We start from the raw sequence: 57,671 nt of genomic DNA on the forward strand, positions 1-57,671 counted from the left end.
TATTGTCGAGCAGTCGTTGTCTCAGCTGATTCAGCATGCGTCATTGGATCTCGCGCTACTTACGCAACCTCTACAGAGCGGACAAAGCATCACGGACAGTGACGTGACTTTTGTGGTTGATGGCCGCCCTTTGATGCTAGAAGTGACTGTCAGCCCGATCACATGGCAGAAGCAGTTAATGCTGCTGGTTGAAATGCGTAAGATTGACCAGCAACGCCGCCTCACTCAAGAGCTTAATCAACATGCCCAACAGCAGGCGGCGAAGCTTTTGGTGCGTGGTTTGGCGCATGAAATCAAAAACCCACTCGGCGGTTTACGCGGCGCAGCACAGCTACTGGAGAAAATGCTGCCCGATCCTTCTTTGACGGAATACACCCACATCATCATTGAACAAGCCGACCGCTTGAGAGCATTAGTCGATCGCTTGCTAGGACCTCAAAAACCGGGCAAAAAGACCCAAGAGAACCTACACCAAGTGCTTGAAAAAGTGCGTCAATTGGTTGAGTTAGAGTCTCAGCATTCGGTTGTGATTGAGCGCGATTACGACCCGAGCTTGCCAGAGATTTTGATGGATGCTGACCAAATCGAGCAGGCGATGCTAAACATTGTTAGCAATGCGGCGCAAATCCTTTCTCACCAAGAGCATGGCAAAATAACCATACGCACCAGAACGGTGCATCAAGCCAATATTCATGGTCAGCGTTGCAAACTCGCGGCGCGTGTTGAGATAACCGACAACGGTCCGGGTATCCCGCCAGAACTACAAGACACGCTTTTCTACCCGATGGTCAGTGGCCGTGAGGGCGGAACAGGACTTGGCTTGTCTATTTCACAAAATTTGATCGACCAGCACAACGGCAAGATTGATGTCGAGAGCTGGCCAGGTCACACCACTTTTACAATTTATTTGCCAATCTGACTTGATTAAATGGCTTTTCGATTCGTCAGTTTTTAGGCTTTTGCTGCAAGGATTTATTACATGAGTAAAGGATATGTTTGGGTCGTCGATGACGACAGTTCGATTCGCTGGGTAATGGAGAAAACTCTCTCCTCTGCCAACATAAAATGCGAAACCTATGCGGACGGAGAAAGCGTGTTAATGGCGCTAGAGCGTGAAGTACCAGACGTTTTGGTCTCGGACATTCGCATGCCCGGTATCGATGGCTTGGAGCTGCTAAAGCAGGTTCAGCGTGATTACCCCGACCTACCCGTGATCATCATGACGGCACACTCCGATTTGGATGCGGCGGTAAACGCTTACCAAAAAGGCGCTTTCGAATACCTACCAAAACCATTTGATATTGACGAGACGTTAACGCTAGTAGAACGTGCGATAGCCCATAGCCAAGAGAACAAACGCGAGCAACTTCTACCTGACGATATCCCAACCGACACACCTGAAATTATTGGTGAAGCTCCTGCGATGCAGGAAGTGTTTCGCGCCATCGGTCGTTTATCGCGTTCTTCGATTTCCGTTCTGATCAACGGTGAGTCCGGTACCGGTAAAGAACTGGTTGCTCACGCCCTGCACCGCCACAGCCCGCGCGCCAACAAACCTTTTATTGCCCTCAATATGGCCGCGATCCCAAAAGACTTGATTGAATCGGAGTTGTTTGGTCACGAGAAAGGCGCGTTTACTGGTGCCAATAGCGTCCGCCAAGGTCGTTTTGAGCAAGCTAATGGCGGTACCCTGTTTTTGGATGAAATTGGTGATATGCCGCTGGATATCCAAACACGTTTATTACGTGTTTTGGCCGACGGTCAGTTCTATCGAGTCGGCGGCCACTCGCCAATTCGTGTTGATGTTCGCATCGTGGCGGCAACCCACCAAAACCTAGAAAAGCTGGTTCACGAAGGCGATTTCCGTGAGGATTTATTCCACCGTTTAAACGTCATTCGTGTACAGATCCCAGCGCTTAGAGAACGTAAGCAAGACATCGAAAAGCTGACGCAGCACTTCTTGGTTCGCGCAGCTGATGAGCTCGGCGTCGAAACCAAAACACTGCATCCATCTTCTGTCGAAATTCTTAACCGTCTCGATTGGCCGGGTAACGTACGTCAGTTAGAAAACATCTGTCGTTGGCTGACTGTGATGGCAAGCGGTAGCGAAGTCTTGCCAAGTGACTTGCCTGCAGAGTTGCTGGAAGAGAAGAAAATCGTCACCGAAGCCACCAGCGGCAGTTGGCAAGAACAATTAGCGGATTGGGCACGCCATGCGCTAGAAGCTGGGGATAAAGAACTGCTTTCCTACGCTTTGCCAGAATTTGAACGCATTTTATTGGAAGCGGCGTTAGAACACACTAAAGGTCACAAGCAAGATGCCGCTAAAGTACTTGGATGGGGACGCAATACCCTAACCCGGAAATTAAAAGAATTGTACTGATCTCGAACGGTTACGAGTTTGACAAATGGTTATCAAGCGCACACTTTTTCACTCGCTTGATAACCTAAGTGTCAGTACAATTATGGTACGACACCCCTTATGTGACTAGGCAATGTCAAACGCGACGACTCAAATTACACTACGCACTGCTGTTCTCATCCCATTTGTGATGATTTTTTTGCTGGCTATCGGTGTGATTGTCTACGTCCAAAAACAGAGCTACGAAGAAGTTGTTACCGACATCAGTGACAAACAACTTTCTGTCCTCACGGAGAGTGTTCACGACCACCTCAATGACTACCTGCGCAAGCCTTTCACTGCCGTTAATGCTCTAGGGCATAATGTCAGTTATCACAACCTTTACCACCCAAACGACACCAAAGACGTCCAAGCTTATCTACTTAGTGCCTTCAAAGACTTGTACCACTCGATGCCACAACTGGATGTGATTGCCTTTGGCTCAGAAACGGGTGACTTTACCGGCTTTCGACGTGAGTCTGCTGACGCCTATACCCTAATGGTGCAAGACCACCGAACCGATGGCAATTTAGTGATTTACGGCAGTGAAGAAATCAGTGACGACATTCGCACGGTTATTGCGTCGTATGACCCACGCACTCGCCCTTGGTATCAACCCGTAGCTCAAGATAAAAAGCCACATTGGTCACCGATTTACGCCAATGCTGACGAGCGCCAAGACATTACGCTATCTGCCATGACTCCGGTTTTTGAACAGGGTAAATTTGCAGGTGTGTTAGTAACTGATGTGCGCATTAATACCTTCAATCAGTTCCTACAAGAGCTTAAACAAGAAACCAACGCCTCTGTTTACATCATGGACCAAGCACATCGCTTAGTCGCTCATTCAGGGCAAGGCAGCGTGATTTCATGGGGAACAAAGTTTTCAGACAAAGGGCAGCGCCTGCTAGCAGAAGAAAGCATCGATCCGATTATTCAAATGAGTGCGGCTCGTGTAAGTGGACAATCACTCACTTACAGAGACCAACCCTACACATTCGAATTCGATTTTAATGGCCAACGTACCTTTAGCCGCATCACACCGTACTACGATGCCAATGGCTTAACTTGGTTTATTGGCACTTCAATCTCAGAAACAGAGCTACTCGGTACGCTTCCGAAAAGCCAACAAAAGAGTTGGATAGTCGGCTTTTTAGTTAGTTTATTTGGCATCGTTATTAGCATGCTGATATTCAATCGGGTTACTCGCCCGATCAATGCCACCGCAACAGCCGCACAGCATTTAGCCAAAGGGGATTGGGATAGCACCATGCCTAAGCCGGGCTACGTGTACGAAACCACCGTCCTGGTACAAGCCTTCAATGAAATGAAGGGAAATCTAAAAGCCTCATTTAAAGCGCTGCGTGAACAGCTTGAATTTGATTCTCTTACCCGCTTATACAGTCGCCAAGGTTTGATAGAAGTGAGCGAAACGTTGACTCATTCGAGCCAAGGTAGCTTGTATCTTATTGGGATCAACAAATTTAGGGATATCAACGACAGTATCGGCCATCACAACGGCGATCAGTTGCTGATTCATATTGCAGAGCGACTCAAACAGCAACTTCATGACGAAGCGACACTCGCTCGAATTGGTGGTGATGAATTTGCGGTATTCATGCCAACAACACACTCAGATGAAGACATCCGCTTGACCGAGCGACGCCTACAACAGCTGCTGGCAGCCCCATTTATGCTTGATGGTGAAACTGTGGTCATCAAGATTTCTGTTGGTGTTGTTCGCACACAACCAGAGCAAACCATGTCACTATGGCTGCGTAACGCCAGTATTGCGCTCAGCTATGCCAAACAAGATTCCCGCACCAGCGTTTGCCATTACAGCCCAGAGATGGCGAGTGCTTCTAAGTTCAGAACTCAAATGCTGGCGAAGATCCAGACGGGTATTGATAACCGAGAGTTTGTACCTTTCTATCAGCCGATCATTGACCTCGCGACGGGCAACATTTGTGGCGCGGAGGCATTGGCTCGCTGGCACAGTGAATCAGGCATGATTTCACCACTCGACTTCATCCCTATCGCAGAAGAAAGCGGCATGATCAAAACCATTGGTCAGCAAATCCTTTTCCAAGCTTGTAGTGACACTCGTAAAGCCATCGACAACAAACAATGGCCGCAAGACTTCCAACTGCACGTGAATGTGTCGGTTCATCAATTGTCGAGCCCTAACTTCGTCGAATCCGTTGCGAAAGTTCTGCACACAACTGACCTTTCAGCAAACAACGTGACGTTAGAGATCACCGAGTCGCGCATCATCGACAGCGCACCAACAACATTGGATAACCTTCTCAAACTAAGAGAGATGGGACTCGGTATTGCGATTGATGACTTCGGTACAGGATATTCGTCATTAGCTTACTTACATGCGTTGCCGTTTACCTGCTTGAAGATAGATCGCACCTTCATTAATCGCCTCACTAAAGAGAATCTAGACAGCTCTGTGGTTGCAGCGATCATCAACATTACCAAGGGCATGAAGACTAACGTTGTGGCAGAAGGGGTAGAAACCGCTGTGCAAGCACAATTGCTCAGCTCGCTTGGATGTAATCAAGTGCAAGGCTTCTATTACAGTCGCCCTATGCCGATGGAAGAATGGCCAACACATTTGGTTAACATGAAGTAGAAAACAACGGAAATCGTTGAATTCCTAGTCATCCTCTACTGACAATCTACCTAACTGTTATTTATACTTAACTGCAAATCTTCCCCATGTATTGTCATTGATAATGTTTGGGCTGAGTTCCTGTTCACAACAAACAACCCGGATCGACATAATGATAACTAAGAATCTTCCCCTAACTGATTTGCACCGTCACCTTGACGGTAACATTCGTACTAAGACTATTCTTGAGCTTGGTCAGCAATTTGGTATTGCTCTGCCTGCTTATGATATCGAATCGCTAACACCACACGTTCAAATTGTTGAAGCTGAGCCATCTCTTGTAGCCTTCCTTTCTAAGCTTGATTGGGGTGTGGCGGTACTGGGCGATCTAGACGCATGTCGCCGCGTTGCTTACGAAAACGTAGAAGACGCACTGAACGCGCAAATCGACTACGCCGAACTTCGCTTCTCACCTTACTACATGGCAATGAAACATAAACTGCCAGTGGCAGGCGTTGTGGAAGCCGTGGTTGATGGCGTGCAAGCGGGTATGCGCGATTTTGGCATCAAGGCAAACCTAATCGGTATCATGAGCCGTACTTTCGGTACTGATGCTTGTCAGCAAGAGCTGGATGCAATCCTTAGCCAGAAAGACCACATGGTCGCTGTTGACCTAGCTGGTGATGAGCTTGGCCAACCGGGTGATCGTTTTGTTTCTCACTTCAAACAAGTGCGTGACGCAGGTCTGAATGTGACTGTCCACGCTGGTGAAGCTGCGGGTGCAGAAAGCATGTGGCAAGCGATCCAAGAACTTGGTGCAACACGTATCGGTCACGGCGTGAAAGCAATTCACGACCCTAAACTGATGGACTACCTTGCAGAAAATCGCATTGGTATTGAATCGTGCCTAACGTCTAACTTCCAAACCAGTACGGTTGAGTCATTGGCAAACCACCCACTGAAGCAGTTCCTAGATTACGGCGTACTTGCGTGTTTAAACACGGACGATCCAGCAGTGGAAGGTATTGAACTGCCTTACGAATACGAAGTAGCGGCACCTGCAGCAGGCCTGACTCAAGAACAGATTCGCCAAGCGCAAATCAACGGTCTAGATATCGCTTTCCTATCAGATGCAGAGAAAACTGAGCTGAAAGAAAAAGTGAAAGATCGCGTTTAATTGCTGCGAAAGACATAAAAAATGCCAGCATCTGCTGGCATTTTTTGTATTCGAAATCTAATGAAAGACTAGATAACGCGAGAAAACTGCTGCTGACGCGCTTTCGCACGTAGGTACTTATCGAAGCACATACAGATATTGCGAATCAGAAGACGACCACGCAGGGTAACGCGAATTTCGCTGTCATCCACTTCTACCAACTGATCATTGATAAAGGTTTGCAGTAGACCTAAGTCTTCTTTGAAGTATTGATCGAACTGCACGCTAAACTCAGACTCAATCGCTGTCTTATCCAGCTTGAAGTTGCAGATAAGCTGTTTGATCACTTCACGACGCAACAAATCATCCGCATCCAGTGATACGCCTTTCCACAATGCATGGCGAGATTCATTCACTTGTGCGTAGTATTTCTTCAACTCTTTTTGGTTTTGCGCGTACGCATCACCAATCATTGAAATCGCAGAGACACCAAAACCAACCAAGTCACATTCACCTTGCGTCGTGTAACCTTGGAAGTTGCGATGCAAAATACCTTCACGCTGAGCCACAGCAAGCTCATCATCTGGCATCGCAAAGTGGTCCATACCGATGAACTGGTAACCAGCGCCTGTTAGCGTTGCGATGGTGTCTTGCAGAATCGCCATCTTCTCTTCCGCTTTTGGCAAATCATCGTCTTTAATCTTACGCTGTGCAGCGAACAATTGCGGCATGTGTGCGTAGTTAAACACAGACAAACGACCCGGTTGCATTTCTAGCACTTGCTCTAATGTTTTCGCAAAAGACGCCTTAGTTTGCTTCGGTAAGCCGTAAATCAAATCAAGGTTAGTCGAGCGGAAGCCAAGCTCCTTCGCACGAGCTACCATGGCAAAGATAAATTCTTCATCTTGCTCACGGTTCACAAGCTGCTGAACTTCTTTGTTGAAGTCCTGCACACCAATGCTCAGACGGTTGAAGCCTTCACCACGAAGGTGATCCAGCATGGTTAGCTCAATTTCACGAGGGTCAACTTCAATACTGATTTCCGCATCCGCACTAAAAGTGAACTCTTGGCGTAGCAAGTCCATCACACGTGTAATCTGCTTCTCAGATAGGAAAGTTGGTGTACCACCACCAAAATGCAATTGAGTCACGGTGCGCTCACCCAACAACGAAGCGCGTTGGCGAATCTCGTGCTCAAGCACATCTAGGTATTCGTCTGCTTTGTGCGAATGGCGAGTAATGACTTTATTACAGCCACAGTAGTAGCAAAGCTTATGACAGAACGGAATGTGAACGTACAGAGATAGCGGGCGTTCTGGGTAATGAGTGCATGCCATATCGTAGTCCGAGATGGTAAACGCTTCATGAAATTCCAGCGCAGTCGGGTACGACGTGTAGCGCGGACCAGAGTAGTTGTACTTATCCAACACCGCTTGATCCCAGACGATTTGCTGTTTCGATTCAGTATGTTGATTCGACATGGTGGTACTTTCCGTTAAATGCTAGGGAGACGTATATCGCCACCCGATATTCAGAAACCGCTATTTTGCCATACGACGATGGCAACTACGGTAGCCGTTGGCGGCTTTTTAAGTATAAAACCAAAGAAGTGCTAGCGTGATCACGATACCCCCAATGGTGATAGGGAAACCATCAGGGGTACGAATTAGATCATCTGAATATTGATTTGGTTATTCAGTGGCTGGACGTTTTTTTGCAACACTTTGAGCTCTTCGATGATCGCGTCCGTTAAGCGCTGCTCCGCTTTATGGCGATCTAAGTTTTGTTGCATACGCTCTTTCTTAGCAAGGTTCTGACGGTCTTCACCGCGCGCCATATCTTTCACAACATGATACAGCTCAGAAATCGCAGGGTATGTTTTATCAAAATCAACACGGTCTTCACCCTGAACATAGTCCATGATGTTGTAAACACGGATGCTGATTTCAGACAAATCACACTGACCTTGGATGCCTGCCTGACATAAGGTATGCACGTTCTCAAAAATGTTGGCGTTACGTTTATCGATCGCCAATTTTTTGTGCTTCAGCTGCAATTCCTTTTGCTTTTTCAATTGAAGCAGAAGGTAACCTGCATAAGAAGCCAGCGCGATAATGATCACTGCACCTGCAATCGCTAATAAGGTTACGTTCATGAGTTACTTATCCTTTGTAATCGTCGAAGTTGATGTCATCGAAGTCTGCTAGTAGGTCATCGTCGTTACGAGTACCTTTAGCAGCAGGAGCGGTAAAGTCTTCCTCTTCTTCCGGCTCAAGCAGACCCAGTTGGTCCATCAGTCTTTCGATACGATCTAGCTTCTCATCTACGTATTTTTGTAGACCTGTGCCTAGGTTCTCACCCGCTTCAATGCGATCCAACAATACGTTCAATTGCGCATCGTTTTCTAGCATCTCTAGCTCTTGTGCAGCTGATAGACGACGCTCTTGCTTCGTTTGCTTCTTCACAGGCTCAACGATCAGAGGAATCTTCTTCTTGCTACCTAAACGCGGATCGCGATTTTGTGCAGCAGATTGCTTCTTCTGTTCGTTTGCTTCTGAGTTACGGTTACCGGTCTTCAAGCCTTTACGCTTTTTAGCGCGCTTGCGCAGACGGCCTTGAACGTCAGATTCTGTACGGTTACGAGTTACAACAAACTCAGGTGCGCCAGCGGCACCTGGCTTTCTAGATTTTTTACTACGGCTCATTACTGGGCTTTCCTCAGTAAAATTACATCATTACCAATAAATTCGAGTTCGAGCTTATCCCGCTCAGCTAGGAACTGGAACGTTTCACGGCTAAAGAACACCACATGAGTTGGATCGTTCTTGTAGTGCCATGATTGAAAGGCTTCAACATCGATGACCATTTTCGTCATCAGGCCTATCCAGCCACCTGGCTTAACTAAATTCAACCATTGCTTCCACACCATATCAGGGTGGTAGAGGTGTTCGATCACCTCTGTTGCTGTCATGAAGTCATACTGCCTTTCTAGCACCGATGTATCAGGGTGATAGTAAAGATCATACAACGCCATGTTGTGCCCCGCCTCTTCTAACATTAATGAAAGCGTTGGGCCTGGACCACAACCAAAGTCGATTCCGTTCGATTGTGGTGAAATTCGCTCTGCGATTGGGTCAGCAATTCGCGACAAAAAATGTCGATATCCCATATCTTCGGGATTGTTCTCATGCAGATCATAGTGAGCTTTTTCAGTTTCCGCATCCAAACGTTGGTCTGGATTGGCGAACACCAAACTGCACTGCTCACACTGAAGATACTCGCGTCGCTTGTCTTCAAAAAAGTGGTGAGTGCGCTGATTCTGGCATAAAGGACAGGTGTGCATGCTGACTTCCTCAAACAGGGATGCGAAACATACCAGAAAGTGGACACAGATTGGAGTGTTGTTGGATACTTTTTCAGCAGTTTTTGTTAAAAAACTTTGATTGGCAAAAATGAATATAAAAAAAGCGACAGTGAGACTGTCGCTTTCTGAATGCCACCAATAAGTGGCGAAACTGTGTTGCACACATCTGGTGCACCAAGAATCCTTTTGTTTTTCGAGCTTTCCCTGCCAAAAAGTGTTGTTCTTCATCGTCCTGATGAGTTTTGGCTATCCTTTCACTTCCTGTTGACTGAGCTACTTCCTGAAGCCTGATCCGTTTCGCTGTCTTAACCGTTAGACTAGATGACCATCCATATCTGATAGGCTCCTTGCCTATCTAAGTCCCTTTTCCGACTACCAAACGTCCTTCGTTTGCGTCCTTGGAGACCTTATATCCATGGTCTAAATTCCTGTGATTCACTCCTTGTGAACAGCTTCTACTTTACGGATTGGATAAAAACCAACAAGTCATTGAAAGAAATTATTGATAGGTTTTTTCCCAAAAAAATAATTAACTACTTTTATCAATAACTTAAAAACAAAAGAGAGAAATAGTATCGACCAAGTATGGCAAATGTCTCACAAAGCACCGAGCTAACTATCTCTTCATACCCAAAAACCATGTGTGATTGATATCACTAATAAATAGCTATTAAGAAAATAAGGCCGTGATTAAGTAAGGTCACTAACAAAAATGCCCCAGCGAAAACGCTAGGGCATAGTTGTGTAACTGTGCTCGAACTTTGTAGGGGTTTAGTGCAGACCGCCAACGTATTTCGACAGAACTTCGATGTCTTCGTCTGTCATTTTCTTCGCGATGTCACGCATCATGGCATTCATGTCGTTACCACGGTTACCATCACGGAACTTCTCTAGCTGAGCTTTGATGTAGTCAGAGTGCTGACCAGAAATTTTAGGGAAACCTGAAAGCTCAGTGCCGTTACCACGAGGGCCGTGACATGCGATACATGCGGTTAGACCGCGCTCTGCATCACCAGCGGTGTACAGTACTTTACCTTTCTCAACAACGTCTTCTGGTGTTGAGCTCTCTGAGATTGGTAGAGAGGCGTAGTATGCAGACAGATCAGCGATATCTTCATCGCTCAGTGGCATTGCCATACCACTCATTACAGGGTCGTAACGACCTTGTTTACCACCACTAGTCATACCTAGTTTTAGATCTTTTAACTGCTTCTCAAGATACTTAGCGTGTTGGCCTGCAAGTTTCGGGTACATTGCGATTGCACTGTTACCGTCCGCTCCGTGACAGGCGACACAAGTTTGTGATTTTGCTTTACCAGCTTCAATATTACCTTGGGCCCATACTGAGCAACTGGCTAAAAGACTCAAAATTAGCGCTAATTTCTTCATGACATTCCATTATAATTATCAAGCTTCCAGTACCACGGAATGTGAACATACCGCGTACACTCATGGTACAATAGGCGACCTTATGCCGAGCACGGTTATTTTACACAATTTCACAAAAAAGTAATCAATCGACTACACAAAGTCGAGATGGAGTTAACAGTGAGCGTAAAAATTCATTACCAAAACACGCATTTCATCACCAGCGCACCCGATATTCGTCACTTACCTGAGGACGAAGGTGTCGAAATTGCGTTTGCAGGACGCTCAAACGCTGGTAAATCGAGTGCACTTAACCGTCTTACTAACCAAAAAAGCTTAGCGAAGACATCAAAGACCCCAGGTCGCACTCAATTGATCAACCTTTTCAAAGTGGAAGAAGGTTGTCACATTGTCGATTTGCCAGGATACGGCTTCGCTCAAGTACCGATTGAGATGAAGAACAAGTGGCAAAAATCATTAGGTGAATACCTACAGAAACGCGAGTGCCTAAAAGGCTTGGTGGTTCTGATGGATATCCGTCACCCAATGAAAGATCTCGACCAGCAAATGATTTTCTGGGCGATCGACAGCCGCATCCCTGTTCAAGTTCTTCTGACTAAAGCAGACAAACTGAAAAGCGGTGCTCGCAAACAAACGCTACTGAAAATCCGCAAACAAGTAGAAACTTTTGGTGGTGACGTATCGGTTGATGTGTTCTCTTCACTAAAAGGTCTAGGCGTAGATCAGCTACGTGCCAAACTCGACACATGGTTTGCACCAGCATTTGCGCACTTGCTTGAAGAAGACGAGCAAGACGCTCACGAGAGCGGCGAAGAATAATTAACAAAATTTGTTAAATTTTTTCGACACAGCCCTGCCTTTTGGTGGGGCTTTTGTTTATTCGTCATCCAAAACCGTGAATTTCAGGCAATAAAAATCCCCACCTTCCTGGCAGGGATAACGGGAGAGAAAAATTGGTAATTATTGTTATGTGGCGAAGCATTACTGAACTGAGATTCGATTTCAATAGGTTAAAAAGCAATCTTATTTCCTGCCCACCGACAAATAGTTACTCCCACATCTCTCAATAGCTTTAATATTCAGATAGTTAAGTTAAATAAAGCATCAAAAAGACGTAACTTAGTTTCTTTCAAGAAAAAATAATAGTGTGACTGGCGTAAATTTACAGGATGAATAACGCAATAAATTTGAAGGAAAAATCGAGATTTTGCAGTGACTTAGAGAGGTCAAAAGAGAAGATTTTTGAGGGTTTAGTTTAACTTACTGATCTAAAATAAAAATTTTCTTTCGCCCAATAAAAAACGCCCCAGTCAAAAACTGACTGGGGCGGCTGAATCAGCCTAATCCAATAACGTGAAACAAAAGGTCTGAAAGATAGAACATCTTACCTCTGTACCCTACGAGAGATAATGTACAACAATTGGTCAGATTTGCAAAGAACTTTTGTAGTTTTTTTTCATGAAAGTTTTATTAAGCAACATTAAATCTCAGATGTGATTTGCTTTTTTAATGACACAAAAAAGCCAGCGTTTGTGCGCTGGCTCATACTAAATAGGCTAAATTGGCTTAAAAATGACTAGTGTGCTTGATCCCAGTTGTCACCGTGACCCGCTTCCGCCACTAGAGGCACTTTCAGTTCTGCTGCAGATTCCATCAAATTCTGTACTTTACTTTCAATTTCGGACAAAGACGACTCTTCAACTTCAAATACCAGTTCATCGTGTACTTGCATCAGAAGTTTCACTCGACCGTTGCCTTCTTCTTGAATCCATTGATCAACCAGTAACATTGCTTTCTTGATGATGTCCGCAGCGGTGCCTTGCATCGGTGCGTTGATCGCTGCGCGTTCTGCCGCTTTACGACGCATACCGTTACGAGATTGAATTTCAGGAAGGTGCAAGCGACGACCAAAGATGGTCTCGACGAAGCCTTGCTCTGAAGCCGCACTGCGCGTGTCTTCCATGTACTGCATCACGCCAGGATAGCGCTCGAAGTACTTGTCCATGTAGGCTTGTGCTTCACCACGAGGAATACCCAGCTGCTTCGCCAAACCAAACGCACTCATGCCATAGATTAGACCGAAGTTAACCGCTTTCGCACGGCGACGTTGCTCACTTGAAACGTCTTCAATAGAAACGCCCATGATTTCTGCTGCGGTTGCCGCGTGGATATCTTTGCCGTCACGGAACGCATCAAGCAGTGCTTGGTCACCTGATAGGTGCGCCATAATACGTAATTCAATCTGAGAGTAGTCGACTGCCAGAATCTTATAACCCGTAGGTGCAACGAATGCCTGACGAATACGACGACCTTCTTCATTACGAATTGGGATGTTCTGCAAGTTAGGATCGGTTGAAGATAGACGACCCGTTGCGGTCACTGCTTGGTGGTAAGAAGTATGCACACGACCCGTTGATGGGTTGATCATCTTCGGTAGTTTGTCGGTGTACGTTGATTTTAGCTTCGCCAGACCACGGTATTCCAAAATCAGTTTTGGTAGTGGGTAATCCAGAGCCAGCTCTTGCAGCACTTCTTCATTAGTAGAAGGTGTGCCTGATGGCGTCTTCTTGATAACTGGTAGACCCATTTTTTCAAACAGAAGTGCTTGCAGTTGCTTCGGAGAATTCATGTTGAACTCTTGTTCTGCAATTTCATAAGCTTTCTGCTCAAGCTCATCTAGACGTGCGGCGATCTCTACCGACTGCGCGCTAAGCTTCATGTCATCAATCAATACACCAGTACGTTCAATGCGAGACAGCACTGGCACAAGTGGCATTTCGATCTCTTCGTATACGGTTTTTAGCTTTTCATCTTGCTCGATGTTAGCAAACAAACGGTTATGTAGACGAAGCGTCACGTCCGCATCTTCTGCAGCATATGGTGAGGCTTCATCCAGATCGATTTGGTTGAAGGTCAGCTGGTTCTTACCTTTACCTGCGATTTGCTCGAATGAAATACAGCTGTGCTGTAGGAAGCGTAGTGCCAAGCTGTCCATATCATGTTTGCCGCCTACACTGTTGTAGACGTAAGACGCCAACATGGTGTCGTGCTTGATGCCTTTCATCTCAATGCCGTAGCGAGCCAGCACAGACGCATCGTATTTTAGGTTTTGACCGACTTTAGCCTGAGCATCATCTTCAAGAATCGGCTTCAGCTGTTCCAGTACCCAATCACGATCCAGCTGCTGAGGCGCATCTAGGTAGTCGTGAGCCACTGGTACATAAGCAGCAATGCCTTCGTCAGTTGCAAATGATAGACCGACTAAGTTTGCCACCATGTAATCTAGGCTGTCGGTTTCGGTATCAAACGCAAATAATTCAGACGCTTTTAGTTTGTCTAACCAAGCATTAAATGAAGTTTCATCTAGGATGGTTTCGTACTGGCTACGGTCGATTTTTACTGCTGAGGTGTCCATATCTGCTTTAGATGAAGCAGAACCTCCACGCGCTGCGCCGGTTGATTCATCCGCTTCAACTACACCTGTACCGCCTTCTAATAGCTCATTCAACCAAGACTTAAACGTCAACTGACCGTACAGTTTGATCAGTTCATCTGTGCTTGGTTCTGCTTTTAGCAATGATTCTGGCGTCTCTTCCAGCTCCACATCCAGCTTGATGGTCGCTAGCTCGTAAGACAGCATTGCGTTGTCTTTGTTGTCTACTAGCTTCTTCGCCATGGTTTTTGAACCACGGAAGCCAAGCGCAGCGATATCGTCGAGGTTTTCATACAACTTTGTCAGGCCGCCAATGCCTTGTAGCAAAGCAGTTGCTGTTTTATCACCCACACCCGGAACGCCAGGAATGTTATCGACTTTATCGCCCATCAACGCGAGGTAGTCGATGATCAATTCTGGTGGGATACCAAACTTCTCAACCACGCCTTCGCGATCCATCACGACGTTCGTCATGGTGTTGATCAACGTAACGTTGTCATCCACCAACTGCGCCATATCTTTATCGCCAGTACTGATCAAAACAGGCATGCCTTGTTGCGATGCTTGATAAGCCAGAGTGCCAATCACGTCATCGGCTTCTACGCCTGGAATACAGATCAATGGCAGGCCCATCGCACGAATAACGTTATGCAGAGGTTCAATCTGGCAACGAAGATCGTCCGGCATTGGTGGACGATTCGCTTTGTATTCCGGGTACATATCGTCACGGAAGGTTTTACCCTTCGCATCGAAAACCACTGCGATACGATCGGAAGCAAACTGACGCATCATGCTGCGTAACATGTTCACTACACCGTAAACTGCGTTAGTTGGAATTTCACCGTTACTCATCGTGCCTGGGTAAGCGTGAAAAGCGCGATATAGGTAAGAAGAGCCGTCGATCAGAATCAACGGATTTTCAGGAATACTTGCCATAATTGTCTGTATCCAAATCAGTACTTAATAGATCTGCTTAGAATGCCATGACTGCTGATCCGAATCTATCTTGTTCGCTCGATCGAGGTCGCGGAAATTTTCCGATGTTATTCACGAAATTTGCACCTTCTTGTGGATAACTCTGTTTATAGAAATTATCCACTGGTTATCCAACGGAAATAAAACCTTCAAATCACAACCATAAGATACTGTTATTAAAGAAAATAAATACCAACAGGTGAGAAGATCAACGATCCTAAAATGATCATGACATGTGGAAAAGTTGCCAAGAGAGGCGTCAATTAGAAATCTCAGAAAAGAAAAAAGCGACCCAATTGGGTCGCCTAGCAGAAGTGGTGAAGCTATTTCCATTTGTATGGCAGCTTTACCAAGAAGCTATAAATTACACTGGAAGCAATGTGAGCAATGTCGTGTCAAAAAGAATTCGTGCAAGTTCTGGGGAAAATGTTTCATTACCTTCTCAACACTCAGTTAATAAACCGCAGTTAATTAGCAATTCAACGTCCTTGTGAACTTTCCTCATTCCCTAAGACAGGTTTAATAATAATGATTCTCATTTAACAGTCAACACCTAAATGAGAAAATATCTCATTTATTTTTTATAGTGCCTTAATGAAGTGCACACGAGACTCACGTAGGTTCGGTTTTTCTTCAAACTTTTCAATGATGTATTCATTTCTTAGCAACAAGCGAAGCATGGCTGGAAATTGGTTACGAGATTTCACTTTTAACGTTTTGTAGCCTTGCTCAGCGACCCAATCTTCTTGTGCTTCCAATAACATCTGCGCCACACCTTCATTGCGCGCTTCTGGGGCCACGCCACCAAACCAGCTGTAGAAGGTGTAATCATCTAATTCGTAGCCAATTTTAAAACCAAGGATCGCCCCTGCTTTCTCAGCCACTAAGATTAGGCTCTTATTCTCTCCAAGGCGCTCCGCCATGGATTCAACCGTCTCACCACGTGCAAACTCAGTAACACGAGCCACCACTTGGATCGCTTCTTCCAGCGTGCCTTCACGAATCAGCATTGTCATTGTCTTACTCTCCAGAAATAAATATACCCAAGTAACTTCAAGCCGTGTGTATTCCGTCTTGAGGTTACTTGGGTATATTCAGACCGACAACAATTGTCGGTCTGGTTTTTCTCATTGAGCGATAATTACTCGTCTGTCGCTTCTTGAGTCTTTACTAGGTGCTCTGCAGTTTGTGCGTTTTCTTCCGCTAACCACTCTGCTACATCTTTCGCGAAGTAAGTCAGGATGCCATCCGCACCGGCACGTTTGAAGCAAAGCAGAGATTCCATCACGGTCTCACGCTCTTTCAGCCAGCCATTCATGATGGCTGCTTTATGCATCGCGTACTCACCAGAAACTTGGTAAGCGAACGTTGGAACTTGAAGCTCAGTCTTAACACGACGAACCACATCAAGGTAAGGCATACCTGGCTTAACCATCACCATGTCTGCGCCTTCATTGATATCAAGAGCGACTTCATGTAGCGCTTCATCTGTGTTCGCTGGGTCCATTTGGTAGTTTTTCTTGTTGCCGCCTTTTAGGTTCGCTGATGAACCAACTGCATCACGGAATGGACCGTAGTAGTTTGATGCGTACTTCGCAGAGTAAGCCATAATTTGAGTATGGATGTGACCCGCTTCTTCTAGCGCTTCACGGATTTTGCCGATACGACCATCCATCATGTCTGATGGTGCAACCACGTCTGCGCCCGCTTCTGCGTGAGACAGCGCTTGTTTTACAAGTACTTCGGTTGTCTCATCATTCATCACGTAGCCATCTTCATCGATGATGCCATCTTGGCCGTGAGTCGTGAACGGGTCGAGTGCCACATCTGTGATCACACCGATTTGAGGCACGTGCTCTTTTAATGCACGTACTGCGCGCTGAACCAAACCTTCAGGGTTGTAAGCTTCAGCAGCACATAAGCTTTTAGCGTCTTGATTTACGACAGGGAAAAGCGCGATTGCTGGTACGCCTAGGTTTGCTAGGTATTGTGCTTCTTCTAGCATTAAATCAATCGACAAACGTTCTACACCCGGCATCGATTCAACACTTTCACGACGATCTTTACCCATCAGAATGAACATTGGGTAAATTAAATCGTTTACTGAAACTTGGTTTTCAGCCATCAGACGACGACTAAAATCGTGCTTACGCATACGACGCATACGGCGTGCAGGGAATGGACCTTGAATTGATACAGACACCACTTTCTCCTTGTCTGGAAGGTTACGATGATCAAATCATCTGGTGGCAAAATCATATCACTCTTGATGCACCTTGCGAGCAGCAATATGGAAAAACGGCATGAAAAAAACCGAAAATGACCCCGCACTCACACTCAAGTATACTTCTCACTAATTCCATACACCGATGAACCATAGAGACCAATCATGATCGATACTCACGCTCATATTTACGCTAGCGAATTTGATAACGACCGCGACGAGGTAGTGAAGCGCGCTTTAGAACAAGGCATTGATAGAATTCTGCTGCCAAACATCGATCTTGAGTCTATTGAGCCGATGCTAAAAACTGAAGCAGCTTATCCTGAGGTCTGTCGTTCGATGATGGGTCTACATCCGTGTTACGTTGATGGCAATGTCGAGCAAACACTGGAAATCATCCGCGGCTGGTTTGAAAAGCATAACTTCATTGCAGTGGGTGAAATCGGTATCGACCTGTACTGGGATAAAACTTTCCGCGCAGAACAAGAGATGGCGTTTGTGACTCAGTTAAACTGGGCAAAAGAGATGAATTTACCTGTCGTTATCCACACTCGTGACTCAATTGAAGAAACGCTGACTTTACTTCGTCAAGAACAAGACGGCAGCTTGCGTGGTGTATTCCACTGTTTTGGTGGCAGTGTAGAAGAAGCGCAAGCAATCAATGAACTAGGCTTCCACTTAGGTCTGGGTGGTGTCTCTACATTTAAAAATGGTGGTATGGATAAGGTTATCCCACATCTGGACATGAATTGGGTGATTCTAGAAACAGACTGCCCTTACCTTGCGCCAGTACCGCATCGTGGGAAACGTAACGAACCAGCTTACACTTCTTTAGTAGCGGCGCGCGTGGCAGAACTGCGTGGGGAAAGCCTTGAAGTGATTGATACTCTAACGACCAAAAACGCAGAAATGCTGTTTAACTTAGACTAAGATCTGCACTTATATAAGTTACAATCAAACATTCTCTTATATTTCATAGCATTATATTTGAAAGTATAAATAACGTGCTATTGAGATGTAACTCCTGCCCTTCTTAAAATATTGCCCACACATTCGACAAGGTGGGCAATCGATGAATACTTGCCAACATGGTATTTACTTAAAACGTCAAAAACGCACCCTACTGCAAAAGCTTATGGGTATCAAAGAGCTCTACGTGTGCACTAAATGCGGATATATCATTAAAGTGAAGTAACAACGAGACAATGGTTCAGAATTGTTATGTAAATTAGTGACAAACAAGACACTTACACAAAAACATAATGAACATCGCATACGTTAAGAGAGAGTCTTAACAAATTCCTCAGTCTCGTAAACAAGACAAAATCTTTACCTATACTTGCTCACGCATACTCATAAAAATGAATATGGAAGTCATATAATGTGTGAACATGGAATCTACCTAAAACGTCGGCAACGAACTTTTCTAGAAAAAATCTTAGGCATTAAGGAAGTATATGTCTGCTCTAAATGTGGGCATGTCCTTAAGCTGAGATAATTGGCTCTGTCCAATCCAACCGCAATAAGGCGGCTCTTCATGGGTCGCCTTTCCCGCTCCCTCACACCTTCAATAATTACAAGTCGTTACACAGTCAAACTCACTCCACCTAACAACCTTTAAACTCTTTTCAAACGTGCACCATACTTCCACTCAAGTTAATTAGAACTTTATTCTGTTAAATGTGACCGTATTGATTTGGTAGATAACCTACTGAGTCGCATATAGAAGCCCCATTTAACATTGGAACTAACATCACATAAAGTCTCCCAAATAAACAACAATAAAAATAGGGATATGTATGTGCAAACATGGGGGTTACTTACAACGTCGTCAACGCAGGCTTTGGGAGAAGTTAATGGGGATTAAAGAGGTGTATGTTTGCTCACGATGTGGATACATAAAGCGCGTGAGATAACTTGGCTAGGTTTTGAAAATACAAAAAAAGCGGCTAACAAAGCCGCTTTTCTATAGTACGAAGCAAAGGTTACTCTTCAGCTTCCGTCTCTTCTGCTTCGTCTTTACGGGTGTAGAAACGAGCGAAGAACAAACCCACCTCAAACAGCAAACACATAGGGATTGCCAGTAGGGTCTGAGAGATCATGTCTGGTGGTGTCAGTAACATACCGACAATAAACGCACACACGATAATGTATGGACGTTTCTCTTTCAGATCTTGTGGTGTTGTTGCGCCAGTCCAACATAGCAAGATAATCGCCACTGGTACTTCAAACGCGATACCAAACGCCATAAACAGCGCCAGCACAAAGTCGAGGTAACTCGAGATGTCGGTTGCGAACTCTACCCCACCAAGAGAGATAGCGGTAAAGAAACCAAACACCAGTGGGAATACCACGAAGTAAGCAAATGCCACACCGCAGTAAAACAACAATGAGCTAGAGAACAGCAATGGCATGATCAATCTACGTTCATGCTTGTACAAACCTGGCGCGACAAAGGCCCATACTTGGTACAAGATAAACGGCACCGCAATAAACACCGAAGCAATCAAGGTTAGCTTCAAAGGCGTGAAAAACGGTGAAGCCACATCGGTTGCGATCATCGTTGCACCTTCAGGTAGGCGTTCTACCAAAGGCGCTGAAACAAACTCATAAATGTGGTTAGAGAAGTAAATTAGTCCAACAAACACCACCAATACTGCAGCAATGGCTTTGAGCAGTCGGTTGCGAAGTTCTAATAAATGACTAATTAAAGGTTGTGTCTGCTCGACGGTAGACATGGCAAACCTCTTTTTTAAAACCTGATCAAAAAGGAGCTACCAATCACTAGTAGCTCCTCCTAATGAGACTATTCGGCTTTCTTATCTGCCGCTGTAACCTTAATCTCTTCCGCTTTCTCAACGGTTTCAGTCGCAGGTGCCTCTTGTTTTGACTCCGCTTCTGATTTGGTTGGTTCCGCGTAAGGGCGGTTTACAGATTGCGCCGCTTTCTTCAATTCTTCGACCGAAGATTTCAGCTCAGGAGACAGATCATCCATCCCCATTTGCTCAGCTTTGCGCAAGTTTTCTTGCAGTTCTTGAACTTTCAGCTCGTGTGACAACTCGTCTTTGACGCTATTTGCCATACTCTTCGCTGCTCCGACAAAACGAGAGACACTGCGGATGGCATGTGGCAAACGCTCTGGACCAAGAACAACCAGACCAACAACAGATATTAATACCAGTTCCCAAAAACCGATATCAAACACGTTTTACGCCTGCTCTTTGTCTTTTTTCGATTCAGGAGCTGCTTCTTTCTTTTGCTGCTCTTCTAGACTTTTTGGCTCGAAGTCTGCGTCTTTGTCGTCTTTCTTCGCAGGCTCATCTTCGCTCATTGCTTTTTTGAAGCCCTTAACGGCACCACCCAGATCGCCACCGATACCGCGTAGTTTCTTAGTTCCGAATAGCAATACAACAATTACAGCAATGATTAGAAGTTGCCAAACACTGATACCACCCATTCTTTTTACCTCGGGTCTTTAAACAAAATTATTTCAAGAGTTTAACGTCTATCGACGATAAGCTCGCCAACTAAGCAACCAAAATGTGACCCCTGCGATACCGCTAGCGATCGATAGCTGCTCATAAGCGTTATCCACCAATATTGCCGAGCATACGACTAAAGTGGCTCCAACGCCAAATAAAAACTTTCCTGTCGCCTGCTGACGCTTGCTGTGACGGTAACCTTGGTAAAGCTGATCCATGCGTTGATTCATGGCTTTACCTTGTTTAAGGCTATCGTAAAGCAGCTCCGGCAGTTCCGGTAACTTTTCTGCCCAAAACGGCGCACGGTCTTTAATGGCATTCACTAAAGCTTGTGGACCGACTTGGTTCATCATCCATTCTTCAAGGAAAGGTTTCGCGGTCTCCCACAAATCTAGTTGCGGGTACAACTGGCGACCCAGTCCTTCGACGTACAACAGCGTTTTTTGTAGCAATACAAGCTGCGGCTGCACTTCCATATTGAATCGACGCGCAGTGTTGAACAGGTTCAACAGTACGTGACCGAAAGAGATTTCACACAGTGGTTTAGCAAAAATTGGCTCACACACAATGCGAATCGCAAATTCAAATTCATCGACATTGGTATCGGCAGGTACCCACCCCGAATCAACGTGCAATTCCGCTACGCGGCGGTAGTCACGATTGAAGAAAGCGAGGAAGTTTTCCGCCAGATAGCGTTTGTCTTCACTATTAAGTGTACCAACGATCCCGCAATCCAGCCCAATCCACATCGGATTCTCTGGATGCTCCGGTTTAACGAACACGTTGCCCGGGTGCATGTCGGCATGGAAAAAGCTGTCTCGAAACACCTGAGTGAAGAACACACTCACACCGCGTTCCGCGAGCAATTTCATATTGGTGCCATTCGCTTCCAAGCCTTCAATATCAGAGACTTGGATGCCATATATTCGCTCAGAAACCATGACAGTTTCATTACTAAAGTCAGGAAAAACTTCTGGTACGTAAAGCTCTTCACTGCCTTCGAAGTTGCGACGCAGTTGAATCGCGTTCGCCGCTTCACGACGCAAATCGAGTTCATCAAGTAAGGTTTTTTCGTACTCGCGAACCACTTCAACTGGTTTTAAACGACGTGCTTCAGGCATCGCTCCGGCGACTATACGCGCCATTCGGTGCATCAGTTTTAGATCTGAATCAATGACCGGACGAATATCTGGACGGATGACCTTTAATACCACTTCTTGGTTAGTGTCTTTTAATCGAGCCGTATGCACCTGAGCAATCGACGCAGACGCTAACGGTTTGATATCAAATTCAGTAAACCAGTTTTCTAATGGACCGCCCAGAGCGAGTTCCATTTGTTCTTTCGCTAACTGCCCATCAAATGGCGCAACTTGGTCTTGCAAAAGCGCAAGAGGATCAGCGATATGCGGAGGGAAAAGGTCACGGCGAGTCGACATCATCTGACCGAACTTAATCCAAACTGGACCAAGTTCTTGCAGAGCGAGACGAAGGCGTTCACCCAGAGGTTTTTCTGGGTGCTTGTTCTTCATCCAGAATAAGCTTTTGCGCATCAAAAGCGGCGCTTTGGTCAGTTGATGATCAGGCAACAACTCATCCAAGCCGTATTCCAGCTGAACTTTAATGATGTGGTATAAGCGCTTTATTTCTGCTGGCGTCATGAGTTCTCCAGCGCAGGCTTATCCGAATCGAACTTTTTTAGTAATGCGTTTAGACGTGCTTCAACGCGAGAAGCTTGGCTACGAACGTCATCCACTTGGTCACAGAAGTGGGCAATTTCTAGCGGTGCTGGCGCCAGTTTCCACTCTTCTGTTACCACTTGAGCAAGATGACGCTGGTGTTTTTCTGCTTGAGAAGCAAAGAAACCGCCGACGTTTTTGGTGCCTTGCACAAAAGTATGTGCCACGACATCACCTGTCACGCGAGACAGCCACTCTTCAATATCTGGCTTGCAATCCACCATCAATTGAGAGAATTTCTGTGCCAATTGGATGTCACCTTCAAGCTCAAGCTTGTCTTGTTTGATAAGGCGAGTGATGTTGGCTTGATCGCGCAACTCAGGCAGTACGCTTAGATTCAGCGACAGATAACAATCTGGCTGACCTTCGTAATTACCCAAAACATCAATTTGCTGGCTAAAGATGAACGTCAGTGTCTTATTGATTTCTTTCAGGTGAATTTGAATCACCTGACCTTTAAGACGTGACAAACGACGACCCAATTCAGGATCGTCTTTAATCAGCGTATTTAGTGTCGTTTCAATAACGGCAGTGATAAGAGGTTCAAATGGCATACCGCTTATCCTTAGAATTTGTAGCCGCGGTGCAGCGCCACAATACCACCCGTAAGGTTGTAGTATTTGGTGTTTTCGAAGCCCGCTTCTTTCATCATGCCTTCCAGCGTGTCTTGGTCTGGGTGCATGCGGATAGATTCAGCTAGGTAACGGTAGCTGTCTGCGTCGTTCGCTACTAGCTCACCCATTTTTGGCAATAGGTGGAATGAGTACGCGTCGTACACTTTTGATAGCGGGTCTAGGATTGGTTTTGAGAACTCAAGCACCAACAAACGACCACCTGGCTTCAACACGCGGAACATCGAGCGCAGCGCTTTGTCTTTATCGGTGACGTTACGTAGACAGAAGCTAATCGTGATCACGTCAAAGTAATCATCTGGGAACGGCAGTTCTTCTGCGTTCGCTTGAACGTAATGTACGTTACCAACAATGCCGTTGTCGCGTAGTTTGTCACGACCCACATTTAGCATTGAGTTGTTGATGTCCGCTAGGATCACGTGACCTTGGTCGCCAACAATGCGCGAGAATTTCGCCGTCAGGTCGCCAGTACCACCACCTAGGTCAAGAACACGTTGTCCCGGACGAGCGCCACTGCAATCAATAGTAAAACGCTTCCAAAGGCGATGAACGCCACCTGACATCAAGTCATTCATGATGTCGTATTTTGCTGCCACTGAGTGGAAAACTTCGGCAACTTTGGTCACTTTTTCGTCTTTTGCCACTGTGGTAAAACCAAAGTGGGTAGTGTCGTTATCTAACGCTGTATTTGATTGCACACTTGTGTCCGTCATTCTGATTCCTCTTGGGCAGCACTTTCTCACTACGGGGCGGTTGATAACAAATAGGGTCGCCCACTGTACTGCGGGCGATTAGTTTACTTTATCCTCAGCCGGATGTCTTTCTACTAAAGAAGCATTTTCCGAAAATGACTCACTCTGCGCCAACTGAGCAAGATCTGGCGAGATTGGACGTTTTACTTCCACTCCTAGTTGCTTGAAGCTTTCCGCCTGACGGATCACGTTGCCACGCCCTGTGGCCAGTTTATTCATTGCCCCTTGGTACGTTTGGTTAGCTTTATCTAATGCGCCGCCCAGTCCTTCCATGTCGTCAATGAACAAGCGGAGTTTGTCGTACAGCTTCGCCGCTCGTTCCGCGATCAATTGGGCGTTTTCGTTTTGGCGTTCGTTACGCCACAAGTTATCTACCGTACGTAGCGCCACCAGCAAAGTGGTAGGGCTGACCAAAATAATGTTTTGTTCCATCGCATCTTTAACCAAGCTTGGGTCGGCTTGAATCGCAACTTGGAATGCAGGCTCCACCGGAATAAACATCAACACATAATCTAAGCTCTGGATGCCTTTTAACTGGTGGTAATCCTTAAGGCTCAAGCCTTTGATGTGGGCGCGCAGCGCGGCTAGGTGATCGCTCAGCGCCTGCTCTCGTTGAATGTCGTTCTCTGCGTTGAAGTAGCGCTCGTACGCCACCAGCGCCATTTTCGAATCGACCACCACTTGTTTGTTTTGCGGTAAGTGAACTATCACATCCGGCTGATAGCGTTTGCCTGCTTCGTTTTGCAAGCTCACCTGAGTTAGGTACTCGTGTCCTTCACGCAAACCAGATTCTGCCAATACACGAGCCAGAACCACTTCACCCCAGTTGCCCTGCTGCTTGTTGTCACCTTTCAGAGCTTGAGTCAGATTGACTGCTTCTCGGGTCATGTGTTCGTTCAAGCGTTGCAGGTTCTTCAACTCATGCACCAAGGTGTGACGCTCTTTGGCTTCTTGGCTAAAGCTGTCGTTGACTTGCTTTTTGAACCCTTCTAACTGCTCTTTGAGTGGAGACAGCAAACCTTCCAAACTCTGACGGTTTTGCATGTCGACTTTGGCGGTTTTCTCTTCAAATAACTGATTCGCTAAGTGTTCAAATTGCTGCTTCAAACGCACTTCTGCTTGCTCAAGAATTTGCAGCTTTTCGGCATTGGCTTGGGTAATTTGCTCGTGACGCGCTTGCTGCTCACCAAGTTGGGTTTCAAGACGCGATTTGTGCTCTCGCATCTGCCCTAGCTCATCAAAATACTGCTGACGCTCTTGCTTCACCGCTTCGAAATAGCGCAATTTTTCCATCGCCGCCATCAATTTGCCGTGAGTTTGGCGCACTTCGAATGCCGCTTTATCGCGCTCGTCATCAAGCTCATCCAATTCTTGCTGTGCTTCAGCGAGACTTTGCTTCACCTGTTCAAGTTGTTGTTGATGAAGCTGTTTTTCAGAGGAGAGCTGTTGTTCGAGCAATTGAGTTTGCGTGGCAAAGCGTTGTTTAACCCACCAACCCACTGCAACACCGCTGATGGTCGCGGTAAAAAGAGAAGACAGAATGAGAGATTGATGCTCAAGAATCCATTGCATAATAGCGAGTTAGCCTGTGTTTTTTATCTTTAATAATGGTATTTACATACTGGATAAATGTCCAGTTTGTTGGATGAAAAATCCTCGCATACACTAGGCGCTCCGTACAACATACTCACACCTGCTCAAACCAACAACGATGAGCGGTACATCATCACACAGAGGCATCATGAACGAGCGTCGCGCCCTAGGATTTGGGCTATCAGCGGTATTACTTTGGTCAACAGTAGCGACCGCATTTAAATTGACTTTGGCGGAATTCTCACCGATTCAGATGCTGACCATGGCGAGTATTGTCTCGGCTATCGCACTTATCGTGGTATGTGGCGTGCAGGGCAAGTTGAATCAGCTTAGTTCGACGTTTCTTGCCAATCCTTGGTACTACTTACTGCTCGGATTAATTAACCCGCTGGCGTACTACCTTATCTTGTTTAAAGCATACGACTTATTGCCAGCATCCCAAGCGCAGGCTATCAACTACAGTTGGGCGATCACGCTCACCTTGATGGCGGCGGTTTTCTTGGGTCAGAAGATCCGCAATAAAGACTGGATTGCTTGTGGCTTTAGTTACTTGGGTGTCATCGTAATTGCCACCAAAGGCAACGTGCTCGGACTGGAATTCGAAAGTCCGCTTGGTGTGGGATTAGCGCTACTTTCAACACTACTTTGGGCAAGTTACTGGATTCTCAACACCAAAAACAAAGCCGATCCAGTGGTGGGCGTGCTATTGGGCTTTCTGGTTGCGATTCCGTTTGCGATTGGTTTAAGCATTTATGAAGGCGCAGACTGGAGCCAAATCACCGCGAAAGGTTGGGCTGCAGTGACTTATGTTGGCCTGTTTGAGATGGGTGTGACCTTCGTGTTGTGGCTAACGGCACTCAAGCTCACCGAGAACACCGCACGCATCAGCAACCTGATTTTCGCTTCACCATTCATCTCGCTCATGCTGCTTGCCACCATCATTGGTGAAGAGATTCACCCATCCACTTTGATTGGGTTAGTGCTGATCATCAGCGGCTTGGTGATTCAACAAGTGAAGTTCGGCAAAAAGCAAAAACAGACGAATACCGCTCAATGATGACGTCCGAAACTATTGCAAAAATGAGACACGATTTATAAAAAAGAGAGCTAGCTAACAGTTTACTCGATTAATGAAGTGTTCCTTGCTTGGATTTGTTCGGGCTTTGGATACGATATAGCCAAAGCCCGATATGAACGCTGAGTCAGATGTTCACCATACTATTCCAAGGGCGTTTCAGGATGCTTTATTAATTATGTTTCGCTTCGCTATCTCCCCTGCATTGATGACAGACTGGAAACAGGCTCTGCAACAATGCTGTGATGCCACACAGGCGCACGGTCAGCTTTATACTTTCAGCTACACTCGCCAATGGCGCTTGAGTGAGGTGGCGACATCGCCACAACATCATCGTGAAGTCGTCGCGATTCTCGAACCTGCCACTGAGCACTTCATCTATCCTCAGCTTGTTGTTGAACAAACGCCCTTTCAAAACCAAACCTTGAGTTACTGCCCGATATGGCTGCCAAGCGGTGAGCTGTTTGCTGCCTTCGCGTTGGTTCATCCAACAGATCAAGATACTGTCATTTCTGGGTGGTTAAGCGCATTGGCTGGACGTGTCGGCTTTGATGTTGCTCAGACCTACCATAAAGAGCAGCAGCGTCACGATGTTCAATTGCCAGACTTACTGCCATCCCTGCAAGAATTCATTGATTGCTTAGAAGACCACACGTGGATAAAGAGCACTGATGGTCGCTACGCGATGACCAACCGCAGCGTTGAAGACTCTTGGCAAATGACCGGCAGTGAAATTGTCGGCAAGAATGACTTCGAGTTATTCAGCAGCCGCCGAGCGAAGAAGTTCATCGATACCGACCAGTTGGTGATCGCTACGGGTAGCCAAAACACGGTCGAAGAGTGCACTCTGATTGATGACAACAACAACCCAACCTGGTTGGAAACCATCAAATCACCAATCCGCAATCAAACCGGAGAGCTGATTGGTATTTTGGGTATGACGCGCAACGTCACTCGCCGAAAAATGGTGGAAACTCAGTTGTCATTGGCGTCGAAAATCTTCGATAACTCCCATGAAGGGATGGTGATTACTGACCGCAAAGCCAACATTCTTGATGTAAACAGCGCCTTCACCCACATCACTGGTTACGCAGCAGAAGAAGTGATCGGTAAGAACCCGAATATCTTGCGTTCTGGGCATCACGACCGCGAGTTTTATCAACAGTTGTGGCGTCAGCTAGAAAGCAAAGGTCAGTGGAAAGGCGAGTTCATCAACCGCAAAAAAGATGGCAGCATTTACCCGCAGCTCGCCACCATCAGTGCGGTAATGGACGATAAGAACCATCTGATCAACTACATTTGTGTGTTTGAAGACATCTCAGTACGTAAAGCGCACGAAGAAAAGCTGCAACGCATGGCGTTTTACGATCCATTGACCAACCTTCCTAACCGCACCCATTTGATCAGCTTACTAGAACAGCACATTGAGAACGGTCAGAAGCATCAACACGCGTTTGCGACCCTGTTCCTCGATATCGACCACTTCAAGCACATCAACGACAGCATGGGGCACTTCTGTGGGGACCAACTGCTGACTAAACTCGCTGAACGCCTGCAAGATGTGCTGCACTTACGCGCTCATGTAGCACGTATCGGTGGCGATGAGTTTGTCATTATATTGCCGAACATCGAATCAGATTCGCAGCTGATCGATACCATTGAGGACATACTTTGCCTGTTCAATCGTCCTTTTGAAGTCAGTAAGAACGAGTCTCTGCGCATCTCCACCAGCGTGGGCGTGGCTCGTTATCCTCAAGACGGACAAGACAGCGAAACCTTGCTCAAGAATGCCGATACTGCCATGTACTTGGCGAAGAAAAACGGTCGTAACGGCTACGCGTTCTACTCACCAGATTTGACCGATAAATCCGTGTCTCACGTGCGTATGCAGTCTGCTCTGCATGAGGCGATTGAGAAAAACCAACTTCATTTAGCGTACCAACCGCAATACAACTTAAGCGCCAACGAACTGGTGGGCGTAGAAGCTCTGCTACGCTGGCAACATCCCGATCTTGGAATGATTTCTCCGGCAGATTTTATCCCGATTGCAGAGAAAACGGGCCTGATTCAAAGCATTGGTAAATGGGTCTTGGAGCAAGCTTGTTTGCAAGGTCGCGCATGGCTGGATAACGGCATTGAATTTGGCAAGCTTGCGGTGAACGTATCGGCTCTTCAGCTACAACAATCAGACTTCATCAGCAAACTTGGTGTGATTCTCAAAGAGACCGGATTCCCGGCGCACCGTCTAGAGCTAGAAATCACCGAAAGCTTCCTACTGATCGACCCACAACAAGCCATCGCATCACTCAACTTGCTGCGCGAGCTTGGCATTGAGATCTCTCTTGATGACTTTGGTACTGGTTACTCGTCACTGTCTTACCTCAAAGGTTTGCCAATCAACAAATTGAAGATCGACCGCTCTTTCGTAAGTGATGTTCCAAGCAACACCGACAGCAATGCGATCGTGAATGCCATCATCGCGATGGGACAAACCCTGTCATTGAAAGTGGTCGCCGAAGGCATCGAAACCGACGAGCAAGCTCAATACCTATTCGAGCGCGGCTGCATCTACGGACAAGGCTTTCGCTTTAGTGCCCCAGTTCGTGCCGAGAAGTTGTTTAAATAAAAAGACCGAGCACTGGCTCGGTTTTTTTCCTTATCCCCCCCTAATCTGTCACCGTATATTGCCTATCTGCGTTGTTTCTCTTACGCACAAAATAAGTTCTCATTATTCATCACAATCAATTATTTAACTTGCCCGACACGATCACATAAGAACCCCATGGCAAGTGATCAAAATCACAGCTAGTACGTTTTTACCTCGTAATGCGTTTTATAAAAAAATAGATTCCTGTGTAAACGATACCACCTAAAATAAAAACAGTAACAAAAGACTCTACGTTAAAAAAAGCAATAATTACCAAAATTACATACCTATAGGTGAAATCGTTTTCACAAATCAATGAAACAAAAGGTCTATAGAAAATGGGTATTCTCGATATAACTGTAGCACTGGCATTCATGATCGCCGTCATTGGCGTCGGCATGATAAAAAGTAAGCCTGCTACCAATGGAGCAAACTCGGAAAACGGTGCTGCTGATTATTTTCTTGCAGGTCGAGGTCTGAGTTGGTGGTTGATTGGTTTCTCACTGATCGCTGCCAATATTTCTGCAGAACAATTTGTAGGTATGTCCGGTCAAGGTGCTGGATTAGAAGGGCTTTCCGTAGCAAGTTGGGAGTGGATCGCTGCAATAACACTTGTTGTCGTTGCCTTCGTTTTGCTTCCTTATTTCCTTAAAACCGGCATAACAACGATTCCCGAGTTTTTAGAAGTTCGTTACAACCACTGGGCGCGCCTTGCGATGACCTTATCAATGATTCTAATTCTTGTAGGAGTTAGTTTAGTTGGGGTGATTTATGCTGGTGCGATAACAATGACAAAGCTGTTTGCTGAATTCGGCTATTTTGTCTCTTTACCCTTTGCATGCTGGATCCTAGGTGGGATGGCTGCACTCTATGTAGCCTTTGGTGGTCTAAAAGCGTGTGCTTGGGCGGACTTATTACAAGGCACTGCTCTTATTGTGGGCGGAGCGATCATTACCTATTTCGCGTTTGATGCTCTTGGTGCAGTTGATGTTTCTCAATTAGTTTCTTCAACAGGGAATGCAGCCCACATCAATGCTGATGCTGGTGTTCTGACCAAATTCAATGCACTAAACAGTGAATCAATGCATATGGATACACCAGCAATGCCATGGCCAGTATTACTGCTAGGTATCTGGATTCCAAACTTTTACTACTGGGGTTTAAACCAATACATTACCCAAAGAATCTTGGGTTCCGCTTCTCTTGGTGATGGACAAAAAGGTTTGGTTTTAGCGGCTGGTTTAAAACTAATCATCCCTTTTATTATCGTTATCCCAGGCATCATCGCTTTCAACCTTTTCTCTTCGGATATGGAAGCAAGTGCCAACCTAGACGCTGGCGGCAGTGTATTCTCTAGTTATGAGCAGGCGGTCTCTGACATCGATACCAACAAGATATTTATTCTTGATAGTAAATACGCCAACTCTCACCCTAGTAAAGCTGAAGAAATCCTAGAACATAATCAACAAGTGATCGCTCGCTTAGGAGAAGGGAACGTTGTGAAAGAAGCGATCAACCCTTATAAATATGACTCTGCGATGGGGCTACTCATCACTAAGTTGATCCCCAAAAATACGGGTGTTCTTGGTTTTGTAATCGCAGCTTTGATGGGCGCTATTATCTCATCCCTTGCAGCAGTCCTGAATGCCGCTTCGACATTGCTCACAATGGACGTTTATCAACGCTATATCCGCCCAGCAGCAGCGCAAGGTGAATATGTTAAGTTTGGGCGTATTTGCATTGGTGTGTTTGTAGTAATTGGATGTGTCGTCGCACCTATGCTTGCTGAATTCAAATCAATCTTTGGCTTTATTCAGTCATTCCAAGGTTATGTATCGACGGGTATTTTAGCGGTATTTATCTACGGCTTAATCAATAGAACATCAGGCAAGTGGGCTGGTGTGATTGGTATTGTTGCAAACGCCATCATTTATGCGTTTATGCAAGCAAACTACCCTCACATTCACTTTCTCTACAACATGTCTTACTGTCTAATCGCGGTACTCGCAATACTGACAGTCTATGGCATGATTTTTAAAGAAGAGCGGGTCGAGTTTAAATCCAATACAACCTTAGATATGACGCCATCTCAAGCGGCCCTAAAATGGGGCGGGCTGGTTTGCGCACTCACCGTCATCCTATACATCGTATTCTGGTAATGACACTTCAGCCAGAAAGAGAAAAGCCTAGCTAATTAAGCTAGGCTTCTTATTTCTTACACCCACTGACCAGCAACAAAGCCGCTCGACCAGCACCATTGGAAGTTATAGCCGCCTAACCAGCCGGTTACGTCCATCACTTCACCGATGAAGTACAAACCTTTGATGTTCTTACATTCCATGGTTTTTGAAGACAGGTGATCGGTATCTACGCCGCCTAGGGTCACTTCTGCAGTGCGGTAACCTTCCGTACCGTTTGGTGCTACTGCCCAGTTTTCCAGACGCTCAACGATGGTTGCCATCTCTTTCTGGTTGAACTGCTTAAGAGGTTTGTCTGCTAATTCTTTACGTTCAATCAGCACTTCAACCAAACGCTTTGGTAGCACTTTTGCTAGTGTGTTCTTCAACGATTGGTTTGGATGCTTCTCGCGGCTACGTTCTAGTAGCTCAGCGATATCGTCGTTTGGTACAAGGTTAATCGTCACCTTCTGACCCGCTTTCCAAAATGACGAGATCTGCAGTACCGATGGACCAGACAAGCCGCGGTGAGTAAACAGCAACGCTTCTTTGAACATAGTACCGTCTTGCGCGGTGATTTCTGCAGGGATTGCGATGCCCGATAGTTCAGCGAAATCTTCTTTGTCTTCTTTATGCAGCGTAAACGGCACCAGACCTGCTGTAGTCGTAATCACCGGAAGTTCGAACTGCTCAGCAATCTTATAGCCGAATGGCGTCGCGCCCAGTTTAGGCATCGACAGACCACCCGTTGCTACCACCAAAGATTCACATTCGATGTTTTCAGTACCAGCATGCAGACGGAAGCCCGCATCGGTTTTCTCGATCGAATGTACATCACATTGGTAGCGTTGTTGGATGTTTGGCATATCGCATTCTGCTAGTAGCATCTTAACTATGTCTTTTGCAGTAAACGCATCAACACAGAACAACTGTCCGTGATCGCGCTCTTCAAACTCGATGCCATGCTTGCTGACCATTGAGATAAAGTCCCAGTTGGTGTACTGAGACAACGCCGATTTCACGAAGTGTGGGTTTTGGCATAAGTAGTTGCTCGCTGAGACGTCGTAGTTAGTGAAGTTACAACGACCACCACCTGAGATAAGGATTTTACGTCCTGGCTTTTTCGCATGATCCAGCACGAGCACACTGCGTCCGCGTTTGCCTGCTTCTGCTGCACACATCAAACCCGCCGCACCTGCGCCGATTACAACAACATCAAATTTCTTACTCATGGGTAACGCTCAATTACTTATTTAGATTGGTATATCCAAAAATAAAAAAGGATGTGCGTAATGCACATCCTTGCTTTCTGCGGGCGCTATTCTAACGACAAAAGTCGAGCGGGAAAAGCGCTTAAATTCCAAGCACAGCTTGCTGGCTTAAAGAATGAAGGCAGCCAGTAGGGTCACACCAAGTAAAGCGGTCGATAAAATGAATAACCCGCGCACCCTTTCGCATTTGCCAGTAAAGATCTCATCGTGATGATGGTGATACTCTTTACTCTTAATGTAATGGTATAACCGCACCTGTTTGGTGACGTTACCATGGGTGGTGAAAAATCCATTGCCATCCACTTGCTGATAAAGCAAGGGATGCGCTTCACGCATGATGTAAATTAAAGAACGAAGAGCGGTGAGATAACGGACCATGTTTACTCCCGTTACTACCATTAGCGCAAATAAGATTGTGTCTCCACTGATCATCTTTTCCTCCCTACATCTTCAACGATGCTCAAGAGATAAAGACGACCAATGCTTCGTCCTTAACCCGCTGCTTACCGCGTCGGGAACACGTTATGCAGCTGGAGCACCCATAATTGAAGATGAACCTTCTTTTGCCATTTGTGCTAGATCTTTATCGATGAAGAACAATGCTTTACCGTCTTCACCAACTAATTCGATCTTATCTAAAATCCCTTTAAACAACTTCTCTTCTTCGTGCTGTTCAGCCACGTACCACTGTAGGAAGTTAAACGTAGAGTAGTCTTGGCTTGTAAATGCAACATGCGCCAATTTGTTGATCTTTTCCGTGATCATTTGCTCATGTTCGTAGGTTTCACGGAAAACATCGCCAAGGCTAGCAAAGTCATGCTTAGGTGCTTCAATCGCACCTAGGATTGGCATTGAGCCAGTTTCACTTACATAAGTGAAAAGACGTTGCATGTGCTCCATTTCTTCTACGGCGTGAGCGCGTAAAAATTCAGCCGCACCTTCAAAACCTTTGTCTTCACACCAAGCACTCATTTGTAAGTATAGATTGGATGAGAAAAATTCTAGGTTAATTTGCTCATTCAATTGTTCAACCATAGTTTGAGACAGCATGTTAACTCCTATTTATGTGCATGCGTTTTGCGCCACTATAACATGATTACTGTGGCAACACTTTGTACCTACGATATTGATATGAGATCACTTCAGCAAAATTATCTGAGACTTAGTGCTAATCTGACACTATGACCTTATCAAGGAGATAGCAATATGAGTTACAAACACGTACTTGTGGCAGTCGACCTCTCAGACGACAGTAAAGTGTTGATTAAGAAAGCCGTGTCACTGGCTAAACCTCTGGATGCGAAAGTCTCTTTCATTCATATCGATGTGAATTACGCCGAGCTTTACACCGGGCTTATCGACATCAACATGGCGGAGGCGCAACACCAAGCGATGGAAGCGTCTCGTACACAGTTAGCGAATTTTGAAGAATACGCAGAGTACCCAATCACGCATACGTTAGTCGGTAGCGGTGATTTGAGTAACGAGCTGTGCGATACCATTCAGGACTACAATATTGATTTGGTGGTTTGTGGTCATCACCAAGATTTCTGGAGCAAGATTCTTTCGTCGACGCGTCAGCTTATTAACTGCTCACCCGTCGATATGCTGGTCGTACCGCTAAAAGACTGATTTGCGTTGGCGTGACCTTAAAACTTGGTTAGACTGCGGGCACATTTGTTGTTGATAAAGATTCTCATCCATGGCTTATCTATCCGCAGTTACCCTACTTTGGGCATTCTCATTTAGCCTGATCGGCGTTTACCTTGCCGGTCAGGTTGACTCTTGGTTCTCAGTTTTCATGCGCGTTGCGCTGGCGAGCCTAGTCTTCATTCCTTTCTTAAAATTCCGTGGCGTAAGCAAATCTCTGATCGCGAAATTGATGATCGTGGGCGGCTTCCAACTCGGCTTAATGTATTGCTTCTATTACCAGTCTTTCCTACTCCTTTCTGTACCAGAAGTGCTGCTATTCACCGTATTTACCCCTATTTACGTCACCTTGATTTATGACTTCTTGAAAGGTCGATTCTCGCCTTGGTATTTGGTTACGGCGGCAATCGCTGTGCTGGGCGCGGCGTGGATTAAGTTTGCAGGCATCAATGAAAACTTCTTGATGGGCTTTTTGGTCGTACAAGGAGCGAACCTGTGTTTTGCCATCGGTCAGGTCGGCTATAAATACATTATGGAAACCGAGTCGGTTGAACTGCCGCAGCACACGGTATTTGGTTACTTCTACTTGGGCGCATTATGCGTAGCGACCGTCGCCTTTGCTCTGATGGGTAACTTGGACAAAATGCCAACCACAGCTACGCAATGGGGCATTCTGACTTACCTTGGTTTGATTGCATCAGGCTTTGGTTACTTTGCGTGGAACAAAGGCGCAACCATGGTCAACGCGGGTGCACTTGCGGTAATGAACAACGCGCTCGTCCCTGCTGGTTTGATTGTGAATATCGTAATTTGGAACCGCGATGTTGATGTGACACGACTTGCCATTGGTGGTGCAATCATCATGCTATCGCTGTGGATTAACGAAACTTGGGTGAAAAAACGCGTAGAGATGAGTTACGCCAACAAGTAACACAGCTAACCCTACAAACATTTCGACAATAAAAAACGCTCACCAACTGGAGAGCGTTTTTTTGATGTGATTCGATTAATGCACTTTGGCTTGCGAGCTTGTGCTCATCAATGTGTTTGGTGGCGTTGGTAGCAACACCTCTAGTTTGGCATTTCGCGCTTCAAGCTTGCGCTGGCGTTTGAGCAATTTTTGCTGCTTTTTGGCTAACTTAAGCAACTTCTTCTGCTGCTTGTAATGTTTCTTAACCGCTTTCTTCGCCTTCTTCAGCGCTTTCTTATCTGACAAATCAAACATAGCTGGCGCCTCTAGCTTAGTGGTTGGAGTTACCGCTGCGACTTTTGCTGCTAGTTTTTTCTCTTTCACTCGTTCCACAACACGTTTAACGATCGCGGCTTTCTCTGCGCTTTGCTCAGACGCCATGATGATTGGGGTATCTTGAGTAAGAGATGAGGTTGGCAGTGCTTCCGCCAATAGACCACAAGCCTGTTGCTCGGATAGCGGTTTGTCTTGGCACTTTTGAGGTGGAATCGCGGCAGGCTTACACAAGGTGTTTTTCGATGCAGAAGAACGAGCACAAGAGCGGCAGACAAACTTAGGTGCCACCACTAGGCGGTGAATATCACCCAAACTCTCAGCAATCTGTTTGCGGCTCATCTTACATAAACGTTTCGCCATGCTACTACTCCAGCTTCCCAATTCTCGACTGTTTTACTCTACGGCATCACACAAGTGAAATAATAATAATTCTTAGTTAGATATACAGTCAGTATGCCGAATTAGCAAGAGAAAAGTATCAATAAGCAGAGCAAACACCAGATACAAACACAGCGCCAAATTAGGCGCTGTGAGAAGAAGTTTTTTGTCGTCAGACGTTTAGTCGAATTACGCCATTGATGCCTTCACATACACATCGAAACGGTTCTTTTTGGTTTCGATTGCCATGCTTGGCTTTTGCTCATCAAGCCAGTTGGCGTAATCAGGGCGTTTGACCACCACACGCTTACTCGCCAATGCCATAGCCGGCGCCAACAAACCATCCGCATCAAGATCTGGACCAACCAGAGATTGGAAGACGCGCATCTCTTTCTTCACTAATGCCGATTTCTTTTTGTTTTCAGGGTGTGGGTACATCGGGTCGAGGTAAACCACATCTGGCTGGACAAAGTCTTTATCTTGCGCCAATTGCTCCAACGCATCATGACTAGAAGCGTGAATCAAAGACATACGCTCTGATACCCAAGTACCGATCTCTGGATCGTGTTTCGCGCGAGCCAAACCGTCATCCAACAATGCAGCGACCACTGGGTGACGCTCAACCATTTGGACTTTACAACCTAACGACGCCAATACGAACGCATCACGCCCTAAACCGGCAGTGCCATCCAGTACGGTTGGGGTTGCGCCTTTGTTCAAACCCGCCGCTTTCGCGATTGCCTGACCTTTACCACCACCGAACTTGCGACGATGCCCTACTGCACCACCAATCAAATCCACAAAGATTGCACCCAGCTTTGGCTCATCCACTTTACGCAGCTCTAAACGCTCTGTCGTTAGGACTAAGGCAAAGTCACTGTCATCAGTGTGAGAAAGCTGCCAACGCGCAGCGAGTTCATCAAGGTGAGACTGTTGAGATGGGTCTTCACAAATCAATTGCAGTTGCAAAAGGAGGCTCCAGTAAAATCGGTTTAACTGGCGCTGAGTGTATACCCAACCCGCCTCTAATTGCTAGGCTGGGGAGAAGTTAGATGACGTTCGTCTGGATGGTTAAAGTTGCTGAAGTTCGTCAACCAGCTCAGCCAAAGGTTTAGGGTGCCCAATGCCATAACCTTGCCCATAGTCGACACCAAGCTCGATCAGCAGCTCTCTGACTTGGTCATTCTCAACAAATTCCGCCACCGTGACTTTGCCCATCTGCTTGGCTAAGTCGTTGATTGAACGCACCATCACGCGGTCCATCTCGTTTACGTTGATATCTCGCACGAAAAGACCATCAATTTTCACGATATCGACTGGAAGCTGCTTTAAGTAGCCGAAAGAAGACAAGCCAGAACCAAAATCGTCCAACGCAATCAAACAGCCCAGCGTGCGTACGCGAGTGAAGAAGCCAAGCGCTTGGTCGATATTGCTCATCGCTGCAGTTTCGGTAATTTCTAAACAGATCTTCTCACAAGGAATCGAGGACGACTGCAAACGCTCCAGCAGGAAGTCGATAAACTCTTGATTCCCCATCGACTGACCGGACAAGTTGATCGCGCAGCGTCCGAGTTTTTCTACTATCTCTGGGCGAGCTTCAAACCATTCTAGGGTTTGGGTGATTACTTGTTTATCAATCCAGTGCGCGATGTTGTAGCGCTCAGAAGCTGGGATAAAAACACCAGGAGACAAGTAATTGCCCTGTGCATCACGAATACGTACCAGAATCTCAAAGCACAATGGTGAACCTTCACCGCTTAAGTTAACAATGCGCTGAGCAAACAGTTCAAGACGCTTACTCGACAGCGCTTCGTGCACTAGATTAACGCTCTGCATTTCTAACTGGCGACGCTGCAGCTCTTCGTTATCTAAGCTGAATAGGTTATAGCGATTGCGTCCCTGCTCTTTGGCAACATGACACGCGGAATCTGCTTGAGCGTGGACCATTTGTGGCGTTTCGGCAGTGTGGTCAATGATACGAATGCCCACTGAGCAGCTCATAAACAGTTGCGTGTCTTCCCAACGGAAAAGCTGTTCGCTCAAGGTCGTGATGATCTGCTTGGCAACGTTAATTGCACCGTGCTCATCGCAATCTTTCAACAACACAGCAAATTCATCACCGCCCATGCGCGCCAAGACTGCATTGTATGGCAGCACTTCTTCCAACATGCTGGCACAGAACTGAATAGCCGCATCACCGGCATCATGACCCACGGTATCGTTAAGCACTTTGAGCTGGTCAAGATCGAGGTACAACATGGCGTGCACGCGACGGTGGCTTTCTACTTCTCGCAGTGCGGTTTGCAGCTCTAACTCGAAGTAGTTGCGGTTGTAGGTGTCAGTCAGCAAGTCATAGCGTGCTTGGTACTCCAGCTGCTTGGCGAGCTTCTTGGTCTCAGTAATGTCTTCACCTACGATCAGCAATTGGTCGGAATCTCTTAATGGGCGAATGTTTTCACGCACCCAAACGCGGTGACCATCCGCATGACGATATTCGATTTCGCGACGCCAAACGCCGTGCATCACTTGCTGCGGTTGCAATAACACTTGGCGCGGGATCAGCGCTTTTTCGTCCGAATAGAACTCACGTAGGCGATGCCCCAACATATCCAGCGGTTGATAGCCCAAAAGCTGCTGAGCAAAACGGTTCACTTCCTGAATGCGGTTATTGTTATCTAACGTCACCATCATTACCGGTTGCTGCTCGTAGTAGTTACGCAAACTCGATTCACGTTGGTAGAGCTTATCTTCCATCGCTTTCCGGCTGGTGATGTCACGCGCTTCGAACAAGTATTGCTCTTGATTCGCCACTTGCTGAGAAAACGGTTTGAGGGACACTTCCAGCACCATAGCGCCATGTTCTTTACTCCAGATCTCCGTTTCAAAAGTGGAGACTTGGCGATGACTGGATTGGAAGTAATTGGCAAGTAGCTGGCGTGCTTCTTCGCTCCAGTTTTTATGATGCCAAAGCGGACGATCGAGACGCATATCCTGATGATTGAGTAACGATTGCAGACGATCGTTACCAGATTTAAGCAAACCATGTTGGTCGAGTATGCCCATGTACTGCATGCTTTGGTCAAACACCGATTCCAAAATCGTCTGGCTCTCGCGAGCAATACTTTCGCTGCGACGAATGCGATGCAAGTAGTAACTAAGCAGCATAATCACGATGGTCATCGCCACCAGCACACTGCCAAACAGCTTAATTTCTCTGGCGTAACGCTCAGTAAATTCCACCGGCTTATTGAAGAACACCGACGAGGCTTCTTGTTCTGCGCCTAAACCCCAACGCACAACCGATTGATAGTCGAGTTTGATGTCCGATTCTGCACGCACAATCGCAGGCAAAGGTTGCTGTGGGTTATCCAGCACTTGCGCCAACAACTTCGCAGCTTTAAAACCTTGGCGATAGCCGGTTTGAATCACACCACCGACCGCACCGTGCCCAAGTCCAATATCGTGCACCATAAACAGAGGTGCGTTAGAGGCTTGGTTGATATCACGCCAGTCTTTATCGGTCGCGACGTTACCGTGAATATCGCGGTAGTAAGTCCAAAACAGCACCACCTTGTCGATGCTCATTTGCGACACTTGTTGTTTTAGGTCATCTACCGTTTCCGGCACTAAATGAAGGATTTTGTCGCGATATGCTGGGTTATCATCAAGAAAGTCTTCGATCTGAGCACGAAGTGCGGCACCAGTAACAGAATGGTCACTGACAATAAGGATTTGCTTGTGGGTCGGATGCAAACGCTCAATTAAGGCGAGGTTGGCGGACAGATCGACGTCTTCAATCACGCCTGTCGCGTTCAGGCCTTGATGCAGTGAAGGATGATAGTTGTTGATGCCACTGAAAATCACTGGTGTATCTTTGATAACCGAAGACAAACGCTGCATCAAAGCAAGTGCATTGTTATCGCTGACCACGATCGCGTCAAAATGCTCTTCGCTCAGTTTGGTACGATAAAGAGACTCCAGCTGACTAAAGAAGTGCTGGCTTTGACTGCGCTTGGAATCGAGATACAAGACGCGAGTATCGAGCTGTCGCCCCTCAAGCTGCTGGGTGAAACCACGCTGGATAGAATCAGTCCAGAAGAAACCTTGATGGTAAGAGTGAACAACGAGGACTTTTTGCTCTTGCGCCGCAGCGACAGCACTGAACATGATCGCTATGCAAAACAGAAAAAATGGCACATCAACTCCATGACTTCAGAGCTACCTCGCGGTTATCCCTGCGTAAACCTTGTGAATCCTGTCCGCTGTGAGTATAAAATGAACTTTAAACCTCATACCCAACGGAAATAATTGTATGAATGCGAGCTTGCCTAAACTCGACGATCTCGATCGCGCTATTCTCAAAACTCTGATGGCGGATGCGCGTAAGCCTTACGCGGAAATGGCAAAACAATTTAATGTCAGCCCGGCGACCATCCACGTTCGTATCGAGAAAATGAAAGCGGCAGACATCATCGAAGGTACTGAGGTAATCGTCAATACCAAAAAGCTAGGATATGACGTATGTTGCTTTATCGGCATCAACTTGAATGCCGCGCGCGACTATCATTCAGCGCTAGAAAAGCTCAATGCCCTCGATGAAGTGGTAGAAGCTTACTACACCACAGGCGCGTATAACATATTCGTCAAATTGATGTGCAAATCGATTGAAGAGCTGCAATTTGTATTGATTGATAAGCTTCAGGCGATCGACGAAGTGCAATCCACCGAGACGCTGATCTCGCTGCAAAACCCGATCAATCGCAGCGTAAATCCATAACACTCTGAATCAGATACTAAAAGTTAAATCTAAGAACAAAAAAATGGGCAGCCACTTGGCTGCCCATTTTCATTCTCAATCGAGATTACGCTGCGATACCAGAATGGCGCAGTAGCGCATCTATTTCTGGCTCACGACCACGGAAGCGCTTAAATAGCTCCATTGGTTCTTCACTGCCACCCATTTCTAGGATGTTATTCAAGAAACTTAGACCGGTTTCTTTGTTGAAGATGCCTTCTTCTTCAAAGCGAGAGAACGCATCTGAAGACAGCACTTCTGCCCATAGGTAGCTGTAGTAACCTGCGCTGTAACCACCAGCGAAGATGTGACCAAAGCTGTGTGAGAAACGCGCCCACTCAACCGCTGGTACAACTGCCACTTTCTCTTTCACTTCTGCCAAGGTTTCCAGCACACGAGCACCCACTTCTGGGTCGTATTCTGTGTGCAGAGTGAAGTCGAACAAGCCGAACTCTAGCTGACGTAGGATGCCCATCGCCGACTGGAAGTTCTTCGCGGCTAGCATTTTGTCTAGCATCGCTTTTGGTAGCGGTTCGCCAGTCTCATAGTGACCAGAAATAAACGCCAGCGCGTCTTCTTCCCAACACCAGTTTTCTAGGAACTGACTTGGTAGCTCAACCGCATCCCAAGGCACACCGTTGATACCCGATACCGCGCCTGTTTCTACTTGCGTCAGCATGTGGTGGATACCGTGACCAAACTCGTGGAACAGAGTCACCACTTCATCGTGCGTAAACAGTGCAGGCTTGTCGCCCACAGGACGGTTAAAGTTACACGTTAGGTAAGCAACCGGTGTTTGTAGCTCGCCTGATAGCGTTACGCGACGACCACGGCAATCGTCCATCCACGCACCGCCACGTTTGTGTTCGCGTGCGTATAGATCTAGGTAGAAGCTGCCACGTAGTGTGCCTTCGCCGTCGAAGATATCGAAGAAACGCACTGACTCGTGCCAAGTATCCACGCCTTCACGCTCTGTAACTGTCATACCAAACACGCGGTTTAGTACTTCAAATAGACCACTTACCGCTTTTGATTCAGGGAAGTAAGGACGCAGTTCTTCATCCGAAATTTGGAATAAGTGCTGCTTTTGCTTCTCGCTGTAGTACGCAATGTCCCACACGTTTAGTTCGCTAACACCAAATTCTGCGTTAGCAAACTGGCGTAGCTCTTCGATTTCGCGCTCACCTTGTGGTTTCGCTTTGGTTGCCAAATCGTTCAAGAAACCAAGAACTTGCGCTGGGTTCTCTGCCATTTTGGTTGCCAGAGATTTCTCGCTGTAAGTGTTGAAACCCAACATACGAGAGATTTCATGACGCAGTTTTAGCTGCTCAGTGATGATTTCCGTGTTGTCCCACTTGCCTGCGTTTGGACCACGGTCAGAAGCGCGCGTTACGTACGCTTCGTACACTTCTTTACGTAGGTCTTGGTTATCACAGTACGTCATCACTGGTAGGTAAGATGGGATATCTAGCGTGATTAGGTAGCCATCGAGCTCTTTTGCTTCTGCTGCCGCTTTTGCCGCCGCAAGTGCAGATTCTGGCATACCCGCTAGGTCTTTTTCGTCGGCAACGTGCTTTGTCCAACCCATGGTTGCATCCAGCACGTTGTTGGAGAATTTTGAGCTCAGCTCAGACATGCGCTTGCTGATTTCGCCGTAGCGATGTTGCTCATCTGATGGTAAACCGATGCCCGAAAGCTCGAAGTCACGCAGTGAATCTGAAATAGTCTTCTGCTGTGCACGCGTCAGCGTCGCGTACTCTTCGCTGGCTTTGATCGCCTTGTACGCTTCGTAAAGACCTTTGTGCTGACCAACCCAAGTACCGTACTCAGACAGGATTGGCAGACAACTTTCGTAAGCTTCACGCAGCGCTTCGCTGTTCACTACTGAGTTCATGTGACCCACTGGTGACCAAATGCGGCTCAAGCGGTCATCCGCTTCTTCAATTGGCGCGATCACACTGGTCCAGCTTGGGTTTGCGTTTTCTTTTAGTACCTCGTCAATCTTGGCACGACAATCCGCAATCGCCTGCTCCACTGCAGGTTTAATGTGTTCTGGTTTGATTTGCGAAAACGGAGGAAGATCCGTAAACGTAAGAAGTGGATTAGACATGAATAATTCCTTTTGTGTTTTGGCTCTGTATTTGCCTATTCGCATTTGCAAAGAACCTATTGGTGTTTGCAAAACAGTAGGCGAACTCAATGCACAGGCAAGCCGACAACATGGATGGGGGGATTTCCGTTCCCTTTCTCGATGCAGCAATGACCGAATGGGTCAAAGAGCGCTTACTCTGTCCTTGAGTCTTGTTATGCCTAAGTTCGGTTTGGCACTCTATTGGAGCGGCACAATCCCACTTAGGTTCAATTTGTTTACTCATACTAAGTATGGGTGACTTAAAGAAATTTCAATAGCGAATCCCTATCAGTGATACTGATTTGAATCGAAGTTCTACTTCTTCAAGTTACTTGAGTATAATACCGCCATATCGCGAAAATCACAGACCACACTCAGTCAAAGAGTGTTTCGAGAGTTTAATTTGTTAAGTTACCGCCACAGCTTCCACGCTGGCAACCATGCTGACGTGGTAAAACACATCGTTCAAAGCCTCATTCTTGATGCACTAAAGCAAAAAGATAAGCCGTTTGTTTATCACGATACCCACTCGGGTGTGGGACGCTACGATCTGACTCACGAATGGTCTGAGAAAACGGGCGAATACAAACAAGGCATCGCACGCATTTGGGACAACTCAAACATCCCTGAAGAGATCGCAAGCTACATCGATTCAATCAAAACATTGAACAACGGTGAGAACCTGCGTTACTACCCAGGCTCACCGCGTGTTGCACGTGCGCAAATCCGCCCACAAGACCGCATGGTTCTAACTGAGCTGCACCCAGCCGATCACCCGCTACTAGAACAAGAGTTCCACCGCGATCGCCAAGTGAGCATCTACAAAGAAGATGGCTTTAAGCGTCTGAAAGGCAGCCTGCCACCGCAAGAACGTCGTGGTTTGGTGCTGATTGACCCACCATACGAGCTAGCGAAAGAGTACCGCGACGTCGTGCAAGCGATTTACCAAAGCCACAAACGTTGGGCAACGGGCATCTACGCGATTTGGTACCCAGTAGTAAACCGCCATGACATCGAAGACATGATTGAAGGCTTGGAAGGGCTTGGCATTCGCAAAATTCTGCAAATCGAATTGGGCGTATCTCCAGACACCAACGAGCGCGGCATGACGGCATCAGGCATGATCGTGATTAACCCACCGTGGAAACTGGAAAGCCAGATGAAAGAAATTCTGCCATTCCTGCAAGAAGCGATCGCGCCAGCAACGGGTCACTGGAAAGTCGACTGGATCGTTCCAGAATAAAAAACACTTAATTTCAGAACCTTAAAGCGCAACGATGACCTCGTTGCGCTTTTTTTTATTTATCTTCTAAAAAATTTTCGTCTTCGCTTCGTCTTTTCTTTTTTGCCTGCGTCTTAGGGATGTAAACAAGCTAAAACATAGAGAGAAATGACCATGCTTAAAGTTATCAGTTTTAAAATTTGCCCATTTGTTCAACGCGTAACAGCGGCACTAGAAGCAAAACAGATCCCTTACGAGATTGAATACATCAACCTAAAAGACAAGCCACAATGGTTCCTAGACATCTCACCAAACGGTCAAGTGCCTGTGATGGTGACAGAATCTGGCACGGCACTGTTTGAGTCTGATGCGATTATCGAATACATCGAAGACGAATACGGTCCGTTAGAGCAAGGCGTGACAAACGAACAACGCGCCCTAGACCGAGCTTGGAGCTACCTAGGTTCTAAACACTACTTGGCACAATGCGGCACGATGAGCAGCAAAGACCAAGCAACCTTTGAAGAACGTGCAGAGAAACTGAGCAAAGCGTTCCAAAAAGCAGAAAACCAACTGTCTGGTGAAACCAAGTTCTTTAAATCCGATGAACTAAGTAATGTGGACATGGCGTGGTTGCCGCTTCTGCATCGCGCTGCCATCGTCAAAGCGCATTCTGGTTACGACTTCTTCTGTGGTCTGCCAAAAATGCAGGCATGGCAAAAGCACATCCTAGAATCAGGATTGGTAGAGAAGACAGTATCGGAAGATTTCGTGCAGCTGTTTAGCAATTTCTACCTAACCAACACTTATCTTGCGGACGGCAAAGACGTGCAAGCTCAAGGCGGTTGTGGGTCAACAAGTTGTTGTGGCTAAGCCAACGGCCGAAAGTAAAAAAACCAATGGGGTGAGCTCTCACCCCATTCATTCTCAATATCCAGAGTTTCTGCCATGTTAAAAGTCATCAGTTTTAAAATTTGTCCGTTTTTTCAATATGTCACCGCAATGCTTAAAGCAAAGCACATTCCGTTTGAAGTCGAATATGCCGACTTCAATAACTGCTTATTCGACATTTCCCCAAACGGTAAAGCACCCATTGTGATCACCGAAAACAACACAGTCTTATTCGATGCTGATGCCATCGTCAGCTACTTGGATAAGCAATATTCAGGCTTACTCCAACCTCGCTCCACAGAAGATATCGCTTTATTAGAAGCTTGGGCAAACTACGGTTCCAAACAATATGTACCGCAGTGCAGCACCATGCGTAGTGTTGATGAGGCAGAGTTTAAGCAGCACTGGAGAGTCTTTGAAAAAGCGCTGATTAATATGGAAAAGCAATTGGGCTCAAGTGTGTTTTTCTTTGGTGACGAACTCAGTCGAGTGGATATAGCTTGGTTGCCGATATTGCATCGTGCATGGTTGGTGGAAAAAACAACCGGACACGATATGTTCCGTGACTTTCCAAACGTTAAACGTTGGCAAGAGAACATCATGAAACTTGATTGGTTAATGGAGACAGTTTCTGAAGATTTTGAGGAAGTCTTTAACCGTTTTTATCTCTCGAACACATTTCTTTCCAATGTCTAAACGTGATGTCTAAGCATTCGAAACACGATGAAAGTACTTCTAAAACACTAAGCGGAATAGCGCCTTATTCTGCTTTGTTACCCTTTCATCGCTATTTGTCATAAGCAATGTCACTTTTTCCCATTTAGGAAATTGCTAGACTCGATTTATGATAGGGACATGGAATTAACAACAATTCCGTTGGGCTGTTGAGTTCATCACCCACCACCCCAATGTAATTATTGTCAGACAAAATTAATAAGCTCTTGGAGAAAGTAATGGCGACTCATTTTGATTATATCTGTATCGGCGGCGGCAGCGGCGGTATCGCATCAGCAAACCGTGCGGCAATGTACGGTGCTAAAGTAGCGCTTATCGAAGCTCAAGACCTTGGCGGTACCTGTGTAAACGTTGGTTGTGTGCCTAAGAAAGTGATGTGGCACGGCGCGCAAGTTGCAGAAGCAATGAACCTGTACGCAGAAGACTACGGCTTCGATGTAGATGTAAAAGGTTTCGACTGGAGCAAACTGGTTGAGAGTCGTCAGGCTTACATTGGTCGTATCCACCAATCTTACGACCGCGTTCTTGGCAACAACAAAGTAAACGTTATCAAAGGCTTTGCTAAGTTCGTTGACGAGAAAACAGTTGAAGTAAACGGTGAACACTACACAGCGGATCACATCCTGATCGCAGTGGGTGGTCGTCCAACGATTCCAAACATCCCAGGCGCAGAATACGGCATCGATTCAAACGGCTTCTTCGAGCTTGCTGAGCAACCAAAACGCGTTGCAGTGATCGGCGCGGGTTACATCGCGGTAGAAATCGCTGGCGTACTGCATGCACTAGGCACAGAAACACACCTATTCGTTCGTAAAGAATCACCGCTACGTAGCTTCGATCCAATGATCATCGAAACGCTAGTAGAAGTAATGGACGCAGAAGGTCCAACGCTGCACACCCACTCTGTTCCAAAAGAAGTGGTAAAAGAAGCAGACGGCAGCCTAACTCTGCACCTAGAAAACGGTGAGAGCCAAAACGTTGATACCCTAATCTGGGCAATCGGTCGTCACCCAGCAACTGACGCTATCAACCTAGCATCAACTGGCGTTGCAACGAACGATCGTGGCTACATCAAGGTAGACGAGTACCAAGAAACCAACGTGAAAGGCATCTACTGTGTAGGTGACATCATGGAAGGCGGTATCGAGCTAACACCAGTGGCTGTTAAAGCGGGTCGTCAACTTTCTGAGCGTCTGTTCAACAACAAACCAAACGCGAAGATGGACTACGATTTGGTACCAACTGTGGTATTCAGCCACCCACCAATCGGCACTATCGGTCTAACGACTCAAGAAGCAGAAGAGAAGTACGGCAAAGACAACATCAAAGTCTACACGTCTGGCTTTACTGCGATGTACACAGCGGTTACTAAGCACCGTCAACCATGTAAGATGAAGCTAGTATGTGCTGGCGAAGAAGAAACGGTTGTTGGTCTACACGGCATCGGCTTTACCGTTGATGAAATGATTCAAGGCTTCGGCGTAGCAATGAAGATGGGCGCAACCAAAGCAGACTTCGACTCTGTTGTGGCTATCCACCCAACAGGCTCTGAAGAGTTCGTAACGATGCGTTAATCACGCGTGAATCACTTTGCGATTTAAGCAGATAAACAAAAAGGGTCATCAATTACTTGATGACCCTTTTTCTATTCACGTTTTAAAACGCTCGGGGGTATTTCGGAGCCGTTTGCGCGTTTTACTTAACTGCGCGAACCAATTCAGCAATACCTTCCCAATCGCCGTTGTCCATCATAGCGGTTGGCACCATCCAAGTACCGCCACAAGCGACAACCGATTTCAGCGCTAGGTAATCTTCCACGTTAGATGGGCTTACACCACCTGTTGGCATGAACTCCACTGGGTAAACTGCCGTTAGTGCTTTAAGCATGTTTACGCCGCCTGATGGCTCTGCAGGGAAGAACTTCAGGGTACGTAGACCCATTTCCATCGCTTGCTCAACCAAACTTGGGTTGTTCACACCCGGTACGATTGTCACGTTGCGTTGCTGACAGTATTTCACTGTGGTTGGGTTGAAACCTGGGCTCACGATAAAGTCCACACCCGCTTCAATCGCGATGTCCACTTGCTCTGTTGTCAGTACTGTACCAGCACCGATCAGCAATTCTGGGTACGCTTCACGCATGATGCGGATCGACTCAGCCGCCGCTTCAGTGCGGAATGTTACTTCCGCACATGGTAAACCGTTTTCTACCAACACTTTTGCCAGTGGCAGAGCGTGTGCTACATCGTTGATTGCGATAACTGGGACGATTTTGATTTCTCTTAATCGTTGTTCAAGTGTTGTCATGGGTAACCTCTAAAGAATAAAGCTTAATGTTGCTACGATAATAAATGCGATACCACCAAGTAAAGTTTCCATTACCGTCCAAGTTTTTAGCGTTGTTTTCTCATCCATCTCTAGTAGACGAGATACTAGCCAGAAACCAGAGTCGTTGAAGTGAGAAAGCACTGTTGCACCACCTGCAATCGCGATAACGATAAAGCATAGGTCTAGCTCGCTCAAACCAGTTGATGCTGCCACTACTGGTGCGATAAGTGCTGCTGTTGTCGTTAGTGCTACGGTTGCTGAGCCTTGAGCAACACGCAGACAGGTAGAGATAACAAACGCTGCTACGATCACTGGCATACCTGTGTCAGTCAGAACGTCTGCTAGTGCATCACCGATACCACTTGCACGCAGTACGCCACCAAACATGCCGCCCGCACCTGTTACTAGGATAACGCCACAGATCGGAGCCAATGAGTCGCCACACAGCTTCTCAAGTTTTGCCATGCCGTAGTCTTTCGCGAATACCGCAAGAGACACTAGCAGAGTAATCAGAAGTGCTACCGGTGTTTTACCTAGCATACGTAGGAACTCAACCAGTGCTGTTTTACCATCAATCACACCCGCAACCGCTAGTGTGTTCAATACTGTGTCTAAACAGATTAGCAGTACAGGCAGCACTAGGATGGTCATTACTGTGCCAAATTTTGGCAGCTTAGATTCATCAACTTGTGTTTCACCGTTGAAGAATGCTTTTGATAGTGGGATATCGAATTTCTTGCCTGCGTACAGACCAAATAGGTAAGCGCCTAGGTACCAAGTTGGGATAGCCACTAGGATACCAACAACAAGCAATAGACCAATGTTTGCGCCTAGGAATTCTGCTGCTGCAACTGGACCTGGATGCGGAGGAACAAAGCCGTGCATTACTGCAAACGCACCCGCTGCTGGTAGTGCGTATTTGATTGGCGAACCACCAAAGCGTGCTGCCACACTTAGGATGATTGGCATCATTACCACTAGACCAGCGTCAAAGAAGATTGGGAAACCGAACAGTAGTGAAGCCACACCCAATGCAAATGGTGCGCGCTCTTTACCGAAGCGTCCAATCAAAGTATCTGCCAGCACTTGCGCACCGCCAGTGACTTCCAAAATCTTACCGATCATTGCGCCAAGACCAACCAGCAATGCAACTGAAGCCAACGTGCCACCAAAGCCACTCATCATGGTTGGGACAACTTGGTCAGAAGAAACGCCAGTCGCAATCGCAGTACCTAAACTCACCATAGTTAGGGAAGCAAAAGCGTGCACTTTTAGCTTAATAATCAATACAAGTAACGCTGCAATCGCGAGGACTGCAATCGTTAATAGGAACGTAGGGTCTGGAGCTTGGGTTAGCTGTTCCATGGGTTCACCTTTAAAAATTATTGTTTGTGTTGTGGTTCACATTTATTTGAGTTACCGGTAACATGTTACCGATAACATGAATAAGATAAACCCATATTTTAAAGTGAATTCAAAAATTGAGATCACGCGCAAATTTGTTATGAGGATAAGTTATGGCTGGTAGTAGTGTCGTCGTTATGGGCGTTTGTGCGAGTGGCAAAACCACAATTGGTGAGCACTTGGCGAAAAAGCTAGGACGTAAATTCATTGATGGTGATGATCTTCACCCACGAGCAAACATTCAGAAGATGGCGTCGGGCCAACCTCTGAACGACGACGACCGCAAACCTTGGCTAGAACGTATCCGCGACGCTGCTTATAGCTTAGAAAGCAAAAACGAGCACGGCATTATTGTCTGCTCAGCACTAAAAAAGATTTATCGTGACCAAATCCGCGAAGGCAACGAAAACGTGACCTTTCTTTTCCTAGATGGCAGCAAAGAACTGATCCTTGAGCGTATGCGTGCTCGTCAAGGTCACTTCATGAAAGAGAACATGGTCAACAGCCAGTTCGAAGCTCTAGAACGCCCAGAAGATGAGCCTCGCACCATTTTCGTCAGCATTGATGCAACCATCGAAGACGTTGTGTCGAATGCCGCTGAGTTAATCCTAGTGCAAGACGAGGCAATGGCATGACTCATCAAGTAATTTTAGACGTTACTCAACGCTTAGTTGAGCGCAGCCAAGAGGCGCGAGCGGCATTTCTTGCTCGCGCTGAAGTCCAAGCCGAAGCAGGCAAAGGTCGCGTCGGTCTGTCTTGCGGTAACTTGGCTCACGCTGTTGCGGCATCTTGTTCTTCTGAAAAGAAAAGCATTCTGGATTTCACTCATTCGAATGTAGCGCTGATCAGTGCTTACAACGATATGTTAAGTGCCCACCAGCCGTACCAACACTACCCTGATCAAATCAAACAAGTGCTGTCTGGTTACGGTCACACTGCGCAAGTTGCTGGCTGTGTTCCGGCAATGTGTGATGGCGTGACTCAAGGTCAAGCGGGCATGGACATGTCACTGTTTTCTCGTGACTTAATTGCTCAATCAACAGCACTTTCACTGAGCCACAACGTATTCGATGCGACCTTGCTTTTGGGTATCTGCGACAAAATCGCACCGGGACAATTGATGGGCGCGCTGTCTTACGCACACTTACCAACGGCGTTTGTGCCAGCAGGTTTGATGGCAACAGGCATCAGCAATGAAGAGAAAGTCGACGTTCGCCAAAAATACGCGGCGGGCGAAGTAGGTAAAGACGCACTGCTTGATATGGAGTGTCGCGCTTACCACTCGGCGGGCACGTGTACTTTCTACGGCACGGCAAACACTAACCAGCTTGTGTTTGAAGCAATGGGTTTAATGCTGCCAGGTTCGGCATTCATCCATCCACATACTGAGCTACGTAAGGCACTGACCGATCACGCAGCTCTGAAAATTGCGGCAATGAATGCAGGTTCAGCCAACTTCCGCCCATTATCTGAAGTTGTCACAGAAAAGAGCCTAATCAACGGTATTATTGCGCTGTTGGCATCGGGCGGCAGCACCAACCACACTATCCATATGTTGGCAGTGGCGCGTGCAGCAGGTTTGATTCTGACATGGCAAGACATCAGTGACCTATCTGAAGTCGTGCCACTATTAGCGCGCGTTTACCCGAATGGTCCAGCTGACATGAACGCATTCCAAGAAGCGGGCGGCGTACCTGCGTTATTGCATCGTTTGGACGAGTCGGGCTTGCTTCATCGTGACGTGAAACCGGTATTCGGCGAGTTCGAAGACCAAATGACGCTACCTGCACTAGTCGACGGCAAACTGACTTGGACACCATGTGGTGGCAGCCAAGACGGCGAAGTGATTGCTGCGCCAACGCAAGCTTTCCAAAACACCGGTGGTACTCGCGTACTCAACGGTAACTTGGGTAAAGCGGTAGTGAAAGTATCTGCGGTGAAAGAAGATCAGCGCATCATCGAAGCGCCTGCGATCGTATTCCAATGCCAACACGAAGTGGAAGCGGCGTACAAACGCGGTGAACTAAACCAAGATTGCATAGTGGTTGTGACGCACAACGGTCCTGCAGCGAACGGCATGCCAGAGCTACATAAACTGATGCCAATCCTCGGCAACGTGCAGAAAGCGGGCTTTAAAGTCGCGCTAGTGACGGACGGTCGACTATCGGGTGCATCCGGTAAGATTCCATCAGCAATCCACGTATCTCCAGAAGCAATTCGTGGCGGCGCGATTGGCTTGGTACGCAATGGCGACATCATCCGCGTTGATTGCCAAACTGGCGAGCTGAATAACCTAAGCGACGTTACGGGTCGTGAATTGTTAGAGATGGATACTGAAGCCAAGCAACAGACTTGGGGCCGTGGTTTCTTTAGCGTGATTCGTCAAAGCGTTTCGAGCGCAGAAGAAGGCGCAAGCTTTATTGTTTAGGGCCGGAACGAAGACCCTGTCATTCCGACGAGCTTAGGCAAGATCAGGAATCTACTATCAAAGTGCTGTGAAGCGAGAGGAAACACCTCTGCCACAGCACTTTTTGTTGGTAGATTCTGAATCACGCTCGTCCCTCGCTGTTCAGAATGACGATATCTAGGACTCAGGCAAAGAACATCAAGCTGTCTTCATCACCACAACCGCGGCAATCACCACAAAGATACCAAACCAGCCAATCGGCTTAAGCTTTTGTTTGAACAGTAAAGCACCACCAATCGCGGTACCTAAGATACCGATTGCACCCCAAGAGGCGTATGCGATCGCAAGGTCGATCTCTTTTACCGCTTGAGCAAGTAAGGTAAACGCCGCCATCACCAACACAATCGCAGTGATGCCCCACCCTTTGTGCTTAAAGCCTTTAGAGCGAGTCAGCGCCATGTTCGCCATGATGTCGACCAACGCCGCCATAACAACAAATCCGAATGAAACAGTAAAAAATTGGCTCATGATTAACACCTCGCATTCGATGAGCTTGGCAACTCATCTTTTTGTTGAGGCTGACCGTGTGATTCGCCGAGCGTCACACACACAATACCGACGACTGCCAGCGCCAAACCAAGCAATTGCTGCGTACTTAAGTTGGCATCAAATAAAACGATAGAAACCAGGGTAATCAAGGCGATACCCAAACCTTCCCATGTTGCGTACGCGACACCGATAGAGATTTTCTTTGCCGCTTTCGACAAGAAGTAATAGGAAATGGCGATCAGAACGTACATCACCAGATAGCCTTCCCACGCATTACTTTCACCAATAAACGACATCGTACTGGTACCGGCAACTTCGGCAACGATGGCGAGCAATAAAAATAGACGTGCAATGAGCATGATTCATCCTCCCCAGAAATTAAAAAACTGCATAACGGAGAATGGTGAATGTCCTTTAAGAATCAGACATTCAAAGAATTGATAAGATAAAAAGAGCCGCTTCTCCTGACTATTTGTAGTCAGATTAGCCCTTCTTCAGAAAAACAGACAGGTAATTGAGATATTCATTTTTGAATATCTAATAGGACTGTTTGCCTATCTGATCACGTTAATGGCGTATTGAGGGTTTGCTGCACTACTTGGTGCAAATGGCGGTGCAATGGGTGGTTACGGTAGGTCTGTAAATACCCCCCAGAAACAACAAATTGGCTGAACTCTCGGTTTACCATCGGCATTGGATAAGAAGCAAGCTCGTGCATCAAATGTGCAGTACTTTGGCTGGCATACATGATGGCATCTGTCTCAAGCAGCATTTGGCAAGCGACACGCAAGTTGTAGGATTTAAGTAGTACGACCGGCTCGTAACCCATGCGGCGATATTCTGACTCCACCGTACACAGCGGGTTGTAGGATGCTGGCGCAGGCAAAGAGACCAGTGGCAATTCCGACACCGTATCCCAGTCATTGCTGATTTGCGACAGCGTCGGGTGATCTTTACGCGCCAAAATCACACGCTTTTCAACAAACAATGGGCGCATGTAGATGTCTTTCGACAACTCAGTTTCTTGATCGAGAATGCAGTAGTCGTGCTCGCCCTCTAACATCTCGTCTTGGGAATAAATGTTCCAACTTGAGAAAGCAAATGAGGCTTGAGGAAAGGCTTGATGGCAACCGCGCAATAAACGCTGACCTTGCTCGTCCATCAAATAAGGGTCAGTCACAATCGCAATCTGACCTTGGTATTCGAGTGGATCAAAATCCGAAAACTCCTGCACTACTTTTTCTAGCGGCGACAGCATGTTATCAAACTCCGCCGCTAGGCGAATCGCCATTGGGGATGGCTCTACCCCGTGTGCTTTACGCACAAACAGCGGATCATCAAACACGTCTTTAAGTTTCATCACCCCACGACTGGCACTGGGTTGCGAAATACCAAGCTGCATCGCCGCCAACTTGATGCTGCGATTTTCTACCACGGCTTTAAGTAAGCGCATTAAATTAAGGTCTAGCGCATCAAGTTGATGTGGCATGCCCGTGTCCTTATCAGAAACGAATGATGAAAAATAAGCGTGAGTCAGAGCGAGTTAGACGCTTTCGCCCGCCGTAATTTGGTAGCCCATGTCGACTTTAGTCTCTGCTTGCTCTTCACCCTTTAGGCGCGCAATCAGTAGCTCGGCACTTTTCTCACCAATCTCGAAACGCGGTGTATCCACACTGGTCAGTTTCGGGCTAATAGTTTGCCCGATGTCTAATGCGTTGTAGCCCACCACCGCAAGTTGATCTGGCACTTTGATGCCGCGTTGCTGAGCACTCAACAAGGTACCAATCGCGATGTCGTCGTTGGTACAAAATACACCATCAAGTTCTGGGTAGGTTGCCAGTGCGCGCTCCAATAAATCATGCGCCAACGAAAAGCTAGAGTGATCACCCGTTAGCACGTGTTTTGGCTCCAATCCTGCTTCCGTCATTGCGCGATCGTAGCCTTGCATACGCAATTTAGTACGCGTATCCAAGCGAGCACCGAAGTAAACAATAGTACGCTTGCCCGACTCCAACATGCGCTTTACGACGCTGTAAGAAGCGTCTTCGTGGTCCATACCAACCGCCATATCAATCGGCTGCTCTGGCAGTTCCATGGTCTCTACCACAGGAATACCTGCGTTTTTGATCATCTGCAAAGTGCGTTGAGTGTGGTGGCTTTCGGTTAGGATTAAGCCGTCAACTTGGTAAGAAAGCAGTGACGCGATTTTGCGTTCTTCTTCCAACTCGTCATAACTAAAGTGCGCAAGCAGTGTTTCATAGCCATTGGCTTTAGTGACGGTTTCAATGCCCTGAACAAAAGACGCAAAAATTTGGTTGGACAGTGAAGGCAACAAAATACCAATCGCTTTACTGGAAGACTTCGATAACATTGCCGGAGCACGGTTTTCGATGTAGCCCATCTCTTCAATTACAGCGGCAATTTTCACTCGCGTTTTTTCTGCCACTGAGTCTGGATTGCGCATGTAACGCGAGACGGTCATCTTTGTTACGCCAACTTTGTCTGCGACATCCTGTAATGTCGTTCGTGCTTTCTTATTCTGCTGAGCCATAAATGTCTAATTTATCAGTAATGTTACTAGTAACATTATGACGAATAGACTCCTCGCCGACAAGCTTAGTAAAAACCATCCACTACATCATTAATAAAATCATAACCTTAGCGCTTAAATAACCATCAAGATGCAAACTAAACATTGTGACTCAAAGCCGAATAAATAAATGACATTAATATTGAGTTTCTTATAAGATAACGCACCTAAAACAATAAGATATAAAGCACCGTGCAGTTAGGCTCCAGCGAAACCCAGATTTACTATCACCTGCTTGATCTGGACGACTCTCAGAAGCAGCAATACCTCAAAGAATTGCAGCAGAGTCAGCCTGAGCTTTACCTCCAAGTCGCCCCTCTTTTAGCCAGTGAAAACGAAGAAGAACACCTCACAGAGTTGCTCGGCTTCGGCGCTAGCTTAGCCACCACACAAGAGGTCGACCTAACAGGCGAAGTGGTCAGTAAGTACCGCCTTACCCATGAGTTAGGGCGTGGAGGTATGGGGGTGGTGTATGCGGCACTGCGCGCTGACGAGACGTTCGAGCAAGACCTTGCGATCAAGTTCATTCAAACCAATCTCAGTAATGTATTAGGTAAACGCGCCCTGTTTGATGAAGCTCAGCTTCTGGCTCGCTTAAACCACCCTTACATTGCCAAAGTGTTTGATGGCGGCTTGCACGGTGATTCGGTTTACATCGTGATGGAACGCGTTTTTGGTCAGACTCTAGACACGTATTTGTTGCTCACGCCAATGGAAGACGATGACAAGTTATTGCTGTTTAAGCAGATTTGTCAGGCAATGGAACACGCCCACCAGCATCAAGTCCTGCATGCGGATCTCAAACCAGAAAACATCCTCATTGATCGCAATAAACGGCCAAAGCTGCTCGATTTCAACCTGACACAAAAGGTGCAATCCAGCAGTAATGATTCGTCTCCCGCATTGATTGCCTTCAGTGAGAAATACGCCAGTCCAGAGCAACAAACTGGGCAGTTTTTAACCGAACAAAGTGATGTGTATTCACTAGGTAAGATTCTGGCGTTGATGTTTCCTGATCAGCCAATGTGGTCAGACATTTATTGGGTGGTGAGACGCGCGACACGAGCGAAAGCAAAGCAGCGCTACCTCAATGTTCGAACACTACGCCAAGATATTGAATGTATTTTGGAACGACGTCCAATCGAGCAAAAGAAGCACTGGCCGCTGTACAGTACGCTTCGTTTGGTACAACGCCGACCGCTGCCATCGGTGTTGTCCGCCATCTTAGTGTTATCTGGTTTGCTGTTTGGTAACACTCTGATTCAAAAGAACATACAACTGCAACAAGAGAAAAAGATTGCAGAAGATATCATGTACGAAGTGACGCGCCTTGTCTTTCACGCCAAGGGGCAAAACGTCGAGCATATGTCCGTCAGTGCCATGATGGAGCTGACACGTAGGCGGATTCTGTCTAACCCAGATATCCCCAAACACATAAAACAGAAAATGTTGTTGGCGATGATGACGCCGGTGCCAGAGAAGCACCTTACAAAATCAATAAGTTGTCAGCCAAATTGTGCACCAAAGGACCGCACTCAACAGTAAGGCTAAACACGAAAAAGGCTTAAAATTTAAGATGTACACACGTTCCGTTGCGATCTGGCTATCGGCTTTAGCGATAGCACCAGCATGGGCGAGCTCCACTTCTACGACTCCGTCGGCAGAAGCGACAGCGCCTACCATAAAGCAAGGTTTCTTCATCGATTCACCGGTGACTGGTTTGTATTACAAAACCAGTTCCAACCTATCTGGCCACACCGATAAAGGCGCATTTCAATATCGCCCTGGTGATGTCATCAGCTTCTTCCTAGGCAATGACGATAACGGCTACTTGCTCACGACGATGTCGAGCCAGGAAGTGCTTACTCCGACGATGGCGACCACCAAGCCAAGTCGCAGCATCAACATGACCCGCTTGTTGCTCTCTCTCGACAGCACACCAGAAAACCGCCAAGAAATCGTACTGGCTAACAAGGTGTTATCCGACCCTGCCTTCCAAGCGCAACTCAAGCGTCTTGATCTCAACTTCTTAGATGACGCAAAACACCAATTCAATTTGGATTGGGTTTCGGTACAAGAAGCGGTTGAACACTTGAATGAAAGCCAACGCTACATCGAAAAGAACTTCGCCTCAGATGAAGTCATTTTCGAGCCTCGTGATGTGCGCTTTAAGAACATCATCATCAAGAAAAAGGATTGGCAAGGTCGCGCCTGCGCGTTCGATATTCGCTACCAACATCACCCGCGTTACCGCCCACCGATTGGTGAGGTCAACTTTACCATTACAGAAGAGAACCTAATTCAGCACCCAAGCATTGGCGACTACTTCCAAGGCTGTTTCTTGGCTCTCAATCACAGTGTGACAGAAGACATTATCGAACCGATTGAAAAGTTTTCAGAATGGGAAAGCTTGGTTGG

48 protein-coding genes (2 of these 48 running past the window's edge) are annotated in these 57,671 nt (G+C 46.7%); 20 read left to right on the plus strand and 28 right to left on the minus strand.

The annotated features are described in order from the left end of the window. The 4 genes from glnL to add all read left to right on the plus strand — a co-directional run. Positions 1-919 carry the 3' portion of a nitrogen regulation protein NR(II) gene (gene glnL, locus KIT90_RS14420; RefSeq protein ID WP_032803151.1) on the plus strand. Its footprint begins 152 nt before the window's first position, so only the last 919 of its 1,071 coding nucleotides appear in the window; its start codon lies beyond the left edge, outside the window; it ends in the stop codon at positions 917-919. A gap of 60 nt (positions 920-979) precedes the next feature. Continuing rightward, positions 980-2,383, plus strand: coding sequence for a nitrogen regulation protein NR(I) (gene glnG / locus KIT90_RS14425; protein WP_009707980.1), 1,404 nt, complete (start codon positions 980-982; stop codon positions 2,381-2,383). A gap of 112 nt (positions 2,384-2,495) precedes the next feature. Next, a complete protein-coding gene (locus KIT90_RS14430) occupies positions 2,496-5,042 on the plus strand; it encodes an EAL domain-containing protein (RefSeq protein ID WP_285377246.1) in 2,547 nt (848 codons plus the stop codon). Between the two features lie 151 nt (positions 5,043-5,193). Continuing rightward, positions 5,194-6,198: an adenosine deaminase gene (gene add, locus KIT90_RS14435; protein WP_285377247.1), complete on the plus strand. Its 1,005-nt coding sequence runs from the start codon at positions 5,194-5,196 to the stop codon at positions 6,196-6,198. 68 nt (positions 6,199-6,266) lie between these two features. On the opposite strand, the gene hemN is transcribed toward add, so the two are convergent. The 5 genes from hemN to KIT90_RS14460 all read right to left on the minus strand — a co-directional run bounded on the left by hemN (position 6,267) and on the right by KIT90_RS14460 (position 10,930). Next, positions 6,267-7,658 (minus strand): oxygen-independent coproporphyrinogen III oxidase, encoded by a 1,392-nt coding sequence (gene hemN / locus KIT90_RS14440; RefSeq protein WP_285377248.1) that lies wholly within the window; start codon positions 7,656-7,658, stop codon positions 6,267-6,269. A 185-nt stretch (positions 7,659-7,843) separates the two neighbouring features. Continuing rightward, a complete protein-coding gene (locus KIT90_RS14445) occupies positions 7,844-8,332 on the minus strand; it encodes a DUF2489 domain-containing protein (protein ID WP_005434536.1) in 489 nt (162 codons plus the stop codon). Between the two features lie 7 nt (positions 8,333-8,339). Further along, positions 8,340-8,882 (minus strand): Der GTPase-activating protein YihI, encoded by a 543-nt coding sequence (gene yihI, locus KIT90_RS14450; protein WP_132698475.1) that lies wholly within the window; start codon positions 8,880-8,882, stop codon positions 8,340-8,342. Continuing rightward, positions 8,882-9,520 carry a class I SAM-dependent methyltransferase gene (locus tag KIT90_RS14455; RefSeq protein WP_285377250.1) on the minus strand — a complete coding sequence of 213 codons (639 nt, stop codon included), beginning with the start codon at positions 9,518-9,520 and terminating at the stop codon, positions 8,882-8,884. Before KIT90_RS14455 ends, yihI begins: the two co-directional genes overlap by 1 nt. A 792-nt stretch (positions 9,521-10,312) precedes the next feature. Further along, the gene (locus KIT90_RS14460) at positions 10,313-10,930 is read right to left on the minus strand and encodes a cytochrome c (RefSeq protein ID WP_005430024.1); all 618 of its coding nucleotides are present in this window, start codon (positions 10,928-10,930) and stop codon (positions 10,313-10,315) included. 159 nt (positions 10,931-11,089) lie between these two features. Between KIT90_RS14460 and yihA the strand changes: the two genes are divergently transcribed. Continuing rightward, positions 11,090-11,749, plus strand: a complete 660-nt coding sequence (yihA, locus tag KIT90_RS14465) for a ribosome biogenesis GTP-binding protein YihA/YsxC (RefSeq protein ID WP_009707987.1) — start codon at positions 11,090-11,092, stop codon at positions 11,747-11,749. A 757-nt stretch (positions 11,750-12,506) separates the two neighbouring features. On the opposite strand, the gene polA is transcribed toward yihA, so the two are convergent. From polA to hemB, 3 genes are all read right to left on the minus strand, one after another. Beyond that, positions 12,507-15,299, minus strand: a complete 2,793-nt coding sequence (gene polA / locus KIT90_RS14470; protein ID WP_285377251.1) for a DNA polymerase I — start codon at positions 15,297-15,299, stop codon at positions 12,507-12,509. Between the two features lie 620 nt (positions 15,300-15,919). Next, positions 15,920-16,354, minus strand: coding sequence for a GNAT family N-acetyltransferase (locus KIT90_RS14475; protein ID WP_020195457.1), 435 nt, complete (start codon positions 16,352-16,354; stop codon positions 15,920-15,922). A 125-nt stretch (positions 16,355-16,479) separates the two neighbouring features. Beyond that, positions 16,480-17,541, minus strand: coding sequence for a porphobilinogen synthase (hemB, locus tag KIT90_RS14480; RefSeq protein ID WP_009707990.1), 1,062 nt, complete (start codon positions 17,539-17,541; stop codon positions 16,480-16,482). A gap of 186 nt (positions 17,542-17,727) precedes the next feature. Between hemB and KIT90_RS14485 the strand changes: the two genes are divergently transcribed. Beyond that, a complete protein-coding gene (locus KIT90_RS14485) occupies positions 17,728-18,492 on the plus strand; it encodes a TatD family hydrolase (protein ID WP_285377253.1) in 765 nt (254 codons plus the stop codon). Positions 18,493-19,547: 1,055 nt separating this feature from the next. Here KIT90_RS14485 and tatC read toward each other — a convergent pair. The 7 genes from tatC to rmuC all read right to left on the minus strand — a co-directional run bounded on the left by tatC (position 19,548) and on the right by rmuC (position 25,736). Next, positions 19,548-20,300, minus strand: coding sequence for a twin-arginine translocase subunit TatC (gene tatC / locus KIT90_RS14490; protein ID WP_005434551.1), 753 nt, complete (start codon positions 20,298-20,300; stop codon positions 19,548-19,550). A 68-nt stretch (positions 20,301-20,368) separates the two neighbouring features. Further along, complete coding sequence (tatB, locus tag KIT90_RS14495) at positions 20,369-20,767, minus strand: Sec-independent protein translocase protein TatB (RefSeq protein WP_005529020.1); 399 nt, start codon at positions 20,765-20,767, stop codon at positions 20,369-20,371. Between the two features lie 3 nt (positions 20,768-20,770). Continuing rightward, a complete protein-coding gene (tatA, locus tag KIT90_RS14500; RefSeq protein ID WP_005429959.1) occupies positions 20,771-21,019 on the minus strand; it encodes a Sec-independent protein translocase subunit TatA in 249 nt (82 codons plus the stop codon). A gap of 48 nt (positions 21,020-21,067) precedes the next feature. Further along, positions 21,068-22,702, minus strand: coding sequence for a ubiquinone biosynthesis regulatory protein kinase UbiB (gene ubiB / locus KIT90_RS14505; RefSeq protein WP_005434553.1), 1,635 nt, complete (start codon positions 22,700-22,702; stop codon positions 21,068-21,070). Then, positions 22,699-23,334, minus strand: coding sequence for an SCP2 domain-containing protein (locus KIT90_RS14510; RefSeq protein WP_020195460.1), 636 nt, complete (start codon positions 23,332-23,334; stop codon positions 22,699-22,701). Before KIT90_RS14510 ends, ubiB begins: the two co-directional genes overlap by 4 nt. Before the next feature lie 11 nt (positions 23,335-23,345). Continuing rightward, positions 23,346-24,125 carry a bifunctional demethylmenaquinone methyltransferase/2-methoxy-6-polyprenyl-1,4-benzoquinol methylase UbiE gene (ubiE, locus tag KIT90_RS14515; protein WP_005434558.1) on the minus strand — a complete coding sequence of 260 codons (780 nt, stop codon included), beginning with the start codon at positions 24,123-24,125 and terminating at the stop codon, positions 23,346-23,348. A 78-nt stretch (positions 24,126-24,203) separates the two neighbouring features. Continuing rightward, complete coding sequence (gene rmuC / locus KIT90_RS14520) at positions 24,204-25,736, minus strand: DNA recombination protein RmuC (protein ID WP_285377256.1); 1,533 nt, start codon at positions 25,734-25,736, stop codon at positions 24,204-24,206. Positions 25,737-25,905: 169 nt separating this feature from the next. Between rmuC and KIT90_RS14525 the strand changes: the two genes are divergently transcribed. The 3 genes from KIT90_RS14525 (at position 25,906) to KIT90_RS14535 (ending at position 31,638) form a co-directional block, all read left to right on the plus strand. Further along, the gene (locus KIT90_RS14525) at positions 25,906-26,814 is read left to right on the plus strand and encodes a DMT family transporter (protein ID WP_285377258.1); all 909 of its coding nucleotides are present in this window, start codon (positions 25,906-25,908) and stop codon (positions 26,812-26,814) included. A 196-nt stretch (positions 26,815-27,010) separates the two neighbouring features. Beyond that, a complete protein-coding gene (locus KIT90_RS14530; RefSeq protein ID WP_285377259.1) occupies positions 27,011-29,458 on the plus strand; it encodes a GGDEF and EAL domain-containing protein in 2,448 nt (815 codons plus the stop codon). A gap of 359 nt (positions 29,459-29,817) precedes the next feature. Beyond that, the gene (locus tag KIT90_RS14535; RefSeq protein WP_285377261.1) at positions 29,818-31,638 is read left to right on the plus strand and encodes a sodium/solute symporter; all 1,821 of its coding nucleotides are present in this window, start codon (positions 29,818-29,820) and stop codon (positions 31,636-31,638) included. A 56-nt stretch (positions 31,639-31,694) separates the two neighbouring features. Here the strand turns inward: KIT90_RS14535 and KIT90_RS14540 are convergent, their stop codons facing one another. From KIT90_RS14540 to ftnA, 3 genes are all read right to left on the minus strand, one after another. Next, the gene (locus KIT90_RS14540; protein WP_038893754.1) at positions 31,695-32,888 is read right to left on the minus strand and encodes an NAD(P)/FAD-dependent oxidoreductase; all 1,194 of its coding nucleotides are present in this window, start codon (positions 32,886-32,888) and stop codon (positions 31,695-31,697) included. 147 nt (positions 32,889-33,035) lie between these two features. Then, positions 33,036-33,359 (minus strand): universal stress protein UspB, encoded by a 324-nt coding sequence (gene uspB / locus KIT90_RS14545; protein ID WP_005448571.1) that lies wholly within the window; start codon positions 33,357-33,359, stop codon positions 33,036-33,038. 90 nt (positions 33,360-33,449) lie between these two features. After that, complete coding sequence (ftnA, locus tag KIT90_RS14550) at positions 33,450-33,977, minus strand: non-heme ferritin (RefSeq protein WP_005434576.1); 528 nt, start codon at positions 33,975-33,977, stop codon at positions 33,450-33,452. 156 nt (positions 33,978-34,133) lie between these two features. Between ftnA and uspA the strand changes: the two genes are divergently transcribed. Both uspA and KIT90_RS14560 read left to right on the plus strand, forming a co-directional pair. Beyond that, positions 34,134-34,559: a universal stress protein UspA gene (uspA, locus tag KIT90_RS14555; RefSeq protein WP_005434578.1), complete on the plus strand. Its 426-nt coding sequence runs from the start codon at positions 34,134-34,136 to the stop codon at positions 34,557-34,559. A 70-nt stretch (positions 34,560-34,629) separates the two neighbouring features. Further along, positions 34,630-35,508 (plus strand): carboxylate/amino acid/amine transporter, encoded by an 879-nt coding sequence (locus tag KIT90_RS14560; protein WP_005434580.1) that lies wholly within the window; start codon positions 34,630-34,632, stop codon positions 35,506-35,508. Between the two features lie 75 nt (positions 35,509-35,583). Here the strand turns inward: KIT90_RS14560 and KIT90_RS14565 are convergent, their stop codons facing one another. The 3 genes from KIT90_RS14565 to KIT90_RS14575 all read right to left on the minus strand — a co-directional run bounded on the left by KIT90_RS14565 (position 35,584) and on the right by KIT90_RS14575 (position 40,398). After that, positions 35,584-36,183, minus strand: a complete 600-nt coding sequence (locus KIT90_RS14565) for a hypothetical protein (protein ID WP_110415438.1) — start codon at positions 36,181-36,183, stop codon at positions 35,584-35,586. Positions 36,184-36,390: 207 nt separating this feature from the next. Next, positions 36,391-37,170 carry a class I SAM-dependent methyltransferase gene (locus tag KIT90_RS14570; RefSeq protein ID WP_264404070.1) on the minus strand — a complete coding sequence of 260 codons (780 nt, stop codon included), beginning with the start codon at positions 37,168-37,170 and terminating at the stop codon, positions 36,391-36,393. Positions 37,171-37,272: 102 nt separating this feature from the next. Continuing rightward, the gene (locus KIT90_RS14575; protein ID WP_285377264.1) at positions 37,273-40,398 is read right to left on the minus strand and encodes an EAL domain-containing protein; all 3,126 of its coding nucleotides are present in this window, start codon (positions 40,396-40,398) and stop codon (positions 37,273-37,275) included. 115 nt (positions 40,399-40,513) lie between these two features. On the opposite strand from KIT90_RS14575, the gene asnC reads away from it, so the two are divergent. Continuing rightward, positions 40,514-40,978 (plus strand): transcriptional regulator AsnC, encoded by a 465-nt coding sequence (asnC, locus tag KIT90_RS14580; protein ID WP_005430014.1) that lies wholly within the window; start codon positions 40,514-40,516, stop codon positions 40,976-40,978. 85 nt (positions 40,979-41,063) lie between these two features. Here the strand turns inward: asnC and prlC are convergent, their stop codons facing one another. Next, entirely contained in the window at positions 41,064-43,106 is a 2,043-nt protein-coding gene (prlC, locus tag KIT90_RS14585) for an oligopeptidase A (protein WP_285377265.1), read from the minus strand. Positions 43,107-43,530: 424 nt separating this feature from the next. Between prlC and KIT90_RS14590 the strand changes: the two genes are divergently transcribed. From KIT90_RS14590 to gorA, 4 genes are all read left to right on the plus strand, one after another. Then, a complete protein-coding gene (locus KIT90_RS14590; RefSeq protein ID WP_005434590.1) occupies positions 43,531-44,370 on the plus strand; it encodes a 23S rRNA (adenine(2030)-N(6))-methyltransferase RlmJ in 840 nt (279 codons plus the stop codon). 147 nt (positions 44,371-44,517) lie between these two features. Next, the gene (locus KIT90_RS14595; RefSeq protein ID WP_285377267.1) at positions 44,518-45,222 is read left to right on the plus strand and encodes a glutathione S-transferase family protein; all 705 of its coding nucleotides are present in this window, start codon (positions 44,518-44,520) and stop codon (positions 45,220-45,222) included. 75 nt (positions 45,223-45,297) lie between these two features. After that, positions 45,298-45,936, plus strand: a complete 639-nt coding sequence (locus KIT90_RS14600) for a glutathione S-transferase family protein (protein WP_285377269.1) — start codon at positions 45,298-45,300, stop codon at positions 45,934-45,936. A gap of 257 nt (positions 45,937-46,193) precedes the next feature. Next, complete coding sequence (gene gorA, locus KIT90_RS14605) at positions 46,194-47,549, plus strand: glutathione-disulfide reductase (RefSeq protein WP_005429991.1); 1,356 nt, start codon at positions 46,194-46,196, stop codon at positions 47,547-47,549. A 121-nt stretch (positions 47,550-47,670) separates the two neighbouring features. Here the strand turns inward: gorA and KIT90_RS14610 are convergent, their stop codons facing one another. Then, a complete protein-coding gene (locus tag KIT90_RS14610) occupies positions 47,671-48,282 on the minus strand; it encodes a bifunctional 4-hydroxy-2-oxoglutarate aldolase/2-dehydro-3-deoxy-phosphogluconate aldolase (RefSeq protein ID WP_005430025.1) in 612 nt (203 codons plus the stop codon). Between the two features lie 9 nt (positions 48,283-48,291). Next, complete coding sequence (locus KIT90_RS14615) at positions 48,292-49,668, minus strand: GntP family permease (RefSeq protein ID WP_005434597.1); 1,377 nt, start codon at positions 49,666-49,668, stop codon at positions 48,292-48,294. Between the two features lie 152 nt (positions 49,669-49,820). Between KIT90_RS14615 and KIT90_RS14620 the strand changes: the two genes are divergently transcribed. Together KIT90_RS14620 and edd are read left to right on the plus strand one after the other, a co-directional pair. Further along, positions 49,821-50,342 carry a gluconokinase gene (locus KIT90_RS14620; protein ID WP_005449047.1) on the plus strand — a complete coding sequence of 174 codons (522 nt, stop codon included), beginning with the start codon at positions 49,821-49,823 and terminating at the stop codon, positions 50,340-50,342. After that, positions 50,339-52,135, plus strand: a complete 1,797-nt coding sequence (edd, locus tag KIT90_RS14625; protein WP_285377272.1) for a phosphogluconate dehydratase — start codon at positions 50,339-50,341, stop codon at positions 52,133-52,135. The genes KIT90_RS14620 and edd overlap by 4 nt, the downstream gene beginning before the upstream one ends. A 177-nt stretch (positions 52,136-52,312) precedes the next feature. Here edd and KIT90_RS14630 read toward each other — a convergent pair whose 3' ends face one another. The 4 genes from KIT90_RS14630 to KIT90_RS14645 all read right to left on the minus strand — a co-directional run bounded on the left by KIT90_RS14630 (position 52,313) and on the right by KIT90_RS14645 (position 55,214). Continuing rightward, entirely contained in the window at positions 52,313-52,642 is a 330-nt protein-coding gene (locus KIT90_RS14630) for an SMR family transporter (RefSeq protein WP_005429986.1), read from the minus strand. A 2-nt stretch (positions 52,643-52,644) separates the two neighbouring features. Continuing rightward, on the minus strand, positions 52,645-53,022 hold the full coding sequence (locus tag KIT90_RS14635; RefSeq protein WP_005430013.1) for an SMR family transporter: 378 nt from the start codon (positions 53,020-53,022) through the stop codon (positions 52,645-52,647). 203 nt (positions 53,023-53,225) lie between these two features. Continuing rightward, positions 53,226-54,152 (minus strand): LysR family transcriptional regulator, encoded by a 927-nt coding sequence (locus KIT90_RS14640; protein ID WP_009699062.1) that lies wholly within the window; start codon positions 54,150-54,152, stop codon positions 53,226-53,228. A gap of 54 nt (positions 54,153-54,206) precedes the next feature. Next, entirely contained in the window at positions 54,207-55,214 is a 1,008-nt protein-coding gene (locus tag KIT90_RS14645) for a LacI family DNA-binding transcriptional regulator (protein WP_020196671.1), read from the minus strand. A gap of 231 nt (positions 55,215-55,445) precedes the next feature. On the opposite strand from KIT90_RS14645, the gene KIT90_RS14650 reads away from it, so the two are divergent. Both KIT90_RS14650 and KIT90_RS14655 read left to right on the plus strand, forming a co-directional pair. Next, positions 55,446-56,798 carry a serine/threonine-protein kinase gene (locus KIT90_RS14650; RefSeq protein ID WP_285377275.1) on the plus strand — a complete coding sequence of 451 codons (1,353 nt, stop codon included), beginning with the start codon at positions 55,446-55,448 and terminating at the stop codon, positions 56,796-56,798. A 31-nt stretch (positions 56,799-56,829) separates the two neighbouring features. Continuing rightward, on the plus strand, positions 56,830-57,671 hold the 5' portion of the coding sequence (locus KIT90_RS14655) for a chromosome partitioning protein ParA (RefSeq protein WP_285377276.1). 634 nt of this gene lie beyond the right edge of the window; only the first 842 of its 1,476 coding nucleotides appear in the window; it begins with the start codon at positions 56,830-56,832; its stop codon lies beyond the right edge, outside the window.

The sequence above is a fragment of the Vibrio sp. B172a genome, assembly GCF_030248355.1.
Classification (GTDB): domain Bacteria; phylum Pseudomonadota; class Gammaproteobacteria; order Enterobacterales; family Vibrionaceae; genus Vibrio; species Vibrio owensii.

What these genes read in the sequence shown, in the direction of transcription:
- ubiE (WP_005434558.1), bottom strand. Translation starts at nt 24,125, where the DNA reads ATGACGGACACAAGTGTGCAATCAAATACAGCGTTAGATAACGACACT.
- yihI (WP_132698475.1), bottom strand. Translation starts at nt 8,882, where the DNA reads ATGAGCCGTAGTAAAAAATCTAGAAAGCCAGGTGCCGCTGGCGCACCT.
- KIT90_RS14445 (WP_005434536.1), bottom strand. Translation starts at nt 8,332, where the DNA reads ATGAACGTAACCTTATTAGCGATTGCAGGTGCAGTGATCATTATCGCG.
- KIT90_RS14540 (WP_038893754.1), bottom strand. Translation starts at nt 32,888, where the DNA reads ATGAGTAAGAAATTTGATGTTGTTGTAATCGGCGCAGGTGCGGCGGGT.
- KIT90_RS14530 (WP_285377259.1), top strand. Translation starts at nt 27,011, where the DNA reads ATGTTTCGCTTCGCTATCTCCCCTGCATTGATGACAGACTGGAAACAG.
- KIT90_RS14610 (WP_005430025.1), bottom strand. Translation starts at nt 48,282, where the DNA reads ATGACAACACTTGAACAACGATTAAGAGAAATCAAAATCGTCCCAGTT.
- uspA (WP_005434578.1), top strand. Translation starts at nt 34,134, where the DNA reads ATGAGTTACAAACACGTACTTGTGGCAGTCGACCTCTCAGACGACAGT.
- KIT90_RS14565 (WP_110415438.1), bottom strand. Translation starts at nt 36,183, where the DNA reads ATGGCGAAACGTTTATGTAAGATGAGCCGCAAACAGATTGCTGAGAGT.
- KIT90_RS14525 (WP_285377258.1), top strand. Translation starts at nt 25,906, where the DNA reads ATGAACGAGCGTCGCGCCCTAGGATTTGGGCTATCAGCGGTATTACTT.
- prlC (WP_285377265.1), bottom strand. Translation starts at nt 43,106, where the DNA reads ATGTCTAATCCACTTCTTACGTTTACGGATCTTCCTCCGTTTTCGCAA.
- asnC (WP_005430014.1), top strand. Translation starts at nt 40,514, where the DNA reads ATGAATGCGAGCTTGCCTAAACTCGACGATCTCGATCGCGCTATTCTC.
- KIT90_RS14475 (WP_020195457.1), bottom strand. Translation starts at nt 16,354, where the DNA reads ATGACAATGCTGATTCGTGAAGGCACGCTGGAAGAAGCGATCCAAGTG.
- polA (WP_285377251.1), bottom strand. Translation starts at nt 15,299, where the DNA reads ATGGCAAGTATTCCTGAAAATCCGTTGATTCTGATCGACGGCTCTTCT.
- gorA (WP_005429991.1), top strand. Translation starts at nt 46,194, where the DNA reads ATGGCGACTCATTTTGATTATATCTGTATCGGCGGCGGCAGCGGCGGT.
- KIT90_RS14485 (WP_285377253.1), top strand. Translation starts at nt 17,728, where the DNA reads ATGATCGATACTCACGCTCATATTTACGCTAGCGAATTTGATAACGAC.
- tatC (WP_005434551.1), bottom strand. Translation starts at nt 20,300, where the DNA reads ATGTCTACCGTCGAGCAGACACAACCTTTAATTAGTCATTTATTAGAA.
- KIT90_RS14620 (WP_005449047.1), top strand. Translation starts at nt 49,821, where the DNA reads ATGGCTGGTAGTAGTGTCGTCGTTATGGGCGTTTGTGCGAGTGGCAAA.
- KIT90_RS14560 (WP_005434580.1), top strand. Translation starts at nt 34,630, where the DNA reads ATGGCTTATCTATCCGCAGTTACCCTACTTTGGGCATTCTCATTTAGC.
- edd (WP_285377272.1), top strand. Translation starts at nt 50,339, where the DNA reads ATGACTCATCAAGTAATTTTAGACGTTACTCAACGCTTAGTTGAGCGC.
- KIT90_RS14510 (WP_020195460.1), bottom strand. Translation starts at nt 23,334, where the DNA reads ATGCCATTTGAACCTCTTATCACTGCCGTTATTGAAACGACACTAAAT.
- glnG (WP_009707980.1), top strand. Translation starts at nt 980, where the DNA reads ATGAGTAAAGGATATGTTTGGGTCGTCGATGACGACAGTTCGATTCGC.
- KIT90_RS14600 (WP_285377269.1), top strand. Translation starts at nt 45,298, where the DNA reads ATGTTAAAAGTCATCAGTTTTAAAATTTGTCCGTTTTTTCAATATGTC.
- KIT90_RS14635 (WP_005430013.1), bottom strand. Translation starts at nt 53,022, where the DNA reads ATGCTCATTGCACGTCTATTTTTATTGCTCGCCATCGTTGCCGAAGTT.
- KIT90_RS14430 (WP_285377246.1), top strand. Translation starts at nt 2,496, where the DNA reads ATGTCAAACGCGACGACTCAAATTACACTACGCACTGCTGTTCTCATC.
- KIT90_RS14640 (WP_009699062.1), bottom strand. Translation starts at nt 54,152, where the DNA reads ATGCCACATCAACTTGATGCGCTAGACCTTAATTTAATGCGCTTACTT.
- ubiB (WP_005434553.1), bottom strand. Translation starts at nt 22,702, where the DNA reads ATGACGCCAGCAGAAATAAAGCGCTTATACCACATCATTAAAGTTCAG.
- KIT90_RS14615 (WP_005434597.1), bottom strand. Translation starts at nt 49,668, where the DNA reads ATGGAACAGCTAACCCAAGCTCCAGACCCTACGTTCCTATTAACGATT.
- KIT90_RS14595 (WP_285377267.1), top strand. Translation starts at nt 44,518, where the DNA reads ATGACCATGCTTAAAGTTATCAGTTTTAAAATTTGCCCATTTGTTCAA.
- KIT90_RS14630 (WP_005429986.1), bottom strand. Translation starts at nt 52,642, where the DNA reads ATGAGCCAATTTTTTACTGTTTCATTCGGATTTGTTGTTATGGCGGCG.
- uspB (WP_005448571.1), bottom strand. Translation starts at nt 33,359, where the DNA reads ATGATCAGTGGAGACACAATCTTATTTGCGCTAATGGTAGTAACGGGA.
- ftnA (WP_005434576.1), bottom strand. Translation starts at nt 33,977, where the DNA reads ATGCTGTCTCAAACTATGGTTGAACAATTGAATGAGCAAATTAACCTA.
- rmuC (WP_285377256.1), bottom strand. Translation starts at nt 25,736, where the DNA reads ATGCAATGGATTCTTGAGCATCAATCTCTCATTCTGTCTTCTCTTTTT.
- add (WP_285377247.1), top strand. Translation starts at nt 5,194, where the DNA reads ATGATAACTAAGAATCTTCCCCTAACTGATTTGCACCGTCACCTTGAC.
- KIT90_RS14460 (WP_005430024.1), bottom strand. Translation starts at nt 10,930, where the DNA reads ATGAAGAAATTAGCGCTAATTTTGAGTCTTTTAGCCAGTTGCTCAGTA.
- tatA (WP_005429959.1), bottom strand. Translation starts at nt 21,019, where the DNA reads ATGGGTGGTATCAGTGTTTGGCAACTTCTAATCATTGCTGTAATTGTT.
- KIT90_RS14535 (WP_285377261.1), top strand. Translation starts at nt 29,818, where the DNA reads ATGGGTATTCTCGATATAACTGTAGCACTGGCATTCATGATCGCCGTC.
- KIT90_RS14455 (WP_285377250.1), bottom strand. Translation starts at nt 9,520, where the DNA reads ATGCACACCTGTCCTTTATGCCAGAATCAGCGCACTCACCACTTTTTT.
- hemN (WP_285377248.1), bottom strand. Translation starts at nt 7,658, where the DNA reads ATGTCGAATCAACATACTGAATCGAAACAGCAAATCGTCTGGGATCAA.
- KIT90_RS14645 (WP_020196671.1), bottom strand. Translation starts at nt 55,214, where the DNA reads ATGGCTCAGCAGAATAAGAAAGCACGAACGACATTACAGGATGTCGCA.